49 protein-coding genes and 1 pseudogene (1 of these 50 cut by a window edge) are annotated in these 57,354 nt (G+C 70.9%); 27 read left to right on the forward strand and 23 right to left on the reverse strand.

Annotation, left to right across the window (positions count from 1 at the left end; genetic code table 11):
* Positions 1-44: 44 nt before the first annotated feature.
* The 3 genes from XM48_RS13980 to XM48_RS13990 all read right to left on the reverse strand — a co-directional run bounded on the left by XM48_RS13980 (position 45) and on the right by XM48_RS13990 (position 4,169).
* Positions 45-1,025 (reverse strand): NADP-dependent oxidoreductase, encoded by a 981-nt coding sequence (locus tag XM48_RS13980; protein ID WP_046456442.1) that lies wholly within the window; start codon positions 1,023-1,025, stop codon positions 45-47.
* A 76-nt stretch (positions 1,026-1,101) separates the two neighbouring features.
* A complete protein-coding gene (locus XM48_RS13985) occupies positions 1,102-2,712 on the reverse strand; it encodes an amidohydrolase (RefSeq protein WP_052961534.1) in 1,611 nt (536 codons plus the stop codon).
* Positions 2,713-2,738: 26 nt separating this feature from the next.
* The gene (locus tag XM48_RS13990; RefSeq protein ID WP_231580892.1) at positions 2,739-4,169 is read right to left on the reverse strand and encodes an APC family permease; all 1,431 of its coding nucleotides are present in this window, start codon (positions 4,167-4,169) and stop codon (positions 2,739-2,741) included.
* Between the two features lie 123 nt (positions 4,170-4,292).
* On the opposite strand from XM48_RS13990, the gene XM48_RS13995 reads away from it, so the two are divergent.
* Together XM48_RS13995 and XM48_RS14000 are read left to right on the forward strand one after the other, a co-directional pair.
* Positions 4,293-5,321, forward strand: a complete 1,029-nt coding sequence (locus XM48_RS13995; RefSeq protein WP_046456444.1) for a LacI family DNA-binding transcriptional regulator — start codon at positions 4,293-4,295, stop codon at positions 5,319-5,321.
* A complete protein-coding gene (locus XM48_RS14000) occupies positions 5,318-5,875 on the forward strand; it encodes a MarR family winged helix-turn-helix transcriptional regulator (RefSeq protein ID WP_052961536.1) in 558 nt (185 codons plus the stop codon). The genes XM48_RS13995 and XM48_RS14000 overlap by 4 nt, the downstream gene beginning before the upstream one ends.
* Here XM48_RS14000 and XM48_RS14005 read toward each other — a convergent pair.
* Positions 5,872-7,011: an AAA family ATPase gene (locus tag XM48_RS14005; protein ID WP_046456445.1), complete on the reverse strand. Its 1,140-nt coding sequence runs from the start codon at positions 7,009-7,011 to the stop codon at positions 5,872-5,874. The two genes, XM48_RS14000 and XM48_RS14005, sit on opposite strands and share 4 nt — an antisense overlap.
* 71 nt (positions 7,012-7,082) lie before the next feature.
* Positions 7,083-8,507: a PLP-dependent aminotransferase family protein gene (locus XM48_RS14010; RefSeq protein ID WP_046456446.1), complete on the reverse strand. Its 1,425-nt coding sequence runs from the start codon at positions 8,505-8,507 to the stop codon at positions 7,083-7,085.
* Between XM48_RS14010 and XM48_RS14015 the strand changes: the two genes are divergently transcribed.
* The gene (locus tag XM48_RS14015; RefSeq protein WP_046456447.1) at positions 8,506-9,435 is read left to right on the forward strand and encodes a DMT family transporter; all 930 of its coding nucleotides are present in this window, start codon (positions 8,506-8,508) and stop codon (positions 9,433-9,435) included. The genes XM48_RS14010 and XM48_RS14015 overlap by 2 nt on opposite strands.
* A gap of 65 nt (positions 9,436-9,500) precedes the next feature.
* Here the strand turns inward: XM48_RS14015 and XM48_RS14020 are convergent, their stop codons facing one another.
* Complete coding sequence (locus XM48_RS14020) at positions 9,501-10,322, reverse strand: ABC transporter permease (protein ID WP_046456448.1); 822 nt, start codon at positions 10,320-10,322, stop codon at positions 9,501-9,503.
* Complete coding sequence (locus XM48_RS14025; RefSeq protein ID WP_046456449.1) at positions 10,319-11,287, reverse strand: ABC transporter ATP-binding protein; 969 nt, start codon at positions 11,285-11,287, stop codon at positions 10,319-10,321. Before XM48_RS14025 ends, XM48_RS14020 begins: the two co-directional genes overlap by 4 nt.
* Positions 11,288-11,400: 113 nt before the next feature.
* Between XM48_RS14025 and XM48_RS14030 the strand changes: the two genes are divergently transcribed.
* Positions 11,401-12,048 (forward strand): HAD-IA family hydrolase, encoded by a 648-nt coding sequence (locus XM48_RS14030; RefSeq protein ID WP_046456450.1) that lies wholly within the window; start codon positions 11,401-11,403, stop codon positions 12,046-12,048.
* Positions 12,049-12,222: 174 nt separating this feature from the next.
* Here XM48_RS14030 and XM48_RS14035 read toward each other — a convergent pair whose 3' ends face one another.
* Both XM48_RS14035 and XM48_RS14040 read right to left on the reverse strand, forming a co-directional pair.
* Positions 12,223-12,879, reverse strand: a complete 657-nt coding sequence (locus tag XM48_RS14035; protein ID WP_046456451.1) for a response regulator — start codon at positions 12,877-12,879, stop codon at positions 12,223-12,225.
* Complete coding sequence (locus XM48_RS14040) at positions 12,876-14,759, reverse strand: sensor histidine kinase (protein ID WP_156175076.1); 1,884 nt, start codon at positions 14,757-14,759, stop codon at positions 12,876-12,878. Before XM48_RS14040 ends, XM48_RS14035 begins: the two co-directional genes overlap by 4 nt.
* A 168-nt stretch (positions 14,760-14,927) precedes the next feature.
* On the opposite strand from XM48_RS14040, the gene XM48_RS14045 reads away from it, so the two are divergent.
* The gene (locus tag XM48_RS14045) at positions 14,928-16,475 is read left to right on the forward strand and encodes a CitMHS family transporter (protein WP_046456452.1); all 1,548 of its coding nucleotides are present in this window, start codon (positions 14,928-14,930) and stop codon (positions 16,473-16,475) included.
* Between the two features lie 25 nt (positions 16,476-16,500).
* On the opposite strand, the gene XM48_RS17610 is transcribed toward XM48_RS14045, so the two are convergent.
* Positions 16,501-17,673, reverse strand: coding sequence for a GNAT family N-acetyltransferase (locus XM48_RS17610; RefSeq protein ID WP_084821192.1), 1,173 nt, complete (start codon positions 17,671-17,673; stop codon positions 16,501-16,503).
* Positions 17,674-17,832: 159 nt separating this feature from the next.
* Between XM48_RS17610 and XM48_RS14060 the strand changes: the two genes are divergently transcribed.
* Positions 17,833-19,341: an APC family permease gene (locus XM48_RS14060; RefSeq protein ID WP_046456453.1), complete on the forward strand. Its 1,509-nt coding sequence runs from the start codon at positions 17,833-17,835 to the stop codon at positions 19,339-19,341.
* 74 nt (positions 19,342-19,415) lie between these two features.
* Here XM48_RS14060 and XM48_RS18330 read toward each other — a convergent pair whose 3' ends face one another.
* The 3 genes and pseudogenes from XM48_RS18330 to XM48_RS14070 form a co-directional block, all read right to left on the reverse strand.
* On the reverse strand, positions 19,416-20,324 hold the full coding sequence (locus XM48_RS18330; RefSeq protein ID WP_197074220.1) for a glycine betaine ABC transporter substrate-binding protein: 909 nt from the start codon (positions 20,322-20,324) through the stop codon (positions 19,416-19,418).
* Positions 20,325-20,477: 153 nt separating this feature from the next.
* Positions 20,478-21,209, reverse strand: a pseudogene (locus XM48_RS18700) (ABC transporter permease); the annotation flags it as partial.
* On the reverse strand, positions 21,206-22,453 hold the full coding sequence (locus XM48_RS14070) for a glycine betaine/L-proline ABC transporter ATP-binding protein (protein ID WP_369699857.1): 1,248 nt from the start codon (positions 22,451-22,453) through the stop codon (positions 21,206-21,208). The pseudogene XM48_RS18700 and the gene XM48_RS14070, both read right to left, overlap by 4 nt.
* Before the next feature lie 723 nt (positions 22,454-23,176).
* Here XM48_RS14070 and XM48_RS14075 point away from each other — a divergent pair.
* From XM48_RS14075 to XM48_RS14090, 4 genes are all read left to right on the forward strand, one after another.
* Positions 23,177-24,064, forward strand: a complete 888-nt coding sequence (locus tag XM48_RS14075; protein ID WP_231580893.1) for an ABC transporter substrate-binding protein — start codon at positions 23,177-23,179, stop codon at positions 24,062-24,064.
* Positions 24,065-24,066: 2 nt separating this feature from the next.
* Positions 24,067-25,047, forward strand: coding sequence for an amino acid ABC transporter permease (locus XM48_RS14080; protein ID WP_046456456.1), 981 nt, complete (start codon positions 24,067-24,069; stop codon positions 25,045-25,047).
* 23 nt (positions 25,048-25,070) lie between these two features.
* Positions 25,071-25,823, forward strand: coding sequence for an amino acid ABC transporter ATP-binding protein (locus tag XM48_RS14085; RefSeq protein WP_197074221.1), 753 nt, complete (start codon positions 25,071-25,073; stop codon positions 25,821-25,823).
* Positions 25,824-26,006: 183 nt separating this feature from the next.
* Positions 26,007-26,774 (forward strand): SDR family NAD(P)-dependent oxidoreductase, encoded by a 768-nt coding sequence (locus tag XM48_RS14090; RefSeq protein WP_046456458.1) that lies wholly within the window; start codon positions 26,007-26,009, stop codon positions 26,772-26,774.
* An 18-nt stretch (positions 26,775-26,792) separates the two neighbouring features.
* Here XM48_RS14090 and tagD read toward each other — a convergent pair whose 3' ends face one another.
* Positions 26,793-27,191 (reverse strand): glycerol-3-phosphate cytidylyltransferase, encoded by a 399-nt coding sequence (tagD, locus tag XM48_RS14095; protein ID WP_046456459.1) that lies wholly within the window; start codon positions 27,189-27,191, stop codon positions 26,793-26,795.
* Between the two features lie 167 nt (positions 27,192-27,358).
* Here tagD and XM48_RS18025 point away from each other — a divergent pair, with 167 nt between their 5' ends.
* On the forward strand, positions 27,359-27,526 hold the full coding sequence (locus tag XM48_RS18025; protein ID WP_156175078.1) for a hypothetical protein: 168 nt from the start codon (positions 27,359-27,361) through the stop codon (positions 27,524-27,526).
* On the opposite strand, the gene XM48_RS14100 is transcribed toward XM48_RS18025, so the two are convergent.
* Positions 27,523-27,987 (reverse strand): GNAT family N-acetyltransferase, encoded by a 465-nt coding sequence (locus XM48_RS14100; protein ID WP_046456460.1) that lies wholly within the window; start codon positions 27,985-27,987, stop codon positions 27,523-27,525. The two genes, XM48_RS18025 and XM48_RS14100, sit on opposite strands and share 4 nt — an antisense overlap.
* Positions 27,984-28,292, reverse strand: coding sequence for a cupin (locus XM48_RS14105; protein WP_046456461.1), 309 nt, complete (start codon positions 28,290-28,292; stop codon positions 27,984-27,986). The genes XM48_RS14100 and XM48_RS14105 overlap by 4 nt, the downstream gene beginning before the upstream one ends.
* A 172-nt stretch (positions 28,293-28,464) precedes the next feature.
* Here XM48_RS14105 and XM48_RS14110 point away from each other — a divergent pair, with 172 nt between their 5' ends.
* Positions 28,465-29,535 (forward strand): magnesium and cobalt transport protein CorA, encoded by a 1,071-nt coding sequence (locus XM48_RS14110; RefSeq protein WP_046456462.1) that lies wholly within the window; start codon positions 28,465-28,467, stop codon positions 29,533-29,535.
* On the opposite strand, the gene XM48_RS14115 is transcribed toward XM48_RS14110, so the two are convergent.
* A complete protein-coding gene (locus XM48_RS14115; protein ID WP_046456463.1) occupies positions 29,513-30,727 on the reverse strand; it encodes an MFS transporter in 1,215 nt (404 codons plus the stop codon). The two genes, XM48_RS14110 and XM48_RS14115, sit on opposite strands and share 23 nt — an antisense overlap.
* Positions 30,724-31,407 (reverse strand): FadR/GntR family transcriptional regulator, encoded by a 684-nt coding sequence (locus XM48_RS14120; protein ID WP_046456464.1) that lies wholly within the window; start codon positions 31,405-31,407, stop codon positions 30,724-30,726. The genes XM48_RS14115 and XM48_RS14120 overlap by 4 nt, the downstream gene beginning before the upstream one ends.
* Before the next feature lie 109 nt (positions 31,408-31,516).
* Between XM48_RS14120 and XM48_RS14125 the strand changes: the two genes are divergently transcribed.
* From XM48_RS14125 to XM48_RS14160, 8 genes are read left to right on the forward strand one after another with little or no spacing between them, the layout of a single operon-like run.
* Positions 31,517-32,578, forward strand: a complete 1,062-nt coding sequence (locus XM48_RS14125; protein WP_231580894.1) for an amidohydrolase family protein — start codon at positions 31,517-31,519, stop codon at positions 32,576-32,578.
* A 40-nt stretch (positions 32,579-32,618) separates the two neighbouring features.
* The gene (locus XM48_RS14130; protein ID WP_046456466.1) at positions 32,619-34,283 is read left to right on the forward strand and encodes an ABC transporter substrate-binding protein; all 1,665 of its coding nucleotides are present in this window, start codon (positions 32,619-32,621) and stop codon (positions 34,281-34,283) included.
* A gap of 43 nt (positions 34,284-34,326) precedes the next feature.
* Entirely contained in the window at positions 34,327-35,979 is a 1,653-nt protein-coding gene (locus XM48_RS14135) for an ABC transporter substrate-binding protein (RefSeq protein WP_046456467.1), read from the forward strand.
* 6 nt (positions 35,980-35,985) lie between these two features.
* Positions 35,986-36,936, forward strand: a complete 951-nt coding sequence (locus XM48_RS14140; protein WP_046456468.1) for an ABC transporter permease — start codon at positions 35,986-35,988, stop codon at positions 36,934-36,936.
* On the forward strand, positions 36,933-37,826 hold the full coding sequence (locus XM48_RS14145) for an ABC transporter permease (protein WP_084821195.1): 894 nt from the start codon (positions 36,933-36,935) through the stop codon (positions 37,824-37,826). Before XM48_RS14140 ends, XM48_RS14145 begins: the two co-directional genes overlap by 4 nt.
* Positions 37,823-38,680 carry an ABC transporter ATP-binding protein gene (locus XM48_RS14150; RefSeq protein WP_084821196.1) on the forward strand — a complete coding sequence of 286 codons (858 nt, stop codon included), beginning with the start codon at positions 37,823-37,825 and terminating at the stop codon, positions 38,678-38,680. Before XM48_RS14145 ends, XM48_RS14150 begins: the two co-directional genes overlap by 4 nt.
* Positions 38,677-39,513: an ATP-binding cassette domain-containing protein gene (locus XM48_RS14155; RefSeq protein WP_052961537.1), complete on the forward strand. Its 837-nt coding sequence runs from the start codon at positions 38,677-38,679 to the stop codon at positions 39,511-39,513. The genes XM48_RS14150 and XM48_RS14155 overlap by 4 nt, the downstream gene beginning before the upstream one ends.
* Positions 39,510-41,048, forward strand: a complete 1,539-nt coding sequence (locus XM48_RS14160; RefSeq protein ID WP_046456469.1) for a chlorohydrolase family protein — start codon at positions 39,510-39,512, stop codon at positions 41,046-41,048. Before XM48_RS14155 ends, XM48_RS14160 begins: the two co-directional genes overlap by 4 nt.
* 179 nt (positions 41,049-41,227) lie before the next feature.
* On the opposite strand, the gene XM48_RS14165 is transcribed toward XM48_RS14160, so the two are convergent.
* Genes XM48_RS14165 through fdrA form a run of 3 tightly spaced genes read right to left on the reverse strand, consistent with a single transcriptional unit; the run spans position 41,228 to position 45,633 of the window.
* The gene (locus XM48_RS14165; RefSeq protein ID WP_046456470.1) at positions 41,228-42,613 is read right to left on the reverse strand and encodes an APC family permease; all 1,386 of its coding nucleotides are present in this window, start codon (positions 42,611-42,613) and stop codon (positions 41,228-41,230) included.
* Between the two features lie 37 nt (positions 42,614-42,650).
* Positions 42,651-44,072 (reverse strand): DUF1116 domain-containing protein, encoded by a 1,422-nt coding sequence (locus XM48_RS14170; protein ID WP_046456471.1) that lies wholly within the window; start codon positions 44,070-44,072, stop codon positions 42,651-42,653.
* A 25-nt stretch (positions 44,073-44,097) separates the two neighbouring features.
* Positions 44,098-45,633: an acyl-CoA synthetase FdrA gene (gene fdrA, locus XM48_RS14175; protein WP_046456472.1), complete on the reverse strand. Its 1,536-nt coding sequence runs from the start codon at positions 45,631-45,633 to the stop codon at positions 44,098-44,100.
* Between the two features lie 245 nt (positions 45,634-45,878).
* On the opposite strand from fdrA, the gene XM48_RS14180 reads away from it, so the two are divergent.
* The 4 genes from XM48_RS14180 to XM48_RS14195 are packed head-to-tail and all read left to right on the forward strand — an operon-like array spanning position 45,879 to position 48,991.
* Positions 45,879-46,829: a carbamate kinase gene (locus tag XM48_RS14180; RefSeq protein ID WP_046456473.1), complete on the forward strand. Its 951-nt coding sequence runs from the start codon at positions 45,879-45,881 to the stop codon at positions 46,827-46,829.
* Between the two features lie 9 nt (positions 46,830-46,838).
* Positions 46,839-47,930 (forward strand): DUF2877 domain-containing protein, encoded by a 1,092-nt coding sequence (locus XM48_RS17135; RefSeq protein WP_052961538.1) that lies wholly within the window; start codon positions 46,839-46,841, stop codon positions 47,928-47,930.
* Positions 47,927-48,529 carry an ankyrin repeat domain-containing protein gene (locus XM48_RS14190; protein ID WP_046456474.1) on the forward strand — a complete coding sequence of 201 codons (603 nt, stop codon included), beginning with the start codon at positions 47,927-47,929 and terminating at the stop codon, positions 48,527-48,529. The genes XM48_RS17135 and XM48_RS14190 overlap by 4 nt, the downstream gene beginning before the upstream one ends.
* Positions 48,530-48,583: 54 nt before the next feature.
* Entirely contained in the window at positions 48,584-48,991 is a 408-nt protein-coding gene (locus XM48_RS14195; protein ID WP_046456475.1) for an acyl-CoA thioesterase, read from the forward strand.
* Positions 48,992-49,111: 120 nt separating this feature from the next.
* On the opposite strand, the gene XM48_RS14200 is transcribed toward XM48_RS14195, so the two are convergent.
* Positions 49,112-50,326: a CdaR family transcriptional regulator gene (locus tag XM48_RS14200; RefSeq protein WP_046456476.1), complete on the reverse strand. Its 1,215-nt coding sequence runs from the start codon at positions 50,324-50,326 to the stop codon at positions 49,112-49,114.
* Between the two features lie 194 nt (positions 50,327-50,520).
* Between XM48_RS14200 and XM48_RS14205 the strand changes: the two genes are divergently transcribed.
* The 3 genes from XM48_RS14205 (at position 50,521) to XM48_RS14215 (ending at position 56,264) form a co-directional block, all read left to right on the forward strand.
* Positions 50,521-52,563, forward strand: coding sequence for a hydantoinase/oxoprolinase family protein (locus tag XM48_RS14205; RefSeq protein ID WP_046456477.1), 2,043 nt, complete (start codon positions 50,521-50,523; stop codon positions 52,561-52,563).
* Positions 52,560-54,557: a hydantoinase B/oxoprolinase family protein gene (locus tag XM48_RS14210; protein ID WP_046456478.1), complete on the forward strand. Its 1,998-nt coding sequence runs from the start codon at positions 52,560-52,562 to the stop codon at positions 54,555-54,557. Before XM48_RS14205 ends, XM48_RS14210 begins: the two co-directional genes overlap by 4 nt.
* A gap of 300 nt (positions 54,558-54,857) precedes the next feature.
* Positions 54,858-56,264 (forward strand): cytosine permease, encoded by a 1,407-nt coding sequence (locus XM48_RS14215; protein ID WP_046456479.1) that lies wholly within the window; start codon positions 54,858-54,860, stop codon positions 56,262-56,264.
* A 128-nt stretch (positions 56,265-56,392) separates the two neighbouring features.
* Here the strand turns inward: XM48_RS14215 and XM48_RS14220 are convergent, their stop codons facing one another.
* Positions 56,393-57,354 carry the 3' portion of a PucR family transcriptional regulator ligand-binding domain-containing protein gene (locus XM48_RS14220; protein ID WP_197074216.1) on the reverse strand. It continues 499 nt past the right edge of the window, so the window shows 962 of its 1,461 coding nt (coding positions 500-1,461); the start codon falls outside the window, past its right edge; its stop codon occupies positions 56,393-56,395.

Genomic DNA, 57,354 nt, shown 5'->3' on the forward strand with positions numbered 1-57,354 from the left:
GAATCGTACGTCCGGCGGCGCGCTCGGGGAAGGGGCGGCCCGGATCATCCGCCCATCGTCAGCACGAGCTTGCCGGTGGTGCGCCCGGTCTCGCCCGCGGCGTGCGCCGCGGCGGCCTCGCTCATCGGGAAGACGCCCGCGATCTCGGCGCGGAGCGCACCGCTCGCGGCGAGCTCCGCCACGGCGAGCATCCCCGCGTGGTCGGCCTCGACGAGGATCAGCTCCGCGCGGACGCCGAGCTCGGCCGCGCGGTCGAAGAGCCCCTCGGCGGGGCGGGGGAGCGTCGAGACCATGATCCCGCCGGGGCGGAGCGTGCGCAGCGAGCGCAGCTGGTAGTCGCCGCCGATGGTGTCGAGCACCACGTCGACGTCGCGCACGACCTCGGCGAAGTCCTCGGTGCGGTAGTCGATCACCTCGTCGGCGCCGAGGCCCCGAACGAACTCGTGCTTGGCCGCGCTCGCCGTACCGATCACCGTCGCGCCGCGCGCCTTCGCGATCTGGACCGCGAGGTGCCCCACTCCGCCGGCCGCCGCGTGCACGAGCACGCGCTGCCCCGCCCCGACGCCCGCGGTGTCGACCAGCGACTGCCAGGCGGTGAGCGCCGCGAGCGGCAGCGCGCCGGCCTGCACGATGTCGATCCCCTCGGGGATGCGCACGAAGGCGCGCGTCGGCCCGACCACGAACTCGGCGTGGGATCCGACGCCGTGCGGATACGGCAGCATGCCGAAAACCTCATCGCCCGGTGCGAAGAGCGTGACTCCGAGGCCGACCGCCTCCACGACCCCCGCGACGTCCCAGCCGAGGGTCAGCGGCAGGGAACCGGCCCATCCGGGGGCGGCACGGTGCTTCCAGTCGGTGGGGTTCACCCCGGCGGCGCGCACCCGGATCAGCACCTCGCCGATCCCGGGAGCGGGTCGCGGGACCTCCGCCAGGTGCAGCACCTCCGGGCTGCCGAACGACTCCTGTCGGACGGCGCGCATGGTCGGCGCTTCGGTCGTGCTCGGGATCTGCTCCGCGGTGCTCATGATCCTCAGCGTAACCCCGGCCACTGCGTGCGCGCCGAGGCGATCCGGTGCGCACGCAGTGGCCGGTCGGCCGCGGTCAGGCGCGGTGCGTCACGAGGCCCTCCGAGACGGTCAGCAGCGCTCGGCCCGCCGCGAGCGCGTCGGGCGACGCGGTGAGCGGATCGACGTCGAGCACGGTGAACGATGCGGGCTCGCCGACCGCGACCCGACCCGATCGCTCGCCGATGGCCGCGCCGGGCTGCGTCGTGTACCCCTCGAGCGCTTCGCGGGCGGTGAGGCCCTGCTCGGGCAGCACGGGCTCGACCGCGGGAGCGCCGGCGGGCCGGCGCAGCTGCGCGTCGGCCATGATCTCGAGCGGATTGAACGGGGCGACCGGGAAGTCGGAGCCGAGGGCGAGGATCGCGCCCGAGTCGCGGACGTCCCGCGTGCACCAGGCGCGATGCGCGCGCGTCTCGCCCAACCGCTGCGACCAGTCGTCGCTGCCGTCGGCCCGCGTGTAGTGGGTGCAGTGGGTCGGCTGCATGCTCGCGGCGATGCCGGCGGCGCCGAGCCGGTCGATCACGTCCTTCGCGACCGACTCGATGTGCTCGATGCGGTGCTGCGGCCCGCCTGCGGGGAGCGCGGCGAGGGTGTCGACGACGAAGCGGATGCCACGCTCGCCGATCGCGTGGGTCGCGGTCGGGATCCCGGCCGCGTGGAACCGGGCGATCCGCGCGGCGTAGGCGGCGTGGTCGCGCCAGACGGACTCGGTGTTCTCGCCGTGGATGTCGGGGGTCTCGAGCCAGGCGGTGCCGCCCTCGACCGTCCCGTCGATGAAGAACTTGATCCCGCCGATCCTCCACCGGTCCCCGCTGCGGCCCTGCAGCGCGATCAGCTCGTCGACCTGCCGGTCGCTCGTGCCGGGCTCGCACCACGGCGAGAGGCGCAGCGAGACGGGGAGCGGGGCGATCCGTTCGGCGGCCTCCAGGATCGCGATCGCGTCGGGATCCTGCAGATCCATGACGTGCACGCGGGCGATACCGGTCTCGGCCATCGCGCCGAGCAGCGTGTGCAGCTCGCGCGCCTTCTCCTCGGTGCTGCGCACCGGCAGGTGCGCGCGCACGTCGTTCAGCGCGCTGAACTCCAGCACGTGCCCGGTGGGGCGGCCGTCGGCATCAGCGACGATGCTGGAGCCGTCGGGATAGCTGCGCCCCTCGGTGATCCCGGCGAGCCGGAGCAGCGCGTCGGATGCCAGGGCGGAGTGGCCGTCGAACATGCCGACGTGGGCGAGCCGATCCGGGCCGAGTAGTTCGGCGAGGATCCCGTTCGTGATCGGGGCGCCCTCGAACGCGTTCGGGTCCAGCCCCGAGGCGAAGAACCAGTCGTTCCCGGCCTGCTCGGCGGCGCCCCGCTCGAGCGCTTCCCGCAGGGCGGCGCGGGTGAGCAGCCCCGAGAGGTCGGTGCCCTGCGGGATCGAGACGCTTGCGATCGGATGCGCGTGCGCGTCGGTGAACGCGGGGACGATGGTGCCGTCCGCGAAGTCGAGGCGCTCGGTGCGGCCGTCGCCGAGCGCGGCGATCTCGGTGCGGGATCCGACGGCGGCGATCCGGCCGTCGGACACGGCGATCGCGTCGGCCGCTCCGGCAATATCGGTGAGCGCGTGCAGCCGGGCACCGGTCACGATCAGATCGATCGGAGGAGTGGTCATCAGGGGTTCCCTTCGGTTCCGGGTGATCAGCGGGTGGCGTTCTCGTCGAGCGGGTGCTCGTCGGCGTAGGCGTCGATCGCCTCGGTGGAGGGGGACTCCTCCTCGAAGCTCATGCGCGGCACCGGGCGGCGGAAGAAGCCGGTCTTCACGGCGAGGATCGCGAAGCCGATCAGGGCCCAGATCCCGCCGACGAGCCAGGTCGTGGGGTGCAGCGAGGTCCAGAGCCAGATCGAGAGCGCGACGCCGATGGCGGGTGCGATGCCGTAGAGGATCCAGCCCTTCGCGCTGCGGTCGCCCGCACCGCCGCGCGGGAACAGGTACACGCGGATCACCGAGAGGTTGACCATGGTGAACGCCGCCAGGGCGCCGAAGCTGATCATGAACGCGGCCTGATCGAGGGTGAGGAACAGGCAGGCGAGCGCGAACACCGAGACGGTGACGGCCGCGACGACGGGCGTGCCGAAGCGCTTCGAGAGCCGGCCGAGGGGCTTCGGCAGGGTGCCGTCGCGACCCATCGAGTAGAGGATGCGGGCGACCGAGACCTGGCCGGCGAGGCCGGAGCCGATGCAGCCCGCGATTGAGCCGATCACCACGATGGCCTCGAAGAGCGGCGCGAGGCTGCCGCCCAGGTGGGCGACGAGCGCGACGCCGGCCGCGTTCTTCATCTCGTCGGGGATCGCGGACCAGTCGGCGGGGTGGTACGCCAGCGCGCCGATCCACGAGATGAAGATGAAGAGCGCGCCGCCGATGAGGGTGGTGAGCATGATGGCGCGCGGGATGTCGCGGCGAGCGTTCTTCGCTTCTTCCGACAGGGTCGAGACGGCGTCGAAGCCGAGGAACGACAGCGCGAGCACGGCGGCACCCGAGAGAGCCGGGCTGAAGCCCTCGGCTCCGGGCACGAAGGGCTCGAGCAGACCGGGCGCGCTCGGGTCGTTGATCGCGGCCTTCACCGCCAGGATCACGAAGAGCAGGGCGGTCGCGAGGGAGATCGCGATGATGGCGGTGTTGAGGCGGTTCACCATCTTGATGCCCAGGATGTTGAACACCAGCACCAGCACCAGGGCTGCGAAGGCGAACACCTGCGGCGGGACGCTCGGGAACTGGGTGCCGACGTAGAAGCCGAGGATCATGAAGTTGATCATCGGGATGAAGAGGTAGTCGAGCAGCAGCACCCAGCCGGTCATGAACCCGGCGATCCCGCCGTAGGCCTGCTGCGTGTAGGTGTAGGCGGATCCCGCGACGGGGAACTTCTTCACCATCGCCGCGTAGCTCGCGGCGGTGAAGAGCATCGTGACGAGCGCGATGACGTACGAGAGCGGGAGGTGGCCGTCGGTCAGCTGGTTGACGATGCCGTAGGTGGTGAAGACGGTGCCGATGGCCATGTAGCTGAGGCCGAAGACGACGAGGCCGGTGAGGCCGAGGGTACGGCGCAGGTGCGCGGACGATTGCTGGGCCACGGGTTCTCCTTCGAACGGCATTCGCGGGTCTGGGGATGAATACTAAACCGATATAGTTGCGACGGCAAACCCGCCGCCCGTACCGCGGTCCGGCTGCACCTCGTGCGGTGATACCTTCGCTTCATGCCCGTCAAACGCCCCGTGACCCTGCAGGACGTGGCGGACCTCGCCGGCGTCTCGCGCGGAGCGGCGTCGTTCGCCCTCACCGACCGCACCGGAGTGTCCGCCGCGACCCGCGAACGGGTGCGCGCCGCCGCCGCCGAACTCGGGTACCGGCCGAACCCGACGGCCCGCAACCTCCGCGCCGCGCGCACCGGGATCATCGTCGTCTACCTGCCGAGCATCGCGACCACGCTCGGGTACTACACGGAGGCGGCGTTCGGCATGGTCGACGAGGCTCTCGAGGCCGGCCTGCTGGTGACGCTCCTGCCGCGGCCGGCGAACGGGCGGCCGCTGCCCCGCATCGACGCCGACGGCATCATCGCCATCGACCCGGTTCCGGGGGACCCCGTGCTCGAGCAGCTGCTCGCCCCGGGGCTCCCAGTCGTGAGCGGCGAAGCCATGCCCGCCGAATACCGTGCGGTCGCCGGCGAAGTCCGCTCCGATCACGCCGCAGCCGCCCGTGAGCTGCTCGACCACTTCGCCGAGCACGGCGCCCGCGCGCCCGCGATCATCGTGCCCGAGATGTTCAGCGGGTGGTCCGACGAGATCACGCAGGCCTACCGGGACTGGTGCACGGAGCACGGGGCGCGCGAACGGATCGAGGCCGTCGCGGTCGAGGGCCTGACGGACTCGACGATCGCGGCGACCCGGAAGCTGCTCGGCGAGACGGACCCGGCGGACGCGATCATCTCGCTCACCGAGGGATCGGTGCTCAACGTGATCACGAGCGCGACCGAGTACGGCCGCACGGTCGGAGAGGATCTGCTCGTCGCCGCGGCCGTGGACTCGCCCGCGCTGCGCTACACCGAGCCGTCGATCACCGCGATCGACCTGCACCCGCGGACCTTCGGGCGCGAGTGCATGCGGGTCATGCGGGAGGTCCTCGACGATCGCTCCCCGGGCGAGGGGGCGCGGCGGCGGGACGTGCCGATCGACGTGGTCTTCCGCGATTCCACGCGCGGGCGGGGCCGAGCTGGGGAGCGCGCGTGAACGACGCCGGCTGGCTCGACGACGCCGAGCAGGAGCTCTGGCGCGATCTGCTGCGCATCACCGTCGAGCTGCCGAGCGCGATCGAAGCTCAGCTCAAGCGCGATGCGGGGGTCTCGTACCTCGATTTCCGGGTGCTCGGGTCGCTGTCGGAAGCGCCGTCGGGGACCCGGACCATGAGCGAGCTCGCGGCTCGGATGAGCGTTTCGATCGCGCGGCTGTCGGTCGCGGTCGGCCGGCTCGAGCGGCGGTCCTGGGTGCAGCGGGAGCAGAACCCCGATGACGGCCGTGCCACGGACGTGGTGCTCACGGAGAGCGGTCGGGCGCACCTCGAGGCGCACGTCGTCGCGCACGTGCAGCAGCTGCGACGGCTCGTGTTCGAGGCGATCGATCCTGCGCGGCAGGCCGAGTTCTCGGAGCTGCTCGGACGCGTGCTCGGCACGATCGGGCGGGACCCGTGCGCGCGCTTCGGCAGCGACGCGCGCACCGCGCGGCCGGCGGCGTACGCGGCGGACTGGTCGCCGCTCACCGGGCCGCGGGCGGTCGGGAACCCCTAGCGCGAGGGCCAGTGCCAGGGCGGGGCGTCGAGCAGCCCCTGCCCGAGCACCTTCGTGCCCTGGCCCGACGACACGAGCTCGACCGCCGAGCCCCGGGGTTCGAGCGCGCGCCGCAGCGCGGCGGAGTGGGTGACCACGACGACCTGCGTGCGCCGTGCGGCCTCCGCGAGGAGCGAGCCGAGCGGCCCGAGCAGATCCTCGTGGAGCGAGGCCTCCGGCTCGTTGATGACGACGAGCGGCGGGGGATCGGCGGGCAGCAGCGCGGCGCAGAGCAGCAGGTACCGCAGGGTGCCGTCCGAGAGCTCCGCCGCGGTCAGCGGGCGCAGGAGGCCGCGCTGCGAGAACAGCAGCCGGAACACGCCGTCTGCTGCGTCGATGTCGACGTGCGAGCCGGGGAACGCGTCGGCGACCGCGGAGGCCAGGGGCCCCTCATGCCCGGACTCGATCGCCGTCGCCCAGACCGCGGCGAGATCCGCGCCGTCGTCGCTCAGCCAGCGGGTGCGGGTGCCGACCTGCGGCTGTCGCGCAGGGGCGTCGCGGTCGGCGCGGAAGTGGTCGTAGAAGCGCCACTGCGCCATCCCGTGCCGGAGCCGCAGGACTTCGGGCAGCGCCGAGGGGTCCTCGAGGTCGAGCAGCACGCTCTGGCCGGGCCCCAGCGTCTGGGGGACCGAGCGCCAGCCCCCGTCGCGCACGCGCACCGCGGCCCGGGTGCGGTCGATCACCACGGAGGCGGGGCGTGCGAACGACCCCGTGAATACCTGCTCGCGCTTGATCTCGGGGTCGCGGGTGAAGAAGCTGCGCGCGGGATCGACCTGCGGCAGGCCCAGGTCTGCGAGGTAGCCGAAGCCGTCGGAGCCGAAGCCGATGCGGAGCGAGACCGGGCGCTTCCGCACGGTGCCCTGCCCGCTGCCCTGGCCCGGGCTCTCAGGGCCCGCCCAGAGCACGCTCGAGAGCCCGCCCTCGCGCGCGATCGCCCCGACGGTGCGGCCCTCGCCGGCGGCGGCGAGCAGGCGCAGCGCCCGATAGAGGTTGGATTTGCCGGTGCCGTTGGCGCCCGACACGACCGTGAGCCGGTCGAGCGGCAGCACGAGGTCGACGAGCGAGCGGTAGCCGCTGACGGCGAAGGTGGTGAGCACGGAGGCAGTCTGGCATCCGCCACCGACACTGCGGACCGGCGCGGCCCCTTCGGCCCGATCCGGCTCCGTCGTCAGTCGAGTGCGACGGACTCCTGGAGCGCGAGCGCCGCACCGATGATCCGCGCGCCCTCGGCGAAGAACGCCGGGTCGGGACCCGAGTAGTTCAGCCGCAGATGGGCGCCGGGCGCCGGCTCGGGGAACCAGCCCTGACCGGGAGCGACCACGACGCCGAGATCCTCGCAGTCGCGTGCCAGGCGGTGCGCATCGGTGCCGTCCGGCAGGCGGAGCCAGAGATTCAGGCCGCCTCGGGGGACGAGGTCGAGGCGCGCGCCGGGGACGTGCTCGCGCAGTGCGGCGACGAGCAGGTCGCGCCGGGCGGCGAGCTGGTGGCGCACGCCCCGCAGGTGGGTGCGCCAGGCGGGCTGCGTGACGACGTCGTGCGCGATCGTCTGCAGCGCCCCGCTCACGTACATGGCCTGCGCCTGCGCGTCGGCGAGGAGCCGGTCGCGCACGGGGCCGCGCGCGACGAGGCCCGCGACCCGCACTGCGGGCGACACGCTCTTGGTGAGCGAGCGCAGGTAGACGACGTGCCCGCTGTCGTCGCGCGCGGCGACGGGCGCCGAACGCGACTCGATCCCGAAGTCGTGGGCCCAGTCGTCCTCGATGAGGAACGCGCCGTTCGCGCGCACGATGTCGAGCACCCGGTCGACGAGCTCGGGCGCCCACTGGGCCCCGTGCGGGTTCGCGAAGTTCGGCTGCGCGTAGAAGGCGCGCGCGCCGGTCCGCCGGAACGCGCGCTCGAGCGTCTCGGGATCGGGGCCGTCCGGGCCGCTCGGGATCGGGATGACGCGCACGCCGACCTGGGCGGCCGCGAGGATCGCGCCCCAGTAGCTCGGCGACTCCATGAGCAGCGGACCTCCGGCGCCGACGATCGCGCGGAAGATCGTGCCGAGCCCGCTCTGGCTGCCGGGCAGCACGAGCACGTCGCTCGCGGCGGGCGGCGCGACATCGGCCCGCCCGACGGCCCCGAGCTCGGCCGCGAACCAGGTCTGCAATTCGGGCAGGCCCGCCGTGGGCGGGCGCTGGACGGCGCTGTCGTCGCGGCCGGCGCGGCCGAAGGCTGCGCGTACGAGGCGCTCGGGCAGCAGCTCGCGGTCGGGGTAGCCGGCGTGCAGCGAGATCATGTCGTTGGGCGGGGTGCGCAGCGCGGCCAGGGCCTGGGGCGCGGGATCCGTCGACTCGCCGAGCGCGGCCGCCTGCCAGCCGTGGTCGGTCGTGCGAGCGGTGCGGACGGCCCGGACGAAGGCTCCGACTCCCGGCCGGGTCTCGACGATCCCGCGTCCCACAAGCACGCGCAGCGCCTGCTGCACGGTGACGGGGCTCGCGCCGTACTCGGCGACGAGCGCGCGGGTGGAGGGCAGCTTCGCCCCGGGGGGAGCCGCGGCGATCCACTCGCGGAGGCCCGCGACGATCCGCTCGCTGCTACTATGGTTCATGAAGATAGATAGTAGCGCTACTCCGATCTCCGCACCTCCGCTATCGACAGATCGTTCGGGTCTGTGGTGGGGCCTGCTCGGCGTCGCGGCCTTCTCGTTCACCGTGCCGCTCACCCGCGTCGCGGTCGCCGACGGCGACATGTCGCCGCTGTTCGCGGGCTCGGCCCGCGCCGTCATCGCCGCCGTGCTCGCCGCTCTCGCGCTCGCGATCACCCGCCAGCGGATGCCCCGCGGCACCCAGTGGCTGCGGGTCGCCGTCGTCGCGGGCGGCGCCGTGGTCGGCTTCCCGCTGCTCACCTCCTACGCGCTCACCACCGCCCCGGCCAGCCACGGCGCCGTCGTGATCGCGCTGCTGCCCGCGGCGACCGCCGTCGCCGCGGTACTCCGCGCGCGCGAACGGCCCCGGCGATCCTTCTGGATCGCCGCCGGCGTCGGCGCCGTCGCGGCGGTCGCCTTCGCGCTGATCCAGGGCGGCGGCATCGGCGGCCTCCACCGGGCCGACCTGCTGCTGTTCGCCGCCGTCATCGTGTGCGCGATCGGCTACGCCGAGGGCGGCATGCTCGCGCGCGAGCTCGGCGCCTGGCAGACCATCTCGTGGGCGCTCGTGCTCGCCTCGCCGCTCATGGTGCTGCTCACGGGGATCTCGCTCGCCGACGGGGTGCCGAGCGGTGCCCCGGTGCAGTGGGCGGCCTTCGCCTACCTGGCCGTCGTGAGCATGTTCCTCGGCTTCTTCGCCTGGTACCGCGGCCTCGCCATCGGGCCGATGGCGCAGGTGAGCCAGGTGCAGCTCGCGCAGCCGGTCATGAGCATCTGCTGGGCCGCCCTGCTGCTGCACGAGCACCTGACCTGGCCGACCGTCGTCGGCGGACTCGTCGTGATCGCCTGCGCGCTGCTCGCGGTGCGGGCGCGCAACGGCGGCGCGAAGTAGCGCAGCGGGGCGAAGGGGCTCGGGCCGGTGCGATCCCCGCACCGGCCCGAGCCCCTTCTCCGGGCTCAGACCCGCGAGGTATCGCGGCGCAGCATCATGATCGCGGCACCCGAGAACAGCGCCAGCCAGGCGATGAAGTTCACGTAGGACCACGGGTCCGGCGCGACGCCGATCGACGCCGACTGCGACATGTCGGCGATGCCCCACAGCGGGGTGAACTTCGCGGCGATCTGCAGCGCCTGAGGCAGGATCTGCAGCGGCACGAACAGGCCGCCCATGAAGCTCAGGATCGGCAGGATCGGGCCGAGGTAGCGCATCGCGTTCTGCGCGGGGAAGGCGTAGCCGACCGCGAGGCCGAGCGCCGTGAGCATCAGCGACGAGATCCAGGCGATGAAGCCCGCGAGCAGCAGGTTGCCGAGGGGCGCGTGGATGCCGAGGATCGTGCCCGCGATCAGCGTCGCCGCGACGCCGACCGCGCCGATCGCGAGACCCGTGAGGATCTTCACGCCGATGTAGACGCCGGGGTTCAGCGGGGTGAGTCGGAGCTGGCGGCTCCAACCCTGCGAGCGCTCGGTCGCGACCGAGACGCCGATCATGGTCGAAGCGACCATCGCGCCGTACACGGCCATCGAGATCATGATCGGCACGGCCGCCGAGAGTCCGCCCTGCGAGACGGGCACGTCGGTCACGGCCGTGTTCTTGTTGGGCAGGGCGATCATGAATAGCATGCCGATGGGGAACGCGAGCGTGAAGATCAGCGTGCCCGTATTGCGGAAGCTGCGCTTGAGCTCCATGCCGAGGAACCGCAGGTTGAAGCCGCCGAACGGCGGAGTCGTGCGGTTCGCGGTGTCGATCCGGCCGGTCTGCACCCGCTGCGCACCGCTCATCGAGCCGCCTCCGTGTTCTCGTGCTGGCCGAGCCGCTGCTGCTCGGAATCCGGTTCGCCGTCGCCCGTGAGCTGCAGGAACGCCTGCTCCAGGTTCTGGCTCGTGATGGTCACGTCGTGCGCCGCGGTCGCGGTGAGCAGGTGCCGGGCCGTGTCGTCCGACGACGCCGTTCGCACCTTGATCCGGTCGCCGCGCAGCTCCACCTGCTCGACGCCGGGCAGCGCGCGCAGCACGGGCTCGAGCTCGGTGCGGTTCGCCTCGGCGCCCTCCAGCACGGCCTCGACCGTGCGTCCGGCCGCCATGCTCTTGATCTCCGCGGCGGAGCCGTCGGCCACGATCCGGCCCTGGCGGATCAGCACGATGCGATCCGCGTACTGGTCGGCCTCCTCGAGGTAGTGCGTCGCGAACACGACGGTGCGCCCGCGAGCCGCGTCCGCGTGGATCGCGTTCCAGAAGGATCGCCGCCCCTCGACGTCCATGCCGGTCGTCGGCTCGTCGAGGATCAGCAGACCGGGATCGGAGAGCAGCGCCATCGCGAAGCGGAGCCGCTGCTGCTCGCCCCCCGAGCACTTCTCGATCTTGCGGGTGGCGAGCTGCAGGATCCCGGCGCGCTCCAGCGCGTCGTCGACGTCGATGGTCGACGAGAACAGCGACGCGTTCAACCGCATGATGTCGCGCACCGTGAGGTCCTTGAGCAGGCCGCCGGTCTGCATGACCGCCGACACGAGTCCGCGCGCGATCGCGGAGCGGGGGCTCATGCCGAACAGCTCGACGTCGCCGGCATCGGGCCTGCCGAGGCCGAGGATCATGTCGATCGTCGTGGTCTTGCCCGCCCCGTTCGGGCCGAGGAACGCGACGACCTCGCCCTGCGCGACCTCGAGGTCGACGCCGTCGACCGCCGTCTGCTTGCCGAATCGTTTGACGAGCCCGGTCGCGCGGATCGCCGGGGGAGTGCCGTTGTTCACGACGTCACGTTACCGCTCGGCACCCGGCCCGAGTCTGCGCGCCGGCAGTGAGTCGCGAAACCGCGCCGCTTCGGGCGGGCCGTCGGCGCGGACAGCTCGCCTAGGCTGGGCTGATGGAACGCATCGAAGCACGGGCAGCGCTGCTCGACATGGACGGCACTCTCGTCGACTCGACCGCGGTCGTCGAACGGCTCTGGGGCGAGTGGGCGGCCCGGCACGAGGTGCCTCGCGACTCCGTGCTGTCGGTGATCCACGGCCGCCAGGGGCACGAGAGCATGGCGATCCTGCTGCCCGAGCGATCCGCTGACGAGAACCTCGCCGAGAACGCCGGCATGCTGGCGCGCGAGGCGGTCGAGACGGACGGCGTCGTCGAGATCGCGGGAGCCGCCGCGTTCGTCGACGCGCTCGCGCCGTTCCCGCATGCCGTGGTGACCTCGGCCGATGCGCCCCTGCTGCACGCGCGCATGGGCGCCGCCGGGGTGCGTGTGCCCGAGCTCGCGGTCACCGCCGAATCGGTGAGTGCGAGCAAGCCGGACCCCGAGGGGTTCCTGCTCGCCGCCGAGCGGCTCGGGGTCGCGCCCGCGGACTGCGTCGTGTTCGAGGATTCCTCGGTGGGGATCGCCGCCGCGCGCGCCGCGGGCATGCGCGTCGTCGGGGTCGGGGCCGCGGCGGCTCGGTATGCGCCGGACGCGCACGTCGCCGACCTCACCGCCGTGCGTATCGCGCCGTCGGGCGCGGGCTTCGCGCTCGAGATCGGGTAGGGCTCCGCGCTCGGACGGACGCGTTCGCGCGCTCCCTCGCACGCGCACACGCACGTGCATCGTCGTCGAGCGGCGGCAAACGACGCCTATGCGTCCCCATTCGAGCGTTTTGCCGCCGTTCGACGAGGTCGGCGGGCCGGCAGAGCGCCAAAACGCAGGCCCCGAGCTCAGCGCTCAGCGCGACGCGAGCGTGTACCGGTGCTCGGGGCGCCCCGTCGACCCGTAGCGCAGCCGCACCTCCACGACCGAACGCGCGGCGAGAGCCGCGAGGTGGCGCTGCGCCGTGGCGCGCGAGGTCCCCGCGCGCTCGGCGACCTCGCTCGCCGAGGACTCCTCGGCGCCGAGCGCGTCGAGGATCAGCTTCTCGGTCGCGGAGCGCGACAGCGAGACGGGGTCGCTCGACCCGTTCAGGATCGCGAGGGCGCGATCGAGATCCTCCTGGGCCACCGTGCCCGTCCCCGCGAGCAGGTTGCGGAACCTCGCGTACCGCTCCAGCCGCTCAGCGAGCATGCGCGGTCCGAACGGCTTGAGCAGGCAGGCGAGGGCCCCCGCGCGGAGCGCGCGGCGCAGGGTCGGGGCGTCGCCCGCAGCCGAGATCACGAACGCGTCGCACCCCGCCGCGCGCACGAGGTCGATGCCGTCGCCGTCGGGCAGGTAGACGTCGACCAGCAGGAGATCGGGCCGGTGGGCGCGGATCGCGGCCCGCGCCTCGGCGACCGAGCGGGCGGGCTCGAGCGCCAGGAACCCCGGACGCTCGGCGACGATGTCGCGGTGCAGACCGGCGACTCGGAAGTCGTCGTCGACGACGAGGGTGCGGATCGGATCGGTCACGGGTGCTCCTGCTCGGTCGGATCGGTCTGGTGGTGAACGGGGGGAGCGGCCGGTCCGGCCTCGGCGTCGCGGTCGGGGTCGACGGCCCCGCCGATCCGCGCGGCGAACACCGCGCCGGTGCGGGATCCGGGATCACCGTCGACCGCGGAATCCGAGCGGGCTCCGGACCCGGACCCGGACCCGGACCCGGACCCGGCACCGCCCCCGTCGACGACCCAGAGGTCCCCGCCGCTCGCGCGTGCGATCTCGCGCGACAGGGGGAGCCCGAGCCCGTGCCCGTGCGCCGATTCATCGAGACGGCCGGCCGGATCGCCGGTCGGCTCGCCGCTCGGGACCCCGGAACCGTCCCGCGCGAACACGTCGGTGCCGGGCGGGATCCCGGCCCCCGAGTCGCCCACGGTGAGCACGAGCGCGTCGCCGTCGTCGAGCAGGGTCGCCTCGACCCAGCGCGGTGCCGGGCCTCGCACGGCCGCCGAGACGGCGTTGTCGATGAGGTTGCCGAGCACGGCGGCGGTGTTCTCGGGATCTCGGATCGTGCCGAGCAGCTGGGTGTCCTCGCCGATGCGCAGGCGCACCCCGCGTTCGCCGGCCTCGATGCCCTTGGCGCCGAGGAACGCGTGCAGGAACGGATCGCCGAGCCGGTCGAGCCCCACCACGGGGTAGCCGACGGCGCCGCGCTCGACGAGCTCGCCGAGGAACTCGCGGGCCTCGGGCACGCGCTCGGCGTCGATGAGCCCGGCGGCGACGTGCATGCGGTTCGCGAACTCGTGCCGCTGCACCCGCAGGGCCCCGGTCATGGCGCGCACGGTCTCAAGGCGTTCGCTCAGCGCGACGAGGTCGGTGCGGTCGCGCACGATCACGACGCGGCCGAGCCGCCGCTGCCCGCGTCGGACGGGCCGCGGTTCGACGTACAGCACTCGACCGGCGTGCAGGACGCCGATGTCGGCCTCGCGGGCGGTTCCGCCGCCGGAACGCGGGGCGTCGGTCGATCCCTCGTCGTCGTCGGCGGCGAGCGCCGCGAGGATCGGGGCGGGCAGGCCGAGCTCGGCGAGCGGGCGGCCCACGGGGCGGTCGATGCCCAGCATGCGCTCCGCGGCGGCGTTGCAGACGAGCACGGTGCCGTCGGGGTCGATGCCGAGGACTCCGTCGCCGACGCCGTCGAGCACGGCGGTCTGGTTCTGCACGAGCGCGGCGAGCTCCTCGGGCTGCAGTCCGAGGGTGAGGCGTTCCCAGCGCCGTCGCATCAGCAGCGTGGCGAGGGTCGCGATTCCGATCCCGCCGAGCGCGGCGAGCGCGATCGAGCCGAGCAGCGCGGGCAGGTCGTCGAAGACGCTTCCCTGTTCGAAGCCGACGCTCACCTCGCCGACGGGGTGCTGCGCGTCGGGGCCGGTCCCTTCGGCACCGGGCGCGTAGACGGGGACCTTGGCGCGGGCCGAGACTCCGAGGGTGCCGCGTTCCCAGTCGACGACCTCGTGCCCCTGCAGCACGCGGTCGTAGGGGGTGCTGACCTCCTGGCCGAGCCGGTCGGCCTGCGGGTGCGCGAGGCGGATCCCGTGGTCGTCGGTGATCACGACGAACAGCACGCCGGTGCGCTCCGTGATCCCCGATGCGGTGCGCTGCAGTTCGCCGTCGCGCAGTCCCGCGGCCGCGGGGGTGCCGGGGTCGGCGGAGAACTCGGCGACGAGCTCGCGCACGGTGGGGTCCTCGGCGACGGTGCGGGCGATCCCGAGCGCCGAGGCCTGCGATGACGCGCGGAGCTGCTGGACCGCAAGGAACAGGTAGACGCCGGTGCAGAGGGCGACGACCAGCACCACCGTGCCGAGCTGCAGCAGCAGGACGCGAGTGGCGAAGCGCAGACGCGCGCGGTCCGGTCGAGCCATGCTCTCCATTCTGCGCATCCGCACCTCCGAAGCATCGCGCGCACAATGCGCAGAACCCACGCTACGCGCAGAACGCGACGAAATGCGAGCTAGCCGGAGCCGAGTCCGGTTTCTCCCTAGCATCGGCGCAGGCCGCTCTCGGCGGTCCGACGACAAAGGAGTCATCTGATGCAACCGGCGATGTCCGAGCTGCTGCTGCGCGCAGCGGACGAGAAGCCCTCTTACGATCTCGCATTCGTGCCGCCCGAGTGGGTGCTCGTGATCCTCGGATTCACGATGGTGCTCGTGTTCATGACCCTGATCATGACGAAGCGGCTCACCCCGATGGTCGCGCTGATCCTCGTGCCCACCATCTTCGGTCTCTTCGCGGGTGCGGGCCTCGGCCTCGGCGACATGGTGCTCGACGCGATCGGCAACATGGCGCCGACGGCGGCGCTCCTCATGTTCGCGATCATGTTCTTCGGGATCATGATCGACGTGGGGCTGTTCGATCCGCTGATCCGCGTCATCACGCGCCTCCTCGGCGACGATCCCGCGAAGGTCGTGCTCGGCACGGCGCTCCTGGCCGCGGCCGTCTCGCTCGACGGCGACGGATCGACGACGTTCATCATCACGACCTCGGCGATGCTGCCGATCTACCTGCGGCTCGGCATGAGCCCCGTGGTGCTCACCTGCGTCGCCGGCCTCATGAACGGCACGATGAACATCCTCCCCTGGGGCGGGCCCACGGTGCGCGCCGCGACCGCGCTGAACCTGCAGGTGTCGGACGTGTTCGTGCCGATGATCCCCGCCATGCTGGTCGGCCTCGTCGTGGCCTTCGGCTTCGCCTGGATGCTCGGCATCCAGGAGCGCAACCGTCTCGGCCGCATCGACGCGACCCGGCTCGACGGCGCCGCCGACGGCGGCCTGCTGGCCGGGGTGCCGAAGCTGTTCCGCGGCGCGGACAGCAAGCCGGGCGCCCGCGCCTCGCTGCACACGGGCAACCTGGTGACCGTCGGGATCGGCGGGCCCGCAGTGGCTGCCGCCGAGGTCGACCCGACCGACACGGCCATGGCCGACACCATGCTCGATCCGAACCGCGCGACGCTGCGGCCCAAGCTCATCTGGGCGAACCTGGTGCTCACCGTCGCCGTGATGGTGCTGCTGGTGCTCGACATCATGCCGCTGCCCTACGTCTTCATGGTCGGTGCGGGCCTCGCGCTCGTGCTGAACTTCCGCAAGCTGAAGGATCAGGCGGCCGAGATCGTGGCGCACGCGCCCAGCATCGTCGGCGTCGTGTCCATGGTGATCGCGGCCGGCGTGCTCGTCGGCGTGCTCTCGGGCACCGGCATGGTCGACGCGATGGCGAAGTGGATCACGGGGGTGCTGCCGAACGAGGTGGGCCCGTTCCTGGCGCCGATCACGGGCGTGCTGTCGATCCCGTTCACCTTCTTCATGTCGAACGACGCCTTCTACTACGGGATACTCCCGGTGCTGTCGCAGAGCGCGGCACACTTCGGCATCGACCCCGTCGAGATGGCGCGCGCGTCGATCACGGGCCAGCCGGTGCACCTGCAGAGCCCGCTCGTGCCGGCGATCCTGCTGCTCGTCTCGCTCGCGAGCGTGAACCTCGGCGACCACCACAAGAAGGTGCTGTGGCGGGCGACGGTCGTGTCGCTCGTGATGCTCGCGGTCGGGATCCTGACGGGCGCGATCCCGCTGTTCGTCGCTTCCTAGACCGGGCCGCGGTTCCCCGTCGGGCTCAGGACGTGCGCAGCACGGGCCAGAGTGCGGCGGGGAGCTTCGTCCATCCGTCGCGGCCCAGGAAATGGCCGCCGCCGGGCACGACCTCGACCGGGACGCCGAGCGCCGCGGCGAGTGAGTCGGTGTCGGCGGGCGGCACGATCGTGTCGTCGTCGGAGCGGACCGCGGCGATGCTGCGGACGAACCCCGGTACGGCCGAGAGGTCGACTCCGGCCTCGGCGAAGGCGTCGAGCTCGGGCACCGGCGCAATGGGGCCGGCGAAGCCGGAGACGAGCACGAGGCTGCCGAGCCGAGCGGCCGGTGCGACGCCGGTGCCTGCGCGGCGGGCGCGCTCGGCGAGGACCCGGAGCGCGACGAGGGACCCGAGGCTGTGCCCGATCACGGCGTCGCCGTCGCGGATCTCGCCGATCGCCGCATCGGCCGCAGCGTGCCAGGCGGCGGCGTCGGGCCGGACGGACTCGGGCAGCTCGGGGACGCTCACCTCGAAGCCGGCGGCCTCGAGCCGCTCGGCGAGCCAGGGGAACCAGTGGTCGTCGGGGGTCGCGGTGTACCCGTGCAGGATCGTGGCCCGGGGCGCGCGGCCGTCGCGCTGCCGCCGCCACTCCTCGGCGAGGAGGCCGTACAGGACACCGTCGACCCAGCCGTGGTCGCGGTGCAGCGCGTCGCGCACCGAGCTGCTCTCGTGCCGCATGCCCACGCGGCGCATGAGCTTCTGCGAGGGTTCGTTCGGCGTGAAGGCGCCGGCCTGGATCCGGTGCAGGCCGAGCTCCTCGAAGCAGACGCGGATCGCCTCGCGCACGGCCTCGGTGGCGTAGCCGCGGCCCTCGAAGTCGGGGTGCATGGTCCAGCCGAGCTCGGCCTGCACGCCGGCGACCCGGTCGCGGACCTCGCGCTGCGACCAGGCGTCCGACACCCGGATCATCACGTCGCCGATGACCCTGCCGTCGAGCTCGAAGACGAGCATGTCGGGCAGCCGGGACGGAGCCGACGCGTCCCAGTCGGCGCGATCCGCCGGGTGCCAGCCGAGCCACTCGCCGGTGTCGGCGCGGCCGCGGTGCTGCCAGAGCGCGTCGAGGTCGCCCGTCTCGGCGCGGCGCAGCACGAGGCGTTCGGTGCGCAGGGGCCAGGGGACGACGTCGAGGGGGTGGGGCTGCGGCTGGGGCTCGGACATGGGCACCAGTATGCCGGAGCGCACGCCCCGCCGGACCTCCCTGCACAACGCAGGAGGGCGAGAACTGTGCGATCCCGCGGATCGGGCCCGGTCGCGGGGGCTCTATGCTTGACCCGGTCCGCGCAGTGGGGCGCGGCCGGCTCCGAAAGGAACGCGACGATGACGTCCAATACTCCGAACGGGCACCTCGGCGACGACGAGCACCTGGCGGTGCTCGGCTACGAGGGCAAGTTCGATCGATCCATGAGTCTGTGGGCGAACTTCGCCCTCGGCTTCACCTACCTCTCGCCGCTCGTCGGCGTCTACTCGCTCCTCGCCGTCGCGCTCTCGACGGGCGGTCCGCCCTCGATCTGGTGGATCGTGATCGTGGCGTGCGGCCAGCTGCTCGTCTCGCTCGTGTTCGGCGAGGTCGTCTCGCAGTACCCGATCCACGGCGGCATCTACCCCTGGGCGCGCAGGCTCTGGGGCCGGCGCTACGCCTGGCTGGCCGCGTGGGTCTACATCTGGGCGATGATCGTGACGATCACCTCGGTCGCCGAGTTCGGTTCCGGCTTCGTCACGAGCCTGCTCGGCATCGAGCTGACGCCCGAGGCGACGCTGTTCACCGCGCTCGGACTGCTGCTGCTCGCGCTCGCGATCAACTTCTCGGGCACGAAGTGGCTCGGGCGCATCGCCCGCATCGGCCTCGCGGCCGAGCTCATCGGCGTGATCGGGCTCGGGCTCTACCTGCTGATCTTCCAGCGCAAGCACGACTTCTCGGTGTTCTTCGACACGATGGGCACCGCCGGCGACGGCTCGTACGTGCCCGTCTTCCTCGCCTCGGCGCTCGCGGGCCTTTTCCTCTTCTACGGCTTCGAGGCGTGCGGCGACGTGGCCGAGGAGGTGTCGGATCCGGCCCGCCGGATCCCGCGCGCCATGATGATGACGATCTTCGTCGGCGCGATCTCGGCGCTGTTCTCGTTCGGCGGCTACGTGCTCGCCGCGCCGAACCTCGAGGACATCGTGGCGGGCAAGGTCACCGACCCGATCCCGTCGATCCTCGACGCGACGCTCGGACCCGTGGGCGCGAAGCTGTTCCTGATCATCGCGATCCTCGCCTTCATCTCGTGCGTGCTCAGCCTGCAGGCCGCCGCCAGCCGCCTGCTCTACTCGTTCGCACGCGACGGCATGCTGCCGGGGCACACCTGGCTGTCGAAGGTGTCGGAGCGCAGCAAGGTCCCGACCAACGCCCTCATCGTGGCGTGCACGGTGCCCGCGCTCATCTGCGTGCTGATCTACTTCAACAACGGGATCCTCGTCGCCGTGACCTCGTTCGCGATCCTCGGCATCTACCTGTCGTTCCAGATGGTCGTGTTCGCGAGCCTGCGCCAGCGCGTCAAGGGCTGGAAGCCCGCCGGGCCGTTCAGCCTCGGCAAGGCCGGCACCGTGGTCAACGTCGTCGCGCTCGCGTACGGGCTCTTCGCCATGTACCTGCTCGCGAAGCCTGGCGAGACGGGCGAGTTCTTCGCCGACTACGTCGTGCTCATCGGCCTCGCGGTCGTGCTGGTCACCGGCCTGGTCTACCTGTTCGTGGCGCGACCCGACCGCAAGTCGGACGCCCCGGAGGGGGATGCGATCGTGGTCTCGGAGGAGATCCGCCGGCGCACCGGCGCGGTCAAGACCCAGTAGCGCGACCCGCGGAAACGCCGAGGGCCCCGGAGCGGAATGCTCCGGGGCCCTCGGCGTTTCCGCGCCGGGCCGCGCTACTTCGTCACGAGCGTCGGGTAGGCGTCGGGGTGCTCCTTCAGCCACTCGGTGACGGCCTCCGGCTCCTTGCCCTTGCCGAACCTGTTGACCACGAGGTCCTCGAGCGAACCGTACTCGGCGTCGTCGAGCTTGATCCCGGCGATCATCTTCGCGATGTCGGGGTGCTTCTCGCTGAAGCCCTTGTTCGCGAGGAAGTGCAGCGCCTCGGGCTTGCCCATCGCGCCCTTCGGGTCCTTGAGGTCCTTCACGGGGAACTTGTCGTTCGCCCAGAACGGCCGCCACAGGGTCACCGCGATGTCCTGCTTCTTGTCGATCGCGTTCTGCAGGGTGGTGAGCATGGTCGCGGTCGACGAGGTCACGAGCTCGTATTCCTTGTCGAGGCCGTACTCGGGCATCATCGTGTTCTGCGTCTGCTCGGTGAGGCCCGCGCTCGGCTCGATGCCGATGATCTTGCCGTCGAAGCGCTTGGCGTTGCCCTTCAGGTCCTCGATCGAGTCGATGTCGACGTACTTCGGCACCGCGATGGTGAGCACCGCGTTGTCGTAGTACGCGCCGAGGTCCTCGATGTCCGTGCCGTACTTCTTCATATAGCTGGCGTGCGTCTTCTCGGACCAGGCCGACGGGTAGATGTCGACGTCGCCCTTGGCGAGACCCGTGTAGAGCACGGCGGCCTCGGTCAGCTCCTTCAGCTCGACCGTGTAGCCCTCCTTCTCGAGCTGGTCCTTCAGCAGGTAGGTCATGCTGAGGCCGTCGGTCCAGGACGGCAGGAAGCCGAGCGTGATCGTCTTGCCCGAGCCCGCACCGCCCGTCGCCTCGTCAGTGCCGCCCGAGGGTCGGGTGACGGCGAGGCTGCCGACCGCGACGAGCGCGATCGCGACCACGGCGGCCGCGAGGCCGAACCACATGCGCTTCGCCTTCGCGCTCGGCGCGCGGCGGATCGAGCCGAGCACCGACGAGCGGTACTTGCTCGGGGTGCCGAGCGCGGCGGTGACGCGGTCGAGGAAGACGGCGAGGATCACGACGCCGAGGCCGGCCTCGACGCCCTGGCTGAGGTTCAGCGTCGAGATCGAGGCGATGACCTCCTTGCCGAGGCCGTCGGCGCCGACGAAGCCGGCCACGACCGCCATGGACAGGGCGAGCATGATGACCTGGTTGATGCCGGCCATGATCGTCGGCATCGCGAGGGGCAGCTGGATCCCGCGCAGGATCCGGCCCGGGGTCGCGCCGAACGCGTGGCCCGCCTCGACGGTCTCGGAGTCGACGCCGCGGATGCCGAGCTCGGTGAAGCGCACGCCCGGGGCGAGCGCGAAGATCACCGTCGAGAAGACGCCCGGCACCACGCCGATGCTGAAGAAGGTGACCGCGGGGATCAGGTACACGAACGCGGGCATCGTCTGCATGAAGTCGAGCACCGGCTTGACGAACGCGCTGAAGGCGTCGTTGCGCGCCGCCAGGATCCCGAGCGGCACCGCGATGATCACGGCGAGCAGCGTCGCGATCAGCACGAGCGCGAGCGTCTGCATCGAGGTCTCCCACTGGCCCATCGCGACGATGAGCAGGAAGCCGAGGACCGTTCCGAGCGCGAGCTGCCACGAGCGCACGAACCAGCCGATCAGTGCGAACAGCAGGATCAGTGCGGGGAAGGGGACTGCGAGCAGCGCGTCGGTGAGGCCGGAGACCAGCCACTGCATGACGAAGCCGACGAAGTCGAGCAGCCAGGTGAAGGTGTCCTTGAACCAGTCGAGGGCACCGGCGACCCAGTCGCCGACGGGGATGCGGAAGTCGTTCATCGGGTCGCCTCCCCGTCATCGGCAGTGCCGGATCCGGGCGCATCGGCGCCGTTCGCAGCGAGGGTCTCGGTGATCGTCGCGGCGGGGACGCCCGGCGCGGGCTCGATGATCGGGATCTCGGTGGTGACCGCGGGCAGGTCGGTCAGGGCCGCGAGCAGAGTCACGCGCGGCACGACGCCGATCAGGCGGTCCTGCTCGTCGATCACGGCGACCGGCAGTGGGCTCTCGACCGCGAGCTCGAAGAGCTCCGCGATGTGCTGGTCGGGGGACACGATCGACGGCGTCGGGCGCAGGCGCTTCGTGACGTCCGTACCGCCCTCGCGCACCTCGCGCAGCATGTCCTTGTCGCGCACGACGCCGAGCAGCTTGCGGCCGCCCGTCGTGACGAAGCAGGCAGAGGTCTGCAGGTCGCGCATGGTGCGCAGCGCGGTGCGCGGGCCGGCGCTCGCCGTGACGACGGCGAGCGGGGGCTCCATCACGTCGCCCGCGGTGAGCACGCGGGCGCGGTCGACGTCCTGCACGAACTGCGCGACGTAGTCGTTCGCGGGATCGGTGAGGATGTCGTTCGGCGTCCCGACCTGCACGATACGGCCGTCGCGCATGACCGCGATCCGATCGCCGAGGAACATGGCCTCGTTGAGGTCGTGCGTGATGAACACGATGGTCTTGCCGAGCTCCTGCTGGAGCTCGATGAGCAGCTCCTGCATCTCGCGGCGGATCAGCGGATCGAGGGCCGAGAACGCCTCGTCCATGAGCAGGATGTCGGTGTCGGCCGCGAACGCGCGGGCGAGGCCGACGCGCTGCTGCATGCCGCCCGACAGTTCGCCCGGCAGCGACGACTCCCACTTGCTCAGGCCGACCCGGTCGAGCCAGCGCCGCGCGGTCGCGGTGCGCTCGGGCAGAGCGACGCCCTGCAGCTCGAGGCCGTAGGCCACGTTGTCGAGCACGGATCGGTGGGGGAGCAGCGCGAAGTGCTGGAACACCATCGACATGCGGTCGCGGCGCACGGCGCGCAGCTCGGCGGCGCCGAGGCCGACGACCTCGGTGCCGAACACCCGGATCGAACCGGCGGTGGATTCGTTGAGCCCGTTGAGCATGCGGATCAGGGTCGACTTGCCGGAGCCCGAGAGCCCCATCACTACGAAGATCTCGCCCCGGCGCACGTCGAAGCTCGCGTCGATCACTGCGGCGGTGCCGAAGGGGCGGACCTCGTCGCGGCTCGCGCCCGTGCGGAGGCGCTTCACCGCTTCGTTCGGCCGTCGGCCGAAGACCTTGAAGACGCTCTCGACCGCGATGGCGGTTCCGGGCTCGGAGGAGGCGCCCTCGCGGGCGTCTCGTTCGTGATCGGTGGGCGGTGCTGGCGATTGGATCGTCACAGACACTCCTCATGCGGGTACGCCGAAGGCACCCGCTGCGTGGTCCGGGTTCGGCGGTGGGGGACGCCCGGGCGCGATCCTCTCGACCGCTTCGACCGGCGTCCTGCATGCCGCGGCCATCGGGACCGGCGGCCACCGCGAACCGTACGCCCGTCGCGCATCGAGCAGGTGCTCCCGCGGCGGCCGCGGACCAGGGTTTTTCGCGTGGAACGCTGTCTTCGACGCTAACAACGCGCATACGGGGTCGCAAGGTGAACCGGACGGATATCCCGCGAACGGTCGCGGATAATCTTGCGCTGACCGGGAGTTAAATTCGTTACCCGTTCGTTACCCGGAGGTGCGGATATGCGGCCGGAAAACCCTTGGTCTCGATCGGATTCCAATCCGCACGTCGGTTTCTGACGCGCATTTCATGCGGGCTAGGCTTCGACTACGCCCGGGGCTCCGCGCAGATTCCGGTACTCCAGACACCGTCTGGTGCCGCCGAGACAATCTGGGGCCGGAACATCCGCCGTGATCGCTACACTCGGTCCCCAGGCTCACCCCTCCTCCCTGACACTGAAGTAAGGAAATGGATCGATGAAGATTCGAGTGGTACTTCCCGCAGTCGCCGCAGTGGCGGCGCTCGCGCTCACCGGCTGCGTCAACAACTCCGACTCCGAAGGCGCCGGCGGCGGCACCAAGACCCCCGCCACGAGCGACATCAAGGCGGACTCGGCCGCGGTCGCCCTGCTCCCCAAGGACATCAAGGACTCGGGCAAGCTCATCATCGGCACCGACGCGTCCTACCCGCCCAACGAGTACAAGGACGCCAACGGCAACCCCACCGGCTGGAACGTCACCCTCGCCGACGCCATCGCCGCGAAGCTCGGCCTGAAGCCTGAGTGGCAGGTGTCGAAGTTCGACTCGATCATCCCGAACATCAACGGCGGCAAGTTCAACATGGGCTCGTCCTCGTTCACCGACACCCTCGAGCGTCAGAAGTCGGTCGACTTCATCGACTACTACCAGGCCGGCACCCTCTGGGCCGCACCCAAGGGCAAGACCGTCAACCCCGAGGACGCCTGCGGCCTCAAGGTCTCGGTCCAGTCCGGCACCGTCCAGGACACCGACGAGATGCCCGCCCGCCAGAAGGCCTGCAAGGACGCCGGCAAGCCCGAGATCCAGGTGCTGAAGTTCGACGGCCAGGAAGAAGCGACCAACGCGGTCGTCGTGGGCAAGGCCGACGCGCTCTCCGCCGACTCGCCCGTCACCCTCGCCGCGATCAAGGCCACCGGTGACTCACTCCAGGCCTCCGGCGAGTCCTTCGACAACGCCCCCTACGGTTTCGTCACCGCCAAGGACAGCGAGCTCACCAAGGCCGTGCAGGCCGCCGTCGAGTCGCTCATGAAGGACGGCACCTACACCAAGATCCTCACTGACGCGGGCGTCGAGGCCGGCGCCGTGAAGGAAGCCGTCATCAACGGCGGAAAGTCCTGAGCGTGACCGACCGCGCCGAGGCCGACAAACGGCCGTTCTACGACTCGGAGCCCATCGAGGCCATCCGGCTCAAGCACCCCGGGCGGATCATCCTCGCCGCCGTGCTGGTGATCATCGTCGGACTGTTCCTGTTCGACGCGTTCACCACGCGCGGCGGCCCCAAGGGCTACAACTGGCCCGAGGTCGCGAAGTACGTCTTCGACGTCCGCGTGATCCAGGCCGTCGGGTACACGCTGCTGCTCACCGTGTACTCGATGATCATCGCGATCGTGCTGGGCGTGCTGCTCGCCGTCATGCGGCTCTCGCCCAACCCCGTGGTCAAGGCGGTCGCGTGGGTCTACCTCTGGCTGTTCCGCGGCACCCCGGTGTATGTGCAGCTCGTGTTCTGGGGTCTCGTCGGGACCATCTACCAGCAGATCACGATCGGCAGCTTCTCGCTCAACGTGCAGGACCTGCTGCCCGCCTTCGCCCTCGCCGTGATCGGCCTCGCGCTCAACGAGTCGGCCTACATGGCCGAGATCGTGCGCGCCGGCCTGCTCTCGGTCGACAAGGGCCAGGACGAGGCCGCGACCGCGCTCGGCCTCGGCTGGTGGCACACCATGACCCGCGTCGTCCTGCCGCAGGCCATGCGCGTGATCATCCCGCCGACCGGCAACGAAGTGATCTCCATGCTGAAGACCACCTCGCTCGTCGTCGCCGTGCCGTTCTCGCTCGAGCTGTACACCCGCACGCGCGACATCTCGGCCGTCACCTACAAGCCGATCCCCATGCTGATCGTCGCGTCGATCTGGTACCTCGCGGTCACCTCGATCCTCATGGTCGGCCAGTACTACCTCGAGCGGCACTTCGCCCGCGGCGTCGGGCAGCGCCCCGACGTCATGAAGCCGACCGTCGAAACCGCGGCCGTCGGCGTCATCACCGCCGAGGAAGCGAAGCTCGCGGCGATCAGGAACGAGACCGATGCGAAGGGAGGCGAACGATGACCGCTCAGACCAGCACCGTGCCCATGGTGAAGGCCGAAGGCGTCTCGAAGGCGTACGGCTCCAACCTCGTGCTCAAGTCCATCTCCCTCGAAGTGCAGAAGGGCGAAGTGCTCTGCCTCGTCGGCCCGTCCGGCTCCGGCAAATCCACCTTCCTGCGCTGCATCAACCACCTCGAGACGGTCAACTCCGGCCGCCTCTCCGTCGACGGCGAACTCGTCGGCTACCGGCAGGACAGCGACAAGCTGTACGAGATGCACCCCAAGGAAGCAGCGAAGCAGCGCCGCGACATCGGCATGGTGTTCCAGCGCTTCAACCTGTTCCCGCACATGACCGCCCTCGAGAACGTCATGATCGCGCCCACCCTGCTCAAGAAGGGCAACAAGGCGCAGCTCAAGGCGCGGGCCATGGAACTGCTCGCCCGCGTCGGCCTCGCCGAACGCTACGACTACTACCCGGCGCACCTGTCGGGCGGTCAGCAGCAGCGCGTCGCCATCGCACGAGCCCTCGCCATGGAGCCCAAGCTCATGCTGTTCGACGAGCCCACCTCGGCGCTCGACCCCGAACTCGTCGGCGAAGTGCTCGACGTGATGAAGGGCCTCGCCGAGAGCGGCATGACCATGGTCGTCGTGACGCACGAGATGGGCTTCGCCCGCGAAGTCGCCGACACGCTCGTGTTCATGGACGGCGGCGTGGTCGTCGAATCCGGCGACCCCGTCGAAGTGCTCACCAACCCGCAGCGGGAGCGCACCAAGGCGTTCCTCTCGAAGGTGCTGTAGAACTCGTTCGCGCCCGTCGGTGCCGGAATTGCGTGGGCCTGCAGAGCAGGGGACCCCGGCGTGTCTTCGCTTCGCTCGACACGCCAACCCTGATGCAGGCCCACGCAATTCCGGCACCGACGGGCGCTTCCGTGTGTTCAGCGCCTTGCTCGATCCACCGCTGAGGGTCGATAGGGTGAGGCCATGAGCGAGCTCCCGACCCTCGACAGCCTGTTCGGACTCGGCGGGCGCACCGCCCTCGTCACCGGCGGCAGCTCCGGCATCGGGAAGGCCATCGCCCGGGCGCTCGCCGGCGCCGGCGCCCACGTGCGGATCGCGGCCCGCACCGAGGCCGCGATCGCCGAGACCGTCGCCGGGATCCGCGATGGCGGCGGCAGCGCCGATGGGATCCCCGCCGACCTCGGCAGCCGCGCCGGCGCACACGCGCTCGCGGACGCCGCGGGCGACATCGACATCCTCGTGAACAGCGCCGGGATCAACCTGCGTCCGCCGTTCGGCGACCTCACCGAAGCCGAATGGGACGCCACCATGGCGGTCAACCTCGACGCGGCGTTCGTGCTCGGGCAGCGCCTCATCCCCGGCATGGCCGAGCGCGGCTACGGCCGGGTGATCCACATCAGCTCGCAGCAGGCCCAGCGCCCCTTCGCGAACAGCGGCGCCTACGGCGTCTCGAAAGCGGCGATCGAAGCGCTCGCCCGCTCCCAGGCCGAAGCCTGGTCGTCGCGCGGCGTGACCGCGAACGCACTCGTGCCCGGCTTCGTGCAGACCCCGCTGAACCGGCGCCTCAGCGCCGACCCCGACACGGTCGCGGCGCTCGCCGCGCGCACGCTCGTCGGCCGCAACGGCGAACCCGAGGACTTCGGCGGGGCGGCCGTGCTGCTCGCCTCAGCCGCGTCGGCCTACATCACGGGCCAGTCGATCGCCGTCGACGGCGGATTCTCGACGCACTGAGCGCCGGGCGCCGGAACGCTACGCGCCCTCGCCGAGGTCGTTCTTGATCTTGGTGGTCGAGACGCCCTCGGTGCGGTCGAGGTAGACGACCTCGCAGTAGTCGCGCAGGATCTCGAAGCGGGGGTCGCCCTCCCAGTCGCCGCCCATCACCACGGTGTCGATCTCGTACTTCTGCACGTCGCGGATCTTCTGATCCCACGCCTGCTCGGGGATCACGAGATCGACGTAGCGCACGGCCTCGAGCATGTTCTTGCGCGTCTCGAAGTCGTGGTAGGTCTTCTTGCCCTTGCCCGCGTTGAACTCCTCGGTGGACGCGGCCACGACGAGGTAGTCGCCGAGCGATCGCGCGCGACGCAGCAGACGGATGTGTCCCCAGTGCAGCAGGTCGAACGTGCCGTAGGTCAGGATCCGCTTCACGGGATCTCCTTCCGTCTGGGTGGGCGGGTTCCCCCGAATGCTAGTACAGATGAGGTGCCCCGACGGGGTCGGGACGGCGCACGCCCTGTTGCCGCGCAGCCGCGCGGCGTACGCTGGGAGGCAGTCGGAAGGAGTCCCGCCGAGGCGGGATCCGGAGGGAGGACACCATGAGCGGCGTCGAACGCACGGACCTGGGACGCGACCTCGAGTCGGATCCCGCGCACAACGTGGATCCGGGACGCGACTGGGCGGACGAGGGCGGAGCGACCTCGGAGGGGCCCGCCACGCACGAGGAGTCGGGCCACCCGCACCACGAGGAAGCCGAGGAGGCCTAGGCGCGAGCCGGCTTCAGATCGTAGGTGACCCAGGGCGTCTGCGTCGCCTCGCGGTCGTAGACGCGGCGCGCGGTCTCGTTGTCCGCGGCCGTGATCCAGCGCACCAGCACGGCGTCCTCGTCGCGGGCGATCTCGGCGAGGCGGTGCAGCAGCGCCGTGCCCGCACCCGTTCCGCGCGCATCGGGCGAGGTGAACAGGTCGTCGAGGTAGAGCGCGTACGCGCCGTCGATGGGGCGTGCGAAGCGGCGGAAGTGCGCGAGCGCGACCGGGCGGCCCTCGGACTCGGCGAGGAGCGCGCGGGTCTCGTGCGCATCGTCCATCAGCCAGGACCAGACGGTGTCGAACACCGCCGGGTCGTGCGGCTTCGCGTAGAAGTCGCGGTAGCCGCGGTAGAGCTCCTCCCACGCCTCGCGGTCCTGCGGGGTGAGGAAGCGGACGGTGGCTGCGCTGCGCTCGGTCACGAGAGTCGCTCCGTTTCGACGAAGAGGACGGGGGAGGTGCTGCTGAGGTTGGTGAGCCGGTGCTCGGCGCCGGCCTCGCGGGCGTAGCTTCCGCCCGGCACCTGCTCGGCCTCGGTCGAGCTGCCGTCGGCGAAGTCGATGCGCACCCGGCCCGGGAGCAGGGGGACGACGACGTAGTCGAAGTCGTGCCGGTGCATGGGGATGTGCCCGCCCGGGTCGATGGTCCACTTCGTGACGCGGAACCGTTCGTTCTCGAACTGGACCTCGCTGTGGCTGCCCGACGGCTGTCCGCTGATGTCGCTCATGTCGCCTCCTCGCTCCGGTCAGCCTAGCCGCGGCCGCGCGCGGCGCGCATCCCGTCGGATCCCGCGCACCCGCCCGGATCCCGCGCGTCACGCGCGTGCGGTACGCTCGCCCACGCGGCGGCAGGGTCGCTGCGAGGACCGCACGCGAGCGTGCACGCGCGAAGGAGGAGACATGGCGATCGTCGATGTCGGCGTCTACCGGGAGGGCCGGCGGCTCGACGGGGTCGAGTCCATCCCCGAGGCGCACGCCCACGCGAGTCTGCTGCCCGGCGCGTTCGCCTGGGTGGGGTTGCTGCGCCCGACGCCCGAGGAGCTGGCGCTCGTCGCCGAGACGTTCGGGCTGCACGCCCTCGCGGTCGAGGACGTCGCCACGGGCAAGCAGCGGCCGAAGGCGGAGTTCTACGGCGACGTGCTCTTCCTCGTGCTGCGCCCGGCCCGCTACCTCGACGCGGTCGAGGAGGTCGAGTTCGGCGAGCTGCACATGTTCGTGGGCGAGAACTTCGTGCTCACGATCCGCCTGGCCGAGAACCCGTCGCTCGGCGAGGTGCGCCGGCGCATGGAGGACGAGCCCGAGCTGCTCTCGCTCGGTCCCGGGGCGGCGGCCTACGCGATCCTCGACCGGGTGGTCGACGACTACGAGCCGGTCGTGCAGGGCCTGCAGAAGGACATCGACGAGATCGAGGACGAGCTGTTCAACGGCTCGGGCACGAGCGTCGCGCTCGCGCGACGCATCTACGAGCTCTCGGGCGAGGTGATCGCGTTCCAGCGGGCGACGGCACCGCTGCTCGGCCTCGTGCGCGACCTGCGGGCGCGCGAGGAGCGCCGCTCGGCGGGGATCCCGCTGTCGCCCGCTCCCGCGAGCGTCGCCGCGTGGGACGTGGAGCTGCGCCGCCACCTGCGCGACGTCGAGGACCACCTGATCCGGATCGTGGAGTTCGCCGACGGGTTCCGCTACATGCTGCGCGACGCGCTGAGCGTGCACCTCGGCCTCGTCGGCCGGGAGCAGAACGAGCAGATGGCGCTCATGACCGAGGCCTCGGTGCGGCAGAGCGACCAGGCGAAGAAGATCTCGAGCTGGGCCGCCATCATCTTCGCGCCGTCGCTCGTCACGGGCATCTACGGCATGAACTTCGACCTGATGCCCGAGCTGCACTGGGCCTTCGGCTATCCGGCGGCGATCGGCCTCATGCTGGCCTTCGCGGGCTCGCTCTACGTGATCTTCAAGAAGAAGGACTGGCTGTAGCGAGCGGCCCGGTCGCGGTCGCGGGATCCGACGCGCGCGCCGCGACGACGCCGAACGCGGCCTCGGCGACGGCCGCGACGAGCAGGATGCTGAGGATCGCCGCCCACGTGAATCCCGACTGGGAGAGCAGGCCGAGCAGGAGCGGCCCGGTCGCGGCGACCGCGTAGCCGATGCCCTGGCTCAGCGCCGAGAAGGTGGCGGTGGCGGCCGCGCTCGGCGCGGTGAAGACGATGAGCGCGATCCCGAAGCCGAACGCGGCGCTCTGCGCGATCCCGAGCACGGCGACCATGAGCGGCGCGAGGGCGAGCGGGGCGAACGCGAGCCCGGCGAGGCCCGCGGCCGACAGGATCGAGATCGTAGCGACGATCGGGACGCGCAGGCGGCGTCGCGACGCGAGGGTCGGGGCGATGAGCGACGCGGGCAGACCCGCGACGCTCATCCAGGCGAGCAGCAGGCCGGCGTTCGCGGGCGGCATGCCGCGATCGGCGGCGATGGTGGGCAGCCACGCGGTGAGCGAGAAGTAGATGAGGGCCTGCGCGCCGAAGAAGCCGGTGACGGACCAGATACCGCGGGCGCGCAGCACCGAGCGGAAGCGCTGCCGCTGGCGCGGTTCGGCGCTGCGTCCCGCGCGCAGACGCGATCCGAACGCGAGGGCGAGCCCGGTGGCGATGAGGAGCGGCACGCCCCAGGCGGCGAGCGCCGGCCCGACCCGGTCGTCGAGCAGGTGCAGCACGGGCACCGAGAGCGCGGCGCCGGCGGCGGCGCTCAGCCCGAACGAGGTCGTGTAGATGCCGGTCCAGAAGCCGCCGCGGTGCGGCAGTGAGCGGCGGATGATCTGCGGGGCGAGGATGCCGAGCAGTGCGATCGCGGCGCCGACCACCACGGTGCCGAGGAAGAGGCCCGGTGCGGCGACGGGGCGCAGCAGCGTCGCGAGGGCCAGCGCGGCGAGCAGCACCGTGAGCGCGCGTTCGAGGCCGAGCCGCGAGACGAGCCAGGGGGCGAGCGGCGAGGCGAGGCCGAACAGGAGCACCGGGATCGCGCTCAGCACGGCGAGACCCGATGCGGGCAGGTGGTAGGCGCGGCCGATCTCGGCGAGCAGCGGCGAGACCGACGTGATGGGGAAGCGGACGCTGAGCCCGACTGCGAGGACGAGGGTGCCGGCGGCGAAGGCGTTCCGGGGGGAGCCCGTCACGGGCGTTCGTCGAGCAGGCGCTCCTGCTGATCGAGCACGCCGAGGGCCGCGGTCTGGGCGGCCTCGGGATCCTGACCGGCGATCGCCCGGTACAGCGCCTCGTGCATGTCGGCGCGGTCGGGGTCGTCGCCGTGCGAGAGGCACGAGGCGTCGGCCACGGACTCGCGCAGGGATGCGTCGAAGCTCGCGTAGATGCTGGAGAGCAGCTGGTTGCCCGAGGCCTCGGCGATGGCGAGGTGGTAGGCGACGTCGTGCTCGGTGAATCCGGCGGTGTCGGCGCGCTCGATCGCGGTGCGGCGTGCCGAGAGGTGCGCGGCGAGCGCATCGAGCTGCTCGGGCGTGCGCGATGCGGCGGCCTCGCGCGCGGCGAGCGCGTCGAGCGCACGGCGCACGCGGATCACCTCGCGGCTGTCGGCGGTGTGGAGCGCGCGGCGCAGGGCGACCTGGGCCTCGTCGTCGGCGATGACGTAGGTGCCGTCGCCCTGCCGGGCCTCGAGCAGGCCGAGCTGCACGAGCGAGCGGACGCCTTCGCGGACGGAGGGTCTGCTGACGCCGAGCACCGCGGTGAGTTCGGCTTCGGAGGGGATGCGGGTGCCGATCGGCCAGGTGCCGTCGGTGATGGAGGCGCGGAGTTGGTCGACGACGGTGTCGACGAGGGAGCGGCGCTGAATCTGTTGCACGTCTACATCCTTGCGTATCTGCCAAGAGGTATGGTTATCATATGTCAGATGACTTGACGGGTCCACCCTCCCGTCCAGCGATCGGAACGAGAATCTCGAAGGAGCGATCTTGAATCCCGCGACCCCCGGCAGCCCGCTGCGCACCCCCGGCCTCGTCGATGCGCATATCCACCCCGACAAGAGCGCGTGGGGCGGACCGTGGATGTCGCGCCGCCCGGCGACGACGCTCGTCGACCTCATCGACAACGACCGCGCGACCCAGTTCGCCTACACGCGGAGCGTCGAGGAACGCGCCTTCGCTCTGCTCTCGAACGCGCTGACGAACGGCACCCTCGCGATGCGCGCGCACGTCGACGTGTCGAGCGAGCTCGGCACCGCGAACGTCGAGGGCGTGCGCGCCGCGGCCGAGCGGCTGCCCGGACTCGACGTGCAGATCGTCGCGTTCCCGCAGTTCGGCCTGCTCACGAACCCGGGCACCCTCGAGGTCATGGCGGCCGCGCTCGACAGCGGGGCCGACCTCGTCGGCGGCATCGATCCCGGCGGGCTCGAGGGCGACCTGCACGGCCACCTCGACGCGGTCTTCGGGCTCGCGGATCGCGCGGGCCGAGACATCGACATCCACCTGCACGACGGCGGCGAGGACGGGCTCGCCCAGATCCGAGAGATCGCCCGGCGCACCGTCGCGGGCGGACGCCAGGGTCGCGTGACCATCGGGCACGCCTTCGCGCTCTGCGACGGATCGCTGCCGAGCCTCGACGAGACGCTCGACATCGTCGCCGACGCGGGCATCTGGATCGCCACGTGCGCGCTCGGCCCCGATCCCGTGCCCGACATCGACCGCTTCGAGCAGCACGGCGTGCGCCTCGTCGCGGGCTCGGACGGCGTGCGCGACTCGTGGAGCCCCTTCGGCACCGGCAGCATGGTCGACCGCGCGCACCTGCTCGCGTACCGCACGGGCGCGATCACCGACGCCGAACTGGAGCGGGCCTTCCGCATCGCCTCGACCGCGGGCGGCGAGATGCTCGGCATCGACGACATCGCGAACTGGGCCGGCCCGGAATCGGGTTCGGGCCTCGAATTCGACGCCGAGAACATCGCCCAGCTCGTCACCGACCGCCCGGCGCCGACGCGGGTGCTCCGCGACGGTCGCGACGTCCGACCGGCCGGCTGATCCCCGCCGACCCCAGCTCAGGAACAAAGGAGTTTCTCGCATGCACACCACCCGCACCCAGCGCGTCCGCCGATCCTCGGCGCGCGCCCTGACGGTCGCCGGTATCGCCGTCGCCGCCCTCGCCCTGTCCGCCTGCGCGGGCGGCGGCGGGGCGGCCGGCGCGAAGACCGGCCTCGGCGTCGATCTGAACAAGCTCGCCACCGAGACCGCGGCGGCCAAGGGCCCGATCGACGCGATCACCTGGAACCTGCCGTACGAGCCGCTGTCGCTCGACCCGATGAAGACCTTCAACTACGCCGAGAACACGGTCGACGCGAACCTCTGCGACAGCCTCCAGCGGCTGAACCCCGACCTCACGACCGGCCCGGGGCTCGCCGAGAAGGTCGACACCCCGAACGACACCACCGTCGTCTACACGCTGCGCGACGGCGTGAAGTTCTGGGACGGCAGCCCGCTCACCCCGGCCGACGTGGTCTTCTCGATCGATCGCCAGAGCGGCGCCCACAACGCCGATTCCTACTACTCCGAATACTTCACGAGCGTGAAGTCGGTCGAGCAGACGGGCGCGAACCAGGTCACGGTGCACCTCTCGAAGCCCGATGCGCTCTTCGCGCAGGGCATGGCGACCGCCGCGGGCGCGATCGTCTCGAAGGCGTACGCGACGAAGGCCGGCGAGAAGTTCGGCACGCCCCAGGGCGGGATCATGTGCACCGGCGCGTTCAAGCTCGACCGCTGGAACGCCGGCAAGGGCATCGACATCGTCAAGAACGACGCGTACTGGGACACGAAGCTGACGCCGAAGGTCGGCAAGGTCAGCTTCAGCTTCATCGCCGACGAGACGACGGCCATCAACGCGCTCCGCTCGGGCGACGTCGACGGCCAGTTCTTCTACCTGCCGCCGACCGGCATGCAGCAGCTGACCGCCAGCAAGACGGTGCAGACCACCTACGGCAAGTCGTTCGTCTTCTTCACGCTCGCCGGGGCGTCCGATTCGGGTCCCTTCGCCGATCCGAAGGTGCGCCAGGCGCTGCTCGACTCGATCGACCGTCAGGCGATCTCCGACGTCGTGTTCCAGAAGGCCGCGATCCCCGCGCCGACCCTGGCCGGTCCCGACTACTGGGGCGACCAGAAGTCCCTGTTCGAGCCCGCGTTCACGAAGTTCGGGACGAAGCCGGACCCCGGGGCGGCGAAGCAGCTGCTCACGGGCGTCGACACGAGCAAAGAGATCACCATCGCGATCCAGGGCTCGTCGGCGGTGCATGAGCAGACCGCGAACCTGATCCAGGCGGCGGGTCAGGCCATCGGCCTGAAGATCAAGACCAAGGTGATCCCGGTCGAGCAGTACGGCAACCTCTACTACGACCCGAAAGCGCGCGCGGGCCTCGACGCGTTCTTCACCACCTGGTACGGCAACGTCACCGACCCCCTCGACGTCTACCAGGTCTTCACCACGGGCGGTGCCAACAACTTCGGCAACTACACCGGGGTGAACGACCTCGTCCAGCAGGCCCGATCCACCCTCGATCCCGCCGAGCGCGCGAAGACCACCGTCGAGATCCAGGCGAAGGTCACGAAGGACCTGCCCTGGACGCCGCTCACCTATCTGCCGACGATCCTCGTGCAGAACGACAAGATCACGGGCGCGGTGCCCTCGATCGCCTACCTGTCGTACCCCTGGGCCGCCACCATCGGCAGCGCCAAGTAACCGAACCTCCTCCGCACCGAATCCACTTTCCTCAAGGAGAACCATGTCCAAGCGTTCCTACGCGCTGCTCGGCGCCGCTGCTGTCGCCGCGCTCACCCTGTCGGCCTGCGCCGGCGGCGGCACCCAGAGCGGCGGCGACGGCGGCAAGAAATCGACCGCGTTCAGCGTCGACCGCTCCAAGCTCGTCAGCACCACCGAACCCGGATCGAAGCCGGTCGACACCCTCAAGTGGAACCTGCCGTACGAGCCCATGTCTCTCGACCCGATGCTGACGTTCAACTACGCCGAGAACACGGTCGACGCCAACCTCTGCGAGGGGCTCACCCGGCTCACCCCGGATCTCGGCTACGAGAACGCGCTCGCCGAGAAGGTCGAGAACCCGAACGACACCACCGTCGTCTACACGCTGCGCGCCGATGCGAAGTTTTGGGACGGCACCCCCGTCACCGCCGACGACGTCGTGTACTCGCTCGGGCGCCAGGTCGGTCCGACGTCGAAGACCTACTGGGGCGACTACTTCACGAGCGTGCAGTCGGTCGACAAGACGGGTGCGAACCAGGTGACCGTGCACCTCAAGGAGCCCGACGCCCTGTTCGAGAAGGCCATGGCGAGCGCCGCCGGCGCCATCGTGTCGAAGGCCGCGGCCGAGAAGGCCGGCGAGAAGTTCGGCACGCCGCAGGGCGGGCTCATGTGCTCCGGCCCGTTCAAGCTCGCGAGCTGGGATCCGGGCAAGGCGATCCACCTCGAGAAGAACGACGCCTACTGGGACAAGAACCTGATCCCCAAGGTCTCGAAGCTCGACTTCGGCTTCATCACCGACGAGTCGACCGCGATCAACGCGCTGCGCTCGGGCGACGTCGACGGCCAGTACTTCTACCTGCCGCCGGCCGGCCTCAGCCAGATCACCGACAGCGCCGCGAAGATCACCTTCGGCAAGTCGTACATCTTCTGGAACCTGCGCGGCCTCGCCAAGACCGGGCCGTTCGCGAAGCCCGAGGTGCGCCAGGCGCTGCTGGCCGCGATCGACCGCCAGGCGATCGCCGACGTCGTGTTCCAGGGCGCCGCGGTGCCCGCGAAGACCCTCGCCGGCCCCGCCTACTTCGGCACGGGCCCGCAGGAGAAGCTGTTCCAGGACGCGTACGCGAAGTTCGACACCAAGCCCGACATCGCGAAGGCCAAGGAGCTGCTCGCGAAGGCCGGCGACGTCTCGGGCGAGATCACGCTCGGCGTGCAGGGCTCGTCGGCCGTGCACGAGCAGACCGCGAACCTGATCCAGGCGGCCGGTCAGGCCATCGGCCTGAAGATCAAGACCAAGGTGATCCCGGTCGAGCAGTTCGGCAACCTGTACTTCGACGAGAAGTCGCGCGTCGGCATCGACGGCTTCTTCACGACCTACTACGGCAACATGACCGACCCGCTCGACGTCTACACCTCGTTCACGCCCGGCGGCAGCCACAACTTCTCCGACTACAACGCGGCCGGCGACGACATCATCGCGGCCCGCAAGACGGCCGACCCGGCGAAGCGCGCCGAGCACACGATCGCCGCGCAGGAGAAGATCACCCGCGACGTCCCCTGGATGCCGCTGAACGACCTGCCCGTGATCCTCGTGCAGAACGGCAAGGTCTCCGGCGCCACCGCGTCCTCGGCCTACCTCTCGTACCCCTGGGCCGCGACCATCGGCGGGGTGAAGTAGACCCCGATGTCCGTCCCCGCATTCCTCCTGCGACGGGCGGGGGGCCTCCTCCTCGTCCTGTTCGTCACCTCCTTCATCGTCTTCGGACTGATGTACCTCGCCCCCGGGAGCCCGCTGAGCTTCGTGCTTGGGCCCCGGGGCGGGACCCCGGAGCAGATCGCCGCGGTCACCGCGCAGTACCACCTGAACGATCCGTTCATCGTGCGCTACTTCGCCTGGCTCGGCGACCTGTTCCAGGGCAACCTCGGCGACTCGATCGTGTACCGGCAGCCGGTCGGCGATCTGATCGCAGGCCGCGTCGGCACCACCGTCGCGCTCATCGCCTTCGCCACGGTCATCATCGCGATCGTCGGCATCGGCCTCGGGCTCATCGCCTCGCTCAAGGGCGGCTGGCTCGACACCGTCATCACGACCCTGTCGACGCTCGGTCTCGCGACCCCGACCTTCGTGATCGGCGTCGCGCTGATCAGCCTCTTCGCGGTGGGAACCGGCTGGTTCCCGACGAACGGCAGCGGCGGCGGCGGCTTCGACTCGATCTGGCACCTCACGCTCCCGGCGATCGCGCTCGCGGTCGCGAGCGCCGCCTATCTCGCCCGCATCACGCGAGCGTCGGTGCTCGAGGAGGAGGGCCGCGAGCACGTGCAGACCGCCGTCGCGCGCGGCCTGCGCTCGCCGCTCATCATCCGCCGCCACGTGCTGCGCAACGCGCTGATCCCCATCACCACGGTCATGGGGCTCACCGTCGCGACGCTCATCGCCGGCGCAGTCGTCGTCGAGAGCGTGTTCGCGCTCGACGGCCTCGGCTCGTTGCTGGTCCGCGCGATCCTGCAGCGCGACTTCGCCGTCGTGCAGGCCGTCGTCCTCGTGCTCGTGGTCGCCTTCGTCGTGATCAACGCGATCGTGGACTTCCTGTACACCCTCATCGATCCGCGCATCCAGCTCGGGAGCAAGCAATGAACGCCAACGCAGCGCCTCGTACCACCCAGATCGCGCTCGCGAAGGCGCGGAACCAGGATCCCGGCGCGTTCACGCTCCTCCTGCGCAAGCTCGGCCCGCTCGGGATCGCGGCGAGCATCGTGCTCATCGTGTTCGTCCTCGCGGCCGCGCTCGCACCGTGGATCGCGCCCTACGATCCCGACTTCCCCGACCTGCTGTCGGCCCTCAGCGGCCCCAGCGCCCAGCACCTGCTCGGCGCCGACGCCCTCGGCCGCGACCTGCTGTCGCGGCTCATGTGGGGCGCGCGGATCACCCTGCTCGGCCCCGCGCTCGTGATCCTGATCGCGACCGTGGTCGGCGTGGTGCTCGCCCTGCTCGCCGCGTGGAACCGCGGGATCGTCGACACCGTGATCTCCTGGGTCCTCGACGTGCTGTTCGCCGTTCCCGGCATCGTGTTCGGCCTGATCGCGGTCGCGATCTTCGGTCCGAACCTGATGACTGTCGTGGTCGGCCTCTCCATCGGTTACATCCCCTACGTCGCCCGCGTGGTGCGCGGCGCGGCGCTGCGCGAGCGGAACATGCCGTACGTGCAGGCCGCCTGGCTGCAGGGCCAGTCGGGCTTCGGGATCAGCCTCCGCCAGATCCTGCCGAACGTGCAGCCCATCGTGACCGCCCAGGCGGTGTCGTCCCTCGGCTTCGCCGTCGTCGACCTCGCCGCGGTCTCGTTCCTGGGCCTCGGCGTGCAGCCGCCGACCGCCGACCTCGGCCTGATGGTGAAGAGCGGCTTCGACTCGATGCTGCGCGGCCAGGCCGGCGAAGCGATCACCGCGGGCCTCGCGATCGTGCTCATCGTGTGGAGCATCACCGTGATCGGCGACCGCCTCACCTCGAACGCAAGGAGCATCCGATGAGCCAGCCACTGCTCGAGGTCGAGGACCTCCGCGCGAGCCTCGTCACGAAGTACCGCAGGCTCGACCTGCTGAACGGCGTCAGCTTCACGCTCGACCGCGGCGAGGCGATCGGCCTGGTCGGCGAGTCGGGATCGGGCAAGTCGCTCACCACCCGCGCGATCATGCGGATGCTCGCCAAGGGCTTCCGCACCGAGGGCGACATCCGCTTCGGCGGCGAGTCGGTGCTCGGCATGAACCGGGAGCGGCTGCGCCGGTTCCGCGGCACCGACGTCGGGATCATCTTCCAGGATCCCCGCGCCCACGTGAACCCCGTGCACACCGTCGGCGACTTCCTCACCGAGGCGCTCGTGCGCGAGCGCGGCGTGAGCCGGGAGGACGCCGAGCGCCGGGCCGTGCAGCTGCTCGACGAGGTCGGCGTGCGGCACGCGGAGCGCCGCCTGAAGCAGTACCCGCACGAGCTCTCGGGCGGCCTGCTGCAGCGCGTCATGATCGCGAGCGTGCTGCTCGCCGAGCCGCAGCTGATCCTCGCCGACGAGCCCACCACGGCGCTCGACGTCACGGCGCAGTCCGACGTGATGGCGATCATCGAGGAGCAGCGCCGCGCGCGCGGCCTCTCCCTGCTGTTCATCACGCACGACCTCGAGCTCGCGAACGCCTGCTGCGACCGCCTCGCGGTCATGTACGCGGGCGAGATCGTCGAGCAGGGCGCGCACGTCTACGACGCGCCCACCCACCCCTACACGAAGGAGCTCATGGGTGCCCGCCCGAGCATCGACGAGCGGCTCGACCGGCTCCCGGTGCTCGAGTACAACCTGGAGATCCACGAGGAGCTGAAGGCGAGGGCGCAGGCATGAGCGTCGAAGCTGCATCCGCCGAGACGCTGATCCGCGTCTCCGATCTGCGCAAGGTGTTCCCGGCGCCCCGGGGCACGAAGGGCGAGGACGTCGTCGCGGTCGACGGGGTCTCGTTCGAGCTCCGCGCCGACGAGTGCCTCGCCATCGTCGGCGAGTCCGGCTCCGGCAAGACCACGGTCGCCCGCATGATCGTCGGCCTCGAGACCGTCACCTCGGGGACCGTCTCGGTGCTCGGACAGGACCGCACGGCCGCGCCGCGCAGCCTGAGGGATCGCCGCGCCCGCGCCCGCGAGGTGCAGTACGTGTTCCAGGACCCGTACTCCTCGCTCAACGGGAGGCAGCGGATCGGCGACGTCATCATGTCGAACCTGAAGCTGCACTCCGGATCGTCCGCGGGTCTGAGGGCGCGCGCGCAGCAGATCCTCGACTCGGTGGGGCTCCCGCAGCGCTTCTTCGACCGCTACCCGCGGGAGCTCTCGGGCGGGCAGCGGCAGCGCGTCGCCATCGCCCGCGCGCTCGCCGCCGACCCGAAGGTGATCGTGCTCGACGAGGCGGTCGCCGCCCTCGACGTGTCGATCCAGGCGCAGATCCTCAACCTGCTCTCCGACATCAAGGCCGAGCGGAAGGTGAGCTACCTGTTCATCTCACACGACCTCGCCGTGGTGAACCAGATCTCGGATCGCATGATCGTGATGGAGAACGGCCGGATCGTCGACGGCGGCGACACCGCCGAACTGCTCGCGAACCCCACCCATCCGTACACGCGCGCGCTCCGCGCCGCGGTCCCCGGGCCCGGGTGGAAGCCCGTGCGCCGAGAGCAGCTCGCGTCGTGACCGCGGCCCGCACCACCGCGGTCCGCGCGGCGTTCGTCATCGCCTTCGACGAGCGCCGCGCGGGCGGCCCCGGGTTCGTCGGGCTGCGCGACGCCGTGGTGCACGTGCGCGGCGACCGGATCACGGCCGTCGCGCACGGCGCCGACGGTGCCGCGCTCGAGGCGTTGGCCGACGAGACGATCGATCTCGGCGAGAGTCTGCTCATGCCGGGCCTCATCGATCTCGAGGGACTCGTCGACATCGATCACCTGCTGCTCGACTCGTGGTGGAGCCCCGGGCACGAGGCGCGCCTCGAGTGGTCGGAGGCCTACGCGCGGGCGCCCCGCGAAGTGCTCGACCCCGAGGAGCGCAGCACGCTCCGCCGCTACGGGCTCGCGCAGCTCCTGCTGCACGGGATCACCGCGGCGATGCCGATCTCGACCGAGATCCACGGTGCCTGGGCCGAGACCCACGACGACCTGCTCGACACCGCCCGCACGGCGAGCGAGCTCGGGATCCGCACCTTCCTCGGCCCGTCGTACCGCTCGGGCGTGCACGTCACGCGCGCCGACGGCTCCGCCGGGATCCACTGGGACGAGGCGAAGGGCGAGGCCGCCTTCGCGGGTGCCGTGCGGTTCCTCGACACGGTCGACGCGCTCGACGATCCGCTCGTCACGGGCGTGCTCGTGCCCTGCCGCATCGAGACGGTGAGCGACGCGATCCTCGCCGAGACGGGTCGCGTCTCGGCCGAGCGCGGCGCGCTCGTGCGGGCGCACGCCACCCAGGGGCTCGACTCCGAGATCGGCGTGCTCGAGCGCGAGCGCGGCACCTCGCCGCTCGACCTGCTCGATCGCAGCGGGCTCCTGAACGAGCGGCTGATCCTCGCGCACGGCGTCTACCTCGATGTGCACCCCGACGTGCACGGCGAGGATCGCGGCGACCTCGCACGGTTGGCCGAGGCCGGCGTCTCGATCGCGCACTGCCCGCTCACCAACGCGCGCTACGCGTTCTGGCTCGAACGGCTGTCGCAGTACCTCGACGCCGGGGTGAACATCGGGCTCGGCACCGACTCGTTCCCGCCCGACCTCGTGCGCGCGATCGACGCGGGCGTGCAGCTCGCGAAGTCGCAGCACGACGACCTCGGGCGCGGCATGCTGGCCGAGTACGTGGAGGCGGCGACGCTCGGCGGCGCCCGCGCGCTGCATCGCCCCGATCTGGGCCGCATCGAGCCCGGGGCGGCGGCCGACCTCGTGGCGTTCTCGCTCGCGGATCCGCGCATGGGCGCGATCGACGATCCCGTGCGCACGCTCGTGCTCGCGGGCACCGGGCGCGACGCGTGCTTCAGCATGGTCGCGGGACGCGTGGTGATGCGCGACGGCGCGATCCCCGGCATCGACCTCGACGCGCTGCGCACCGAGGGGCAGCGCATCTTCGAGAAGCTGCGCGCCGCCTACCCCGAGCGCGACGCGCTCGCGGGGCCCGGAGGATCGAGCGAGGCGGAGCTCTTCCCGCCGGTGTTCCCGCGGGCGCCCGCTCAGGTCGACGCCGGGGCCTGATCGCGAGACCCGTCGGTCTGGGGCGCCCACGTATTTCGGCGAGTGGCGGCACACCGCTCGAATGCGCGCGTATTCGAGCGGTGTGCCGCCACTCGCCGGGGAGCTCACCATGCGGGGGAGCGGAACTCCCCGGGGACGAGGACGCCGACGGGAGCGCGGGTGCCCGCGCTCCCGTCGGCTCAGTCCTGGTACTGGAGGACCGGCATCTGCTCGGTCTCGGCGCCGTCGAGCTGGAGCGCCAGCGGGCCGCCGGCCTTCTTGCGCCGGGCGACGTAGACGACGACACCGATCGCGAGCCAGGCGCCGCCGAGCACGTAGGTGAACCAGGCGAGCGAGGTCCACAGCCAGGCGATGGAGACGAAGCCGATCGCCGGCATGATGAGGTGCCGCACGAACCCCCAGCCGCTGCGCAGCTTGAGGTCGAAGAACAGCACCTTGATCGTCGCGAGATTGACCATCGCGAATGCGATGAGCGCGCCGAAGTTGATCATGTAGACGGCTTGGTCGAGGGTGATGAACAGCGCGACGAGCGCCACGACCGACACGATGCCCGAGGCGATGACCGGCGTCCGGAACCTCGGGTGCAGGCGCGCGAGCGCCGGGGGCAGGATCCCGTCGCGGCCCATCGCGAAGATCACGCGGCTGACGCTCATCTGCGCGGCGGTGCCGCAGAGCACGATGCCGGTGACGTTCACGATGACGAAGACGACCATGAGCGCGTCGCCGCCGGCCCGCTGCATGAGCTCCGTGCCCGCGGCGTCGAGGTTCGTGAGTGTGGTCCAGTCGGGCACGATGAGGCTGCCCGCGACGGTGAACGCGATGTAGCCGAGGCCCGCGAACAGGGTCGAGAGGATGATGCCGCGCGGGATGTTGCGGCGCGGGTTCTTCGTCTCCTCGGCGAGGGTGGAGACGCCGTCGAAACCGAGGAAGGCGAACGCGACGATCGCGCCTGCCGCGAAGATCGGGCCGAGACCGCCCTCGCCGATCGACAGCGGCGTCGTCACTGCCGCCAGGCTGAGGTGCGGCGCGTTGATGACGGCGAGCGCGAGGAACGCGATGATGACGAGGATCGAGAGCACGACGATCACCGAGTTCATGCGCTTGATCCAGCCGACGCCGATGACGCTGAACACCGCGACGATGACGAGGCAGATGAGCGTGCCCACCCAGGGCGAGATCCCGGTGAAGAGGCTGTTGAAGTAGAGCCCGAACAGCAGGAAGTTCACCATCGGCAGGAACAGGTAGTCGAGCAGCATGACCCAGCCGGTGAGGAAGCCGGTGACCTGGCCGAATCCGCGGGTCGTGTAGGCGTAGGCGCCTCCGGTGATGGGGACGTGCACCGCCATGCGGCCGTAGCTGTGGGCGGTGAAGAGCATGATGACGACCGCGAGCACGTAGGCGGCGGGGAGGTGCCCGTCGCTGATCTTCGTGCCCGGGCCGTAGACGGAGACGACGGACAGCACGCCCATCGAGGTCAGGCCGTAGGCGATGAGCGCGGGGAGGCCGAGCTGCCGCTTCAGCGTGCGGGGAGCGGGAGCGTCGACGTCGGTGTGGACTGCGGACATTACGGGTCTTTCTCTGGGTGATGCGTGTGCGGAGGGGTCAGGCGATCCGGTTCGCGAGCGCCACGAGCGCCTGCTGGAAGGCCTCGACCGGCGGGTGGGTGATACCCGCGCCGATCATGCCGACGCCCGGATCCTTGTGCGCGATCGCGGTGTTGATGATCGGCAGGATGCCGGTCTCCATGACCTTGCGCACGTCGATGCCCGAGGGGACGCCCATGAAGTCGAGCGCCGGGATCGTGATGTTCGGGTTGTTGCCCGTGGTGATCGTGTTCATGGTGCGCGAGTAGCCCATGGCCTCGTCCACGGTGCCGCCGACGAGCGCGACGATCGCCGGGGCCGCAGCCATGGCGAAGCCGCCGATGCCGAAGGTCTCGGTGATCGCCGAGTCGCCCATGTCGAGGCCGGAGTCCGCCGGGGTGTAGCCCGCGAACATCGGTCCCACGACCTGCTGCGCCGGTCCGGTGAACCACTGGCCGCCCGTGCCCGAGACGCGGATGCCGAAGTCGACGCCGTTGCGGGCCATCGTGGTGACCACGGTCGAGTTCTCGATGCCGTTCGCGGCGTCCATCGACGCCTTCGCGGCGACCATCCAGGTCGGGCCGGAGAAGTAGTCGGACGAGGCGACGAAGTCGAAGACCTCGCGCTTCTCCTTCGTGGTGAAGTCCGACTCGAGGATGTACGGGGCCAGCGCCTGGATCAGCAGGGTGGTTCCGGCCACGTTGCGGTTGTGCGCCTCGTCGCCCATGTGCAGCGCCTGCGACAGCATGAGGCGCAGGTCGATCCCGTCGGTGTTCAGCTCCATGGCGCCCGCGAGCACCGGGCCGAACACGTCGCGCATCCAGTTCAGGCGATCGATGACCGACTGGTCGTTCGCGCCGAAGCGGAGGATCTTCGAGAGCTGCTCGGAGAGGTTGGTGTAGGCGGTATTGCCGTGGGTGCGGTTCACGACCCGGTGCACCCACATGCTCGCGCTCGTCACGCCGGCCATCGAGCCGACCGACTGGTGCTCGTGGCACGGGGAGAAGTCGATCTCGCCCGATGCCGCGAGCTCGAACGCCTCGTCGACGTCCTTCGCGAGGCCTTCGAACACGAGCGCGCCGGTGACGGCGCCCTGCATCGGGCCGGACATGCGGGTGAACTCGATCGGGGGACCGGCGTGAAGGATCGTCTTCCTGGTCATGCCCGGGACGGTGTCGATCGCCTGGCCGAAGCCCTCGAGGAACGGTTGTGACGACAGGATCCGCTCGAGCGCGACCTGGTTGGCCGCGTCGATCTTCTCGGCGATCTCGGGACGTTCGAGGCGGCCGAGCGCCGAGATGACCTCGGGGTCGCCGCCGCCCGGCGGGGTCCAGTCCATGAGGACGGTGTCGACGCCCTGCGTCGCCAGGTCCTCGGCGAACATGTCGAGGCCGAGGTTCACCGGCTTGAGGGTGCTTGCGAACAGATCGTTGATGCTCATCCGAGTGCTCCTTGCTTGCCGTGAATTAGGCGACGAACTCGCGGGCCAGCAGGCCCAGGTTGGTGGAGGAGGAGGCGATCGTGACGCCGGCGGCTTCGAGCTTCGCCACCTGGTCCGCGATCGCGGGGGTGTCGAGGTCGGTGCCGAGCACGTAGCCGAGGATCTCGAGGTGCTGGCCGCGAGCGGCCGCGATCGACTTCGCCTCGGTGATGGCGTCGATGGTCACGCCGACCGGATCCTCGTGCGAGCCGAAGCCGAGCACGAAGTCCATGGCGATCACGCCGACCTCGGGATCCTTGGCCTCTTCAACGATGCGCGCGATGCGCAGCGAGGGATCGATCATGGGGTGCGGGCGGCCGTTGGTGAAGTCGTCGTCGCCCATGTCGAGGAAGGTGTGCTCCTTCGACTCGTCGGTCGCGCCGAGGACCTTCTCGGGATCCTTCTGAATGTTCGAGTACACGTTGTCGAACTTCTCGATCGCGGCGAACATCGACTCGTCGCAGAGGGTGCCGCCGCAGAACAGGCCGCGGATGTAGCGCTGCTCCGGCGCGAGCTTTGCGCGCACCTCTTCGATCAGCGGGAGGTTGAGCGGGTGCGTGTCGAGCGTCGACTCGTCGATGCCCGAGGCGACGACCGCTGCGATGGCGAGCGATTTCGTGCCCTGCACCATGGTGACGTTGTCGTAGCCGGACTCGGTGCGATCCGAACCGAGGAAGGTGACGAAGACGGGCTTCGATGCCTTGCCGGCGACGGCGAGCACCTTCTCGGCGACGGCCTCGGCCGGCGGCTTCGAGACGACGACGATGACCCGGGTCTCGGGGTCTGCGTCGAGGGCGCGGATGCCGTCGATCATCGAGATGCCGCCGATGTCGGTCGAGAGGTCGCGGCCGCCGGTGCCGATCAGCTGCGAGACGCCGCCGCCGAAGTCGTGGATCCGGACCGAGACCTCCTGGCTGCCGGTGCCCGATGCGCCGACGACGCCGACCGAGCCGCGGCGCACGGCGTTCGCGAAGGCGAGGCCGGTGCCGTTGATGATGGCGGTGCCGCAGTCGGGGCCCATGACGATGAGGCCCTTCTCGTGCGCGAAGCGCTTGAGATCGAGCTCGTCCTCGACGGGGACGTTGTCCGAGAAGATCATGACGTGCTTGCCGGCGGTCAGCGCCTTGCGCGCCTCGCGGGCGGCGAAGGCGCCGTTCACCGAGATGATCACGAAGTTGGTGTCCGGGACCTCCTCGAAGGCGCGGTCGAGCGTGCGGTATCGGATCGCCGTGGTCTCGCCCGCACCCTGGTTCTTGCGCGAGAGGATGTCGTCGACCGCGGCGATCGCGGCCTCCATGAGCTCGTCGGCCGCATCGACGACGATCATGAGATCGCTCGGCTTCGCCTCGGTGATCGCCGGATCCTCGACGCCGAGGTTCGCGAGCACCTCCTTGTTCATGGGGGTCGCCATGCCGAGAAGCGCCTGCGTCACGCCGTCGACGGCGTTCGCCTTGGTGCTCATCGACATGAGCGAGACCGAGTCGAGGTAGGTGTTCTTCCGGATAGTGATGTGCCTGCTCATCGGATTCCTTTCCTGTGTCGTCCGATCGGGTGGCCGCACGCGGCTCGGCGCGTCCGCGGGACGAGCTCGGCCTCGGACACCCGGTGCACTCTTATGGTATGCCAAATTCTGTGGGAAACGCTGGTGATTTCAGGAGCCTGGCAAAACTGTCGTGTTTTGGTATACGAAGTGCTGCTATGCTGACCGGCATTCGATCGGACGCAGATCCCGGAAGGCTTCCCTCCCGGCATCAGGAGGAGGAAGCCATGCGCGCTGTCGTCGCACTCGGAGGAAACGCCCTCGCCAAGCGCGGCGAGCCCATGACCGCCGACTACTTGCGCAAGAACGTGCGGGAGGCGTGCATCGCCCTCGCGAAGTTCGCCGGCGAGAACGAGGTCGTCATCACGCACGGCAACGGCCCGCAGGTCGGACTGCTGGCGCTGCAGAACTTGGCATACCAGGACGTCGCGGCCTACCCCCTCGACATCCTGGGCGCCGAGACCCAGGGCATGATCGGCTACGTCGTGCAGCAGGAGCTCGCCAATGCGCTGGGCGGCGCCCGCGAGGTCGCCGCGATCCTCACCACCACCGTGGTCGACGAGAACGACCCGGCGTTCGACCGCCCGACCAAGCTCATCGGCCCGCAGTACTCGGCGCACGACGCGGCCGAAGCCGCCGCCGAGTACCGCTGGACCATCGCCAAGGACGGCGACCTGTTCCGCCGGGTGGTGCCCTCGCCCGTTCCCCAGTCGATCGCGCAGGCCCCGCTCATCAGCCGCCTGCTCGACGCCGGAACCCTCGTGGTCTGCGTCGGCGGCGGCGGCGTCCCCGTGAAGCAGGAGTCCTCGGGCCGTCGCGTCGGCGTGCAGGCCGTGGTCGACAAGGACGCGGCGAGCGCCGCGCTCGCCGCCGAGATCCACGCGGACACGCTCATCATGCTCACCGACGGCGACTACGTCAGCGAGAACTGGGGCACCCCCGAGCAGCGCGACATCCTGACCGCTTCGGCCGACGCCGTCGCCGCGATGCGCTTCGCCGAGGGATCGATGCAGCCCAAGATCGACGCCGCCATCCGCGTCGCCCGCGCCGGCGGACGGGTGCTCATCGGCCCGCTCGACCGCCTCGATGATCTGCTCGCGCGCCGGATCGGCACCGAGATCGTGCCGCAGCACGAGGCGGGCATCGTCTGGGTCGAGAAGGCCGCGAAGAAGAAGTAGGCGACGCCGTTGCCCGGGATCCCGTTCGCTTCGTCGGCCGTGCTGGCCGACGAAGCGTGGCGACCCCTGATCGCATCGGCCCGCACCGAGGCGCGCAGCGCCGCGATCACGACGGCGTTCGCGCACGCCGTGAACCTGGAGCTCGGCGGGGCGCAGTTCACGCTGCTCGCCGCCGGGGGGCGACCCGCACCCGGTGTGCTGATCACCGACCGTTCCGACTTCTCGGGGGTGCGCGCCGGGGACCGCGTCGTCATCCGGGCCGGCGGCATCGAGGTCGGCGGCCGGGGAGGCCTCGCGGTCGACCTGCGCGGGGTCGGCTACTTCGACAGCCGCGTGGAACCGGTCGCGGGGCGGGATCCGTTCGGCGAGGGCGAGCCGCCCTGCAGCATCGACCCGCCCGGCCCGAGGGGCCGGCTCGATCCCCGCAGCGTCGCGGGGCTGCTCGCCGAGACCGCCCGCCCGGGCTCCTTCGTCCCCGCGGAGAACGGGCCCCCGTTCGAACGCGCCGTCGGAGCGCGTCTCGCCATCGCCCGCTCCGCCTTCGGGCTCGCGCTCGCGGCCGAGATCCGAGGGGCCGCCCCGTCCGCGGCCCGCTCCGCCGCCCGCCCGCCCGTCGCATCGCCGGAGCTGCGCCGCGCGGTCGCCGGGCTCGTCGGGCTCGGCATCGGTCTGACCCCGTCGGGCGACGACTACCTCGTCGGAACGCTCGTCGCGCTCTCCGCCCATCCCGACGCCGAAACCGCACGCGGGGCCGTCGCCGTCGCGGTCCGAGAGCTCCTCGGATCGGCCGACGGGCGGGACCGCACGACCGCGGTCAGCCGGCACTTCCTGCTCGCTGCGTGCGAGCGCGCGTTCCACAGCGACCTCGCGGCTGCGGCGCGCGCCGTGCTCCTCGGCGACCCCGCTGCACCCGCGGCGTTCGCCGCCGCAGCAGCGATCGGTTCGACCTCGGGCACCGACGCCCTGTTCGGGCTGGTCGACGCGTACGCGGCGCTCGAGACTCCCGGGGACGGGCGCCCCTGCGCGCACGATCGCCCCGCGGAATCCGTGATCCTCAGGGCCGGTTCCCCGGCCCTCGATTCCGAAGGTGGTACTCCATGACCGAAATCCAGTGGCCCGAGGCCGTCGCGACCGCGACCGCGGACGAGGTGCGCGCCGTGATCGCCGCGGGCGCCGACGTCGACGCCACGGCGAGCAGCGAGCAGCAGCGCTCCTCGGCCGTGCTGATCGCGGCGCGCGCGCGCAACTTCGCGGCGTTCGATGCGCTCGTCGCCGCGGGCGCCGACATCGACGCGCAGAACCGGATCAAGCTGAACCCGCTGCTCTGGGCCTGCATCAACGACGACCTCGAGGTCGCGCGCCGCGCGGTCGAGGCGGGCGCCGACCTCGAGCGGACGACCCGCTTCGACGGGGTCGGGATCCACCCGACGGCCGAGAAGGGGTACGTCGAGCTGACGCGCTACCTCGCGACGCTGCCCGACATGAACGTCAACCACACGAACCTCTGCGGATGGACTCCGCTGCTTGAGGCCGTGATCCTGCGCGACGGCGGCGAAGCGCAGCAGGAGATCGTGAGGATCCTGCTCGACGCGGGAGCCGACCCCGGCATGACCGACCAGTGGGGCGTCTCGCCGCTCGAGCACGCCGAGAAACTCGGCTTCACCGAGATCGCCGAGCTGCTGCGGGCGGCCGGGGCCTAGGGGCGGATCCGTCGGCATGCCCCGTTCGCGGCGCGCTCCCCGTAGGGTGAGGGCATGAGCGAGTACCGGCACGTCGTGCGCAAGTGGGTCAAGCCCGAGGATCTCAACCAGCACGGCGCGCTCTTCGGCGGGCGCCTGCTGCAGTGGGTCGACGAGGAGGCCGCGATCGTCGCGGTCACGCAGCTCGGCACCGTCGACGTGGTGACGCGGCACATGTCGGCGATCGACTTCTCGGCCCGGGCCGATCGCGGCGACCTGCTCGAGCTCGAGTACCGGGTGTTCGCGTTCGGGCGCACCTCCATCACGCTGAGCTGCCGCGTCGAGAACGCGGTCACCGGCGCCGAAGTGCTGACGCTCGAGCGGATCGTGTTCGTCGCGGTCGACCGCGAGGGGCTGCCGCTCGCGCACGGCCGGACCGAGGCGACGGTGGGCACCGAGCGCCTGCGCGCCCGCATCGGCTAGGGGCGTGGGCCGGCCGGGACCGCCGTCGAGCGGCGCCAAACCAGCCGAATCGAACCGGGAAGGGCGTGATTGCCGCCACTCGACGGGATTCAGCCCGACGAGATTCGGCCGGGGCGACGATCAGCCCGTGGCGGGCGCCGGTCCCGACGCACGGCGGCCGATGAGGTCGGCGTGCAGCGCCAGGGTGAGATTGGTGACGGCGAACGCCGAAGCGATAGGCGCCCCGATCGCCGCCTCGATGCGTCCCAGCCGGTAGCGGACCGTGTTCGGATGCACGAACAGCTGCTCGGCGGTGCGGGCGATGCTCTGCTCGGCGGCCAGGTAGACGGCCAGGGTCTCGCGCAGCTGCGGCGAGCGGATCGGGTCGAGCGCCGCCGCGGTACGCTGCTCCAGCTGACGCGGGTCGACGTGCGCCAGCGCCCAGGTCGCGAGGTCGATGCGATCCATGCGAGTGGGCTCCAGGAACGACGGCGCCTCGGCGGAGGCGGCCCAGCGCCGGGCGATGCCGAGCGCGGTCTCCGCCTCGCGCGCGCTGTCGGCCACGCGCGTCAGCTCGGCGAACGGCGCAGATGCGCCGACGAGCAGGGTGCGGGTGAGCGAGTCGATCCAGCGTGCGCTCGCGTCGCTCTCGGGCACCAGCGCGGCGAGCGTCGCCGGCGCGTCGGCGTCGGCGCGGCGCAGCATGACGAGCAGTGGGAGCTCCTCGGCGCGGGCGCGCTGCGCCAGATGGTCCAGGTGCGCCTCGGTCGCCGAGGGACCGTCGAACGGTGCGAGCTCGAGCGCGCGGACCGATGCGTAGGCGGGGAAGCGGAACTGGGCGAGCCGGGCCCAGAACCGGTGCTCTCGGGCGGGGAGCACGCCGTCGTGCAGGCTCGCGAGCAGCTGCTCGTTGTCCCGCCGATCGCGCCGGCTCGCGCCGTACTGGATGCCGTGCACCGCACCGAGCAGCCGCTCGGAGGTATCGAGCAGGATCTCGCCGAGGCGGACGAGGGTCTCGGGGGTGCGGCTCGCCAGCGCGATAACGTGCACGCTGTCGCGCAGCGAGACTCGTCGGGTGAGCACCCGCCAGCGCCCTATCGGGACGTCGAGCTCGCGGCGGTTGGTCTGCGCGATCTCGTTCCAGATGAGCTGGATCGGGGCTTCCCCGGTGCTCGCGACGACCGATCCCTCGAAGTCGTAGACGATCGCGGTGCCGTGGCAGAGCGCGCTGATGCGGGAGACCAGCGCGGGCAGCGGGTCGGTCGTCGAGATCGCCGACAGCAGTGCGTTGGTGATGTCGAGGGAGGCCGCCAGGCGCTCGGTCTCGGACAGCGGCGGCGGTGCCGGAACGTCCATGTTCGGCCTCCGATCGTGCGGTTCGGAAGTACGGTTTGTGCGAACGAGAGGATTCGCCCCCTCATCTTCGCCAGAATTTGGAGAATCCACAATGCGTTGCGTGGAATGCTGCGCATTCTCCAGTGACCTCGGTGCTGCGCCCCACGAAGGTGGGATGCATCCGGAACTCAATGACGAACTTCAGGAGGAAGCCCATGAGCAGTGTCCGTGTCGCGGTCGACGTCGGAGGGACGTTCACCGACGTCTGCATCTTCGATGACGACACCCAGCAGATGCGCGTGACCAAGGTGCCGTCGACGCCCAGCGATCCGATGATCGCGGTGATGAACGGGGTCGAGCGCGGCGAGATCGACCTGAGCGACGTCGCGCTCTTCTCGCACGGCACCACGGTCGCGACGAACGCGCTGATCACCCGCAACTTCCCGGCCGCCGCGCTCGTGACGACCCGCGGATTCCGCGACGTGCTCGAGATCCGCGACGGCACCAAGGACGACCTCTGGGACGCCTACAACGACGTCTCGGAGCCCTACATCCGTCGCCGGGACCGCTTCGAGGTCACCGAACGCATCGACTACAACGGCAGCACCATCACCCCGCTCGACGAGGGCGAGGCGCGCGAGCTCGCCGAGCTGTTGCGCCGCCGCGGCGTCAAGACCATCGCCGTCTGCTTCCTGAACTCCTACGCGAACGCCGCGCACGAGACCCGCATGCGCGAGATCCTCGAGGAGACGATCCCCGACGCGACCGTCTCGACCTCCGCCGAGGTGCTGCCTGAGATCTTCGAGTACCCCCGCTTCAACACGGCCGTCGCGAACGCCGTGCTCGCGCCCCTCGTCTCGGGCTACGTGAACCGCCTCGCCGACCGGCTCCGCGACGGCGGCTACGCGGGCGACCTGCTGCTGCTCCACTCGGGCGGCGGATCCATGACCCCGCGCCTCGTCGAGAAGTTCCCCGTCCGGCTCGCGGCCTCCGGCATCGCCGCCGGCGCGATCTCGGCGAAGCACATCGCCCAGCAGTGCGGCTACGACAACGCGGTGAGCCTCGACATGGGCGGCACCTCGACCGACATCGCGCTCGTCGCCGACGGCGAACTGCGGGTCTCCCAGGAGTGGCAGGTCGAGTACGGCCACCCCATCATCTTCCCCTCGATCGAGGTGCTCACCATCGGCGCGGGCGGAGGATCGCTGGCCCACATCGACATCGCGGGCTCCCTGCGCAACGGCCCGCAGTCGGCCGGCGCGGATCCCGGGCCCGCCTGCTACGGCACGGGCGGCGATCAGCCGACCAACACCGACGCGAACGTCGTGCTCGGCCGGCTCGGCACCTCGCTCGCCGGCGGCGTGAAGCAGCTCGACCGCTCGCTCTCCGAGCAGGCGATCGCCCGGGTCATCGCCGAGCCGCTCGGCATGGGGCTCGAGGAGGCCGCGCAGGCGATCGTCTCGGTCGCGAACGCCAACATGGCCGACGCCGTCCGCCTCGTCTCGATCCGCCGCGGCTACGACCCCCGGGACTTCGCCCTGCTCGCCTTCGGCGGCGCCGGCGCCCTGCACGGCGCGGACGTCGCCCGAGAGCTCGGGATCCCGACCGTCGTGGTGCCCCCGAGCCCCGGCGTCACCTCGGCCATGGGATGCCTGCTGGTCGACATCCAGCACGACTTCGCCCAGATGTACACGGGCCTCGCGTCCGGCGCCGACGAGGAGGGGATCGAGCAGGCCTTCGTCGAGCTCGAGACCGAGGCTTCAGCCCGACTGCGGCACGAGGGCGTCGCGAGCGAGGACGCGATCCTGCAGCGCAAGATCTCGATGCGCTACCAGGGGCAGTGGCGCTCGCTGCAGGTGCCCATGGGTACCGGCCCCGGCGCGATCGCCCGCGCGGTGCGCACCTTCCACGAGCAGTACGAGCGCGAGTTCGCGTTCCGCCAGGACGATGCACCCGTCGAGGTCTACCAGCTGCACCTCGGCGCGGTCGGCAAGATCCCGAAGCCCTCGTTCCGTCCGACCGAGCCCGTCCCGCAGGCGCCCGGCGCGCCCGCCGAGCGCCGCCCCGTCTACTTCGGCGGCGACGGCTGGGTCGACACCCCCGTCTACGACCGCGACGCGCTCGCCGCGGGCACCGCGTTCGCCGGTCCCGCGATCGTGAACCAGCTCGACTCCACGACGGTGGTCCCGCCGCACACCCGCGCCGAGATCGACGAGTGGCTCAACATCCGCATCCACCTCGAGGAGGTCACCCGATGAGCACCACCACCGCACCCGCGACCCGCGCCGGCGAGGCGCGCCGGACCGCGCTCGACCCCGTCACCTTCGAGGTGCTGAAGAACGCCTTCGCGACGAGCGTCGACCTCATGAGCGAGCAGATCCTGCGCACCTGCTACTCCTTCGTCATCTACTCGCGCGACTTCTCCTCGGCGCTCTGCGACAAGCACGGCAACACGGTCATGCAGGGATCGGGCGACATCGCGGTGCACGTCGGCACGCTCCACTTCCAGGCGAAGGCCGTGATCGAGGAGTTCGGCGACGACATCCACCCGGGCGACGTCTTCGCGATCAACGACCCCTACCGGGGCGGCACCCACTTCAACGACGTCTCGTTCGTGCGGCCCGTCTTCTCGGAGGGGCGGATCATCGCCTACGCGCAGAACAAGGGGCACTGGGCCGACATCGGCGGCAAGGTGCCCGGATCCTTCGACGTCTCGGCGGCCGAGCACTTCGGCGAGGGCCTGCGGATCACGCCGATCCGCGTCTGGTCGCAGGGCAAGTTCCTGCACGACGTCGCCCAGCTGCTCGTCGCCAACACCCGGGCCCCCGAGCAGGCGCTCGGCGACCTGCACGCGCAGTCCGAGGCGACCGCGGTGTGCGAGCGCGAGGTGCTGCGGCTCGTCGAGCGCTACGGCACCGAGACCGTCGAGCTCGCGATGCAGGAGACGCAGGACTACGTCGAGCGCACCGTGCGCCGCCGCCTCGAGGAGCTCCCGCGCGGACGCTGGGAGACCGTCGACTACCTCGACCTCGACCCGGGCAAGCCGGAGGGGCTCGTCCCCGTGAAGATCGTCATGACCCTGGACGGCGAGGGGATCCACTACGACCTGGAGGGCAGCGCCGAGGTCGTCGACACGTTCCTCAACTCGGGCTACGGCACCACCTTCTCGGCGATCTACGCGGGCACCAAGACCTTCTTCCCGGACGTCCCGCTCAACTCCGGCTTCTACGCCGCCGTCACGGCCGACATCGGGCCGGAGGGAACCGTCGTCAACGCCGGATGGCCCTACGCGGTCACCGGATTTTGCTCGGGCCCGTACGAGAAGCTCATGAACGGGATCTTCGAGATCTGGTCGCAGATCATGCCCGAGCGGGCCATGGCCTGCGCGTTCAATCTCGAGTACCTGCTCGTCGGTGGGCGCGACGCCCGGCGCGAGGAGAACCCGTACTTCATGTGGTACGACTGGATGGCCGGCGGCTGGGGCGGCCGCTCCTCGAAGGACGGTTCGAGCGCCACCGCGCCCGTGTTCGGCGTCGGCCTCGCGGTGCAGGCCTGCGAGGGGCAGGAGCGCCTCACGCCCGTGCTCACCACGATGCACCAGATCGGCACCGATTCGGGCGGGCCCGGCCGGTTCCGCGGCGGCTGCGGCGTCGAGAAGGGCGGCATGATCACCGACGCCGACGCCTCGGTCATGAGCTACTGCTGCGACCGCGCCCGCTCGATCACGTGGGGCATCGAGGGCGGCCTGCCGTCGATCCCGCACGGGGTCTGGCTCAACCGCGACTCCGACAGCGAGCGGTTCCTCGGGTCCATCTTCTCCTCGGTGCCGGTGCAGCCGGGCGATACCTTCTACCGGCCTTCGGCGGGCGGCGGCGGATTCGGCGATCCCCTGCACCGCACGCCGGAGGAGGTGCTCGAGGACGTCATCGATGGCTACGTATCGATCGAGCGCGCCTCGGCCGACTACGGCGTCGTGATCCTGCCCGTCGACCCCGAGCTCGACCGCTACGAGATCGACCGCGAGGCGACCGCGACCCAGCGATCCTGGATCCGCACCCACCGGGCCGAGTGGCTCGAAGCCGACGCGGAGGGCGTCGCGCAGCAGTACCGGGCCGGCGAGATCGACCTGCTCGACGTGATCCGACGCCACGGCGTCGTGCTCGACTGGGGCACCGGTGAGCTGTTCGCCGAGACCACCCGCCAGCATCGCGAGCAGATGCAGCGCCGCTCCGCGGCGCACTGGGGCGCCTGACCCCGCACGTCGGGGCCCGGCGATCCCTCAGCGCCGGGCCCCGGCCCCACCCTGTTCCCCGGAACGGTGCAGTTGCCCGAAATGATCCGGATTCTTCCGGCATCTGCACAGTATTCGCACGCTTCGCGTCACCCCACGATTGAGGGTGTCGCGCGAGACCGGGCCCCGAGGGTCCCGTCCTCCCGACTTCGACGCGGCACGGTCCGCCGGCGAAGAACCCTGCCGCGATGCGGCGGCCGCGCAGCGACGCGTCGGCCTGCGCAGAAACGGCGCACCCGAATACCAATGGAGGTATGAACCGTGAGCTTGAACCTCACCGGGAGCAACGACGATGTCGAAGCGACCGACGCACTCGCCCGCGAGGGCAACGACGACGATCAGATGAGCCGCGGCTCGCTCGCGCTGGCCTGGTACGGCGTCGCGAGCGCATTCTTCTTCGTCTACATCGGCGCCGCCATGGCCGCCGCCTACGGCACCGCGAACGCGATCATCGGCATCGTCCTGACGATCATCGTCTACGGCGCCATCAACGCCGTGCTGTCGAAGTACGCCATCAACAACCGCACGACGGTCGCGCAGTTCTCGCGCACGATCCTCGGCACCGCAGGATCCTCGATCGCGACGATCATCTTCGCCCTCGTCGCGATCTACTACGCCGTGTTCGAGGGATCGATCGTGGCCTACGCGCTCATGGCGGCGTTCGGCGGCCCGATGTGGCTGTGGAGCCTCGTGGTGGTCGTCTACTCGACGCCGCTCATCATCGGCGGCGTGCGCCGCTTCCTCGACAAGCTCAACGGCTGGCTGATGCCGCTGTACTTCTTCGGCCTGATCGCCGCGGTCATCTGGGCGGGCGCCGTGTACGGCTTCGGCGACGCCTGGCTCACCCACGCGCCGAAGGTCGAGCTGCCCTTCGTGTCGGGCGGTCCCGGCTGGCTCGCGACCTTCGCCGGCTACATGGGCATCTGGATCATGATGATGTTCACCATGGACTACGCCGCCCTCGGCAAGCGCAAGGATGTGAAGTTCCACCAGCGCTTCACCTTCGGACCGCTGTTCTACGTGCTCGCCTACGGCTTCTCGGCGTTCGTCGGCATCTTCCTCACCTTCACGATCCCCGGCATGGAGGTGTCGGAGACCGGCGTCGCCGGCGGCATCGTGAACCTGATGGGGATCTTCGGCCTCATCGTCATCATCGCCTCGCAGACCCGCATCAACACGGCGAACTACTACCTGGGCGCCGCGAACCTGCGGGCGTTCGGCGAGCGGGTGCTTCGGCTGCGGCTGCCGAACCTCGCCTGGGTGCTCATCTCCTCAGTGATCATCTTCCTGCTGATGCTGCTGCCCATCGTGCAGTACCTCCTGCTCGCTCTCGCCTGGCAGGGCGTGCTCGTGACCGCCTGGGTGGCGATCGCGCTCACCCACGTGCTGCTCGACGGCGGACGGCACCAGGAGCACGCGGCGATCGGCGACCGGCACTACCGGGCCTTCAACAGCAACGGCCTCATCTCGTGGATCGTGGGCACCGTGATCGGCCTGATCATGCTCCAGCTCGGCACGATCGACCCGGCGCTGGCCGGAGTCGGGTCCACGTGGGGTCCGATCCTCACGGCGGTGTCGGCCGCGGTGGTCTACGCCCTGCTGTGGCGGGTGCGCCCCACCAGCCGCACCGGCCTCATCCCCGTCGTGGGAGCGGGCGCCGCGCGCTGATCGCCCCGTTCGGCAGGCACCCGTCATCCTGCGTGAGGAACGAATCGCAGGATCCTGCGACTCCTCCGTCGCGCAGGATGACGGGTGCCTCGCGCTTCCGTTCGCTGGACTGCCCGCGCCGGCGCGACCTAGTACGGCTCGAGATCCACGAGTCGGAGGGCGAGCAGGCAGGTCGCCTTGCCGTCGAGGGTGTCGAGGGGGAGCCCGAGCAGCTGTTCGATACGGCGCAGCCGGTAGCTCAGCGAGTTGCGGTGGATGAACAGCTCCTCGCAGGTGCGCGAGGGCTGGGCGTCGTTGCGCAGCCAGACCCGCAGCGTCGGCAGCAGCTCGGTGGTGCGCTGCTCGTCGTGCTCCAGGAGCGGGGCGAGGAACCGTTCCGCGGACTCGCGCGCACCGCGTCCGGCGGCGGCCGCGACGACGGCGCCGAGGCCCAGCGCCGGCGCGGTCACCGGGTGCTCCACGTGCCGCACGAGATCGAGCGCGTGCACGAGCGCGATCCGCAGCTCGTCGATGGTGCGGGTCGGGGGCCGGAACACGAGCGGCAGGTTCGGCTGCAGCTGCTCGAGCCGCTCGGTGAAGCGCAGGGGTTCGTCCCGGGGGAACTGCGCGAGGGCGATGAGCCGGTCGTCGATCTCGGTCACGCGGACGTCGTTGAACGCGTCGTGGAGCGCGATCCGGAGCTTCCACGCGGCGGCCGCGTGCTCGCCGCGCAGGTCCGCGACGACGAGCGAGGTCTCGGCCCGGCGGCTCAGCCCGAGCTCGTGGAAGGCGTCGGCGACGTCGCTGCGCGTGGCCTCCGACCAGGCGATGCACCGGTTCACGAAGCGCTGCATGTCGTGGTGGCTGTTCGCGTCGACCGCGACCGATCGATTCAGCTGGAGGGCGAGGATCGAGCTGACGGGCGCGAGCAGCGCCTCGATCTCGGACGCCGAGCCGTAGAGGCGCACCGCCAGCTGGCAGGGCTGGCTGAGCCCCATCGGGAGCGGCATCGCGAGCACGTCGGGCTGGGCCGCCCGGCTCTTCCCCTCGCGCCAGGTGACGCTCTCGGGGTACTGCGCGATCAGCGAGTCGAAGGCGTCGTAGACGGCGA

Source organism: Leucobacter sp. Ag1, from assembly GCF_000980875.1.
GTDB lineage: Bacteria > Actinomycetota > Actinomycetes > Actinomycetales > Microbacteriaceae > Leucobacter > Leucobacter iarius.

Excerpts from the sequence above, each read along its gene's own strand:
- XM48_RS18025 (WP_156175078.1), top strand. The coding sequence starts at position 27,359 with ATGAGCGGCGTCGAACGCACGGACCTGGGACGCGACCTCGAGTCGGAT.
- XM48_RS14030 (WP_046456450.1), top strand. The coding sequence starts at position 11,401 with ATGGAACGCATCGAAGCACGGGCAGCGCTGCTCGACATGGACGGCACT.
- XM48_RS14155 (WP_052961537.1), top strand. The coding sequence starts at position 38,677 with ATGAGCGTCGAAGCTGCATCCGCCGAGACGCTGATCCGCGTCTCCGAT.
- XM48_RS14010 (WP_046456446.1), bottom strand. The coding sequence starts at position 8,507 with ATGAACCATAGTAGCAGCGAGCGGATCGTCGCGGGCCTCCGCGAGTGG.
- XM48_RS13985 (WP_052961534.1), bottom strand. The coding sequence starts at position 2,712 with ATGACCACTCCTCCGATCGATCTGATCGTGACCGGTGCCCGGCTGCAC.
- XM48_RS14170 (WP_046456471.1), bottom strand. The coding sequence starts at position 44,072 with ATGAGCATCAACGATCTGTTCGCAAGCACCCTCAAGCCGGTGAACCTC.
- XM48_RS14060 (WP_046456453.1), top strand. The coding sequence starts at position 17,833 with ATGACGTCCAATACTCCGAACGGGCACCTCGGCGACGACGAGCACCTG.
- XM48_RS14195 (WP_046456475.1), top strand. The coding sequence starts at position 48,584 with ATGAGCGAGTACCGGCACGTCGTGCGCAAGTGGGTCAAGCCCGAGGAT.
- XM48_RS13995 (WP_046456444.1), top strand. The coding sequence starts at position 4,293 with ATGCCCGTCAAACGCCCCGTGACCCTGCAGGACGTGGCGGACCTCGCC.
- XM48_RS14085 (WP_197074221.1), top strand. The coding sequence starts at position 25,071 with ATGGTGAAGGCCGAAGGCGTCTCGAAGGCGTACGGCTCCAACCTCGTG.
- XM48_RS14210 (WP_046456478.1), top strand. The coding sequence starts at position 52,560 with ATGAGCACCACCACCGCACCCGCGACCCGCGCCGGCGAGGCGCGCCGG.
- XM48_RS14180 (WP_046456473.1), top strand. The coding sequence starts at position 45,879 with ATGCGCGCTGTCGTCGCACTCGGAGGAAACGCCCTCGCCAAGCGCGGC.
- XM48_RS14130 (WP_046456466.1), top strand. The coding sequence starts at position 32,619 with ATGCACACCACCCGCACCCAGCGCGTCCGCCGATCCTCGGCGCGCGCC.
- XM48_RS13980 (WP_046456442.1), bottom strand. The coding sequence starts at position 1,025 with ATGAGCACCGCGGAGCAGATCCCGAGCACGACCGAAGCGCCGACCATG.
- XM48_RS14090 (WP_046456458.1), top strand. The coding sequence starts at position 26,007 with ATGAGCGAGCTCCCGACCCTCGACAGCCTGTTCGGACTCGGCGGGCGC.
- XM48_RS14040 (WP_156175076.1), bottom strand. The coding sequence starts at position 14,759 with ATGGCTCGACCGGACCGCGCGCGTCTGCGCTTCGCCACTCGCGTCCTG.
- XM48_RS14045 (WP_046456452.1), top strand. The coding sequence starts at position 14,928 with ATGCAACCGGCGATGTCCGAGCTGCTGCTGCGCGCAGCGGACGAGAAG.
- XM48_RS17610 (WP_084821192.1), bottom strand. The coding sequence starts at position 17,673 with ATGTCCGAGCCCCAGCCGCAGCCCCACCCCCTCGACGTCGTCCCCTGG.
- XM48_RS18330 (WP_197074220.1), bottom strand. The coding sequence starts at position 20,324 with ATGTGGTTCGGCCTCGCGGCCGCCGTGGTCGCGATCGCGCTCGTCGCG.
- XM48_RS14020 (WP_046456448.1), bottom strand. The coding sequence starts at position 10,322 with ATGAGCGGTGCGCAGCGGGTGCAGACCGGCCGGATCGACACCGCGAAC.
- XM48_RS14110 (WP_046456462.1), top strand. The coding sequence starts at position 28,465 with ATGGCGATCGTCGATGTCGGCGTCTACCGGGAGGGCCGGCGGCTCGAC.
- XM48_RS14140 (WP_046456468.1), top strand. The coding sequence starts at position 35,986 with ATGTCCGTCCCCGCATTCCTCCTGCGACGGGCGGGGGGCCTCCTCCTC.
- XM48_RS14150 (WP_084821196.1), top strand. The coding sequence starts at position 37,823 with ATGAGCCAGCCACTGCTCGAGGTCGAGGACCTCCGCGCGAGCCTCGTC.
- XM48_RS14165 (WP_046456470.1), bottom strand. The coding sequence starts at position 42,613 with ATGTCCGCAGTCCACACCGACGTCGACGCTCCCGCTCCCCGCACGCTG.
- XM48_RS14135 (WP_046456467.1), top strand. The coding sequence starts at position 34,327 with ATGTCCAAGCGTTCCTACGCGCTGCTCGGCGCCGCTGCTGTCGCCGCG.
- fdrA (WP_046456472.1), bottom strand. The coding sequence starts at position 45,633 with ATGAGCAGGCACATCACTATCCGGAAGAACACCTACCTCGACTCGGTC.
- XM48_RS14145 (WP_084821195.1), top strand. The coding sequence starts at position 36,933 with ATGAACGCCAACGCAGCGCCTCGTACCACCCAGATCGCGCTCGCGAAG.
- XM48_RS14205 (WP_046456477.1), top strand. The coding sequence starts at position 50,521 with ATGAGCAGTGTCCGTGTCGCGGTCGACGTCGGAGGGACGTTCACCGAC.
- XM48_RS14015 (WP_046456447.1), top strand. The coding sequence starts at position 8,506 with ATGAAGATAGATAGTAGCGCTACTCCGATCTCCGCACCTCCGCTATCG.
- XM48_RS14190 (WP_046456474.1), top strand. The coding sequence starts at position 47,927 with ATGACCGAAATCCAGTGGCCCGAGGCCGTCGCGACCGCGACCGCGGAC.
- XM48_RS14105 (WP_046456461.1), bottom strand. The coding sequence starts at position 28,292 with ATGAGCGACATCAGCGGACAGCCGTCGGGCAGCCACAGCGAGGTCCAG.
- XM48_RS14200 (WP_046456476.1), bottom strand. The coding sequence starts at position 50,326 with ATGGACGTTCCGGCACCGCCGCCGCTGTCCGAGACCGAGCGCCTGGCG.